This window comes from Streptomyces sp. NPDC018947 (genome assembly GCF_044390505.1).
Taxonomy (GTDB): domain Bacteria; phylum Actinomycetota; class Actinomycetes; order Streptomycetales; family Streptomycetaceae; genus Streptomyces.
On sequence record NZ_JBIRZD010000003.1, the window covers coordinates 345,411 to 401,179 of the forward strand.

Consider the following 55,769-nt stretch of genomic DNA (forward strand, 5'->3'; position numbering starts at 1 on the left):
TCACCCGCTCGGTGCTGTAGGCGCCCAGCGGGCTGCCGGTGTAGGTGACCCGGTCGCCCTCGGCGAACTCCGTGACGCCCGCCCCGACGGCCTCGACCACACCCGCGCCCTCCACACCGAGACCCGAGGGCAGCGGCGCCGGGTACAGGCCGGTGCGGAAATACGTGTCGGCGAAGTTCAGCCCCACGGCGTGGTGCCGGACGCGCACCTCACCGGGCCCCGGATCGCCCACCTCGACCGCCTCCCAGCGCAGGACGTCCGGGCCGCCGGTCTCGTGGAAGCGGACGGCGTGTGCCATCAGACACCGCCCTCGACGTCGCGCAGCATCGAGCCGCGGCGGCCGGGACGCCGGTTGGGGACCATGCCGAGGTGGGCCAGCGTCGACTCGGTGTCCCCGTACCACTCGCCGAGCTTGTAGATCTCACGTGCCTCGGGTCCGGAGGCCACCTCGCGGCCCAGCGCGTCGGCGATCGCGACCATCTGCTCGACCTGCTGCACGGACGACATCCGCTCGCCCTTGCCGCGCCACAGGTTGTCCTCGTTGCCGACGCGGACGTGGGCCCCCAGTGCGATGCCGATCGCGTTCATCGGCGCCACGGCCCGCATCGACGCCTCGATGGTCAGGACGGCACCGTCGGGAACCCGGCGTACGAACTCGATCAGGTCGGCGGGGTGACGGCCGGCGAAGCCGCCGCCGATGGCCACGTAGTTGAGGACCATCGGGCCCTGGTACACGCCCTTGCGGATCAGGCGCTCCACGGTCTCGAGCTGTGCCAGGTTGGCGAGCTGGAAGTGCGGCTGGATGCCGCTCGCCCGCAGCCGCTCGAGGTGTTCGAGGTAGAAGCCGGGTCCCGCCTCGACCACCATGTCCCGGTACGCCTGGTAGTAGGCCGGCTTGGCGATGGACGTGCCCTCGATGTCCGCGTCGTCGAAGATCTCGACGATGTTCATCTGGTTCGTGTTGATCGCGATGGTCACCTGGTCCGGCCGTGGCGTGATCTCCGCCAGCATGTGCCGGGTGTCGTAGCTGAGCCACTTCGCGTCGCCGCCCTCGTCCTCGGGGGCGAACGAGATGGAGCCGCCGATCTGCAGCACCATGTGCGGCACGGCCTCACGGAGCCTCGCCATCAACTCGTTGAACATCGACATGCGCTTGGAGCCGTGACCGTCCAGTTCGCGCACGTGGATGTGGAGCACGGTGGCTCCCGCGTTGTAGCAGTCCACGGCCGCCTGGACGTGCTCGTCCATCGTGAGGGGGAGATCATCGGCGTCCCCGGGCAGCCACTCCGGCCCGTAGGGCGCCGCCTGGATGACCAACTTCTCCTGGTTCTCGGGGTAGAGGGAGTCGTCGAAGAAATGCATGATCCGTCTCCTTCGGAACAGCGGGAAGCACTCGACCGCCGGGTCCGCGCGCGGGACCGGTGGGCCTGGGCCCGGTGTCGCCACGCCCACCTGGGGCTTTCTCTCGCGCTACGGCAACGTTAAGGACCGGTTGCACGGCCCGCTTAACCGAAGGGGACAGCCGACTTGTCACTTGGGGACAGGAGCCGCGCACACCGTGCGCTGCGCGCGCCACGCGCGGGGACTGCAGCCGAACTGCTCGCGGAACCACCTGGAGAACCCGCTCGGCGCGGAGAAGCCGAGAAGGAGCGAGATCTCGGTCAGCGAGCGCCGCTCATTGGCCACGAGCTGTTCCGCGAGCTGGGCGCGCGTGGCGTTCAGGAGGGAGGAGAAGGTCTCGCCGGCCGAGGCGAGACGGCGGTGGACGGTTCTGCGGTCCACTCCGAGGCTGCGCGCGACCTCCTCGATGGAGCAGCGCCCGGTGGGCAGCAGGACCTCGATCAGTTCCCGGACACGGTCGGGGAGTGCCGCCTCGCGCACCTCGGTGACCGACTCGAAGTACTCCCGGGCGTAGGCGTGCAGCAACGGGTCCGACTGGGGGTTGGGCGCGTCGAGGTCAGCGGCGCGCAGCACGATCCCGTTGAAGTCCCGGCCGAACTCGACCGCCGGGCCGAACACGCGGCGGTGCGTGGCGAGTTCGGTGGGCGCGCCGTGGGTGAAGCAGACGGCGATCGGCTGCCAGCGGTCGCCGAGGACCTCCCGGAGCACGTGGTGGAAGACCCCGACGGCCAGTTCCGTGGCCTGCCGGGCGGCCATGGGTCTGCCCAGTTCCAGCCCCACCTTCAGGGTCGCCCGGCCCTCCGCCTCGTCGAGACGGCCGTGCAGCATCTCGTTGTACGTGTCCTCGTGGCGGATCAGGAGCGTGAGCACGTCACGGACGGTCGGCTCCTCCCGGGCCACGAGGCTGATGGGGCCGAGGTTGGAGAACCGCCGCCGTCGCGCCAGGAGCAGACCGAAGTCCTCCCGGTGTGCTGTCGCCGCCGACACTTCCAGGAGCCGGGCCACGGCGATCCCCGGGATCCATCGGTCCTGGCGGGTGAGCTCGCCGGGGGCGAGACCCACGCCCCGCATGAGGGTGTGTGCGTCGATGCCGAGCGACTCCGCGAGCTGGACGTAACCGTTCAGTGCGGCATTGCGGACGAGAGGCTTCATGCGCGCGCTCCTGGACTGTGTCCCCGATGGATAAGTCTCACGTCACCTCGGGGCAAGCGCTGAGCCGGGCCACGACCTAGCGTTCTGCACCACGCGCTGACACGAGGGTGGGATCTTCGGCGTACCGACCGCAAGGAAAACGGCCCCAAGGCCCGATGACAAGCCGTCGGACCCGAGGTCTGCCGGGCGGAGGGCAGACCCCGCCCGGCGGCCGGCTCGTGCCCGAGGCCGGCCGGACGAGGCCCGACGGCGAGTGGCTTCGACCCACTACCACCGCGAACGCTCCGGAGGAGTCGCATGACCAACCTCGTCACCCTTCTCACCGAGTCCGCCCGGGCCCGTGGCGACGGCCCGGCGGTGAGACAGGGGGAAACGCTCCTCACGTACGCCCGACTCGACGACGCGGTGGCACGGTTCGCCCGGCTGCTGCGCGAGCGCGGAGTCCGGCCCGGCGACCGGGTGGCGATGGCCGTCCCGAATGTCGTCCAGTTCCCGGTCGCCTATTACGGCATCCTCAGGGCAGGCGGCGTGGTGGTCCCGCTGAACCCCTTGCTCAAGGCCCGCGAACTGGCCTTCGTGCTGGGTGACTCGCGGCCCGGCCTCGTGCTGGCCTCGCCTTCGTGCGCGGGGGAGGTGGAAGAGGCCGCGCGGCGCACGGGAGTCGCGTGGCTGACCGTCGGAACCACGCAGTGGGAGCGGCTGCTGCGCGACACCGAGCCCGAATCCGCCGTCGCCGAACGAGCCGACGACGACACGGCGGTCATCCTCTACACCTCGGGGACGACCGGTTCCCCGAAGGGCGCCGAACTGACCCATCGCAACCTCATGACCAACGCGCTGACGACGGCGCGCACCGTCCTGCGTATCAGCCGGGACGACGTGGTCTTCGGCGGACTGCCGCTGTTCCACGCCTTCGGCCAGACCTGCGCACTCAACGCCGCGCTGGGTTCCGGCGCGACGCTCACGCTGCTTCCGCGGTTCGACCCGGCCGAGGCACTGCGGATCATGGCGCGCGACAAGGTCACGCTCTTTCTGGGAGTCCCGACGATGTTCACGGCGCTGCTGCACTCGGGGACCGCCGACGGCTCCGGGCCGCAGGACCTGCGGATCGCCGTCTCCGGTGGCGCGTCCTTGCCGGTCGAGACGCTCCATGCCTTCGAACGGCGCCACGACGTCGTGGTGCTGGAGGGATACGGCCTCTCGGAGACGTCTCCGGTCGCCACGTTCAACCCGCCGGACGGCCCGCGCAGGCCCGGCTCCGTAGGACTGCCCGTCAGCGGCGTCGAGCTCCGCGTCGTCGCGGACGACGGTACGCCGGTGCGCACGGGCGAGGTCGGCGAGATCGTCGTCCGGGGCGAGAACGTCATGAAGGGTTACTGGAATCGCCCCGACGCCACGAGCGAGGTCCTGCGCGACGGGTGGCTCCACACCGGGGACCTCGGCCGCGTGGACGCGGACGGCTACTGTTTCGTCGTCGACCGGAAGAAGGACCTGATCATCCGCGCCGGTTACAACGTGTACCCCCGTGAGATCGAGGAGGTGCTCCACGAACACCCCGCGGTGGCCGAGGCCGCCGTCATCGGTGTGCCGCACGAAACCCATGGCGAGGAGGTGACCGCGGTGGTCAGCCTGCGTGCGGGAGCCCGGGCCGAGGCGGAACACATCCGTGACTTCGTGAAGCGGCGCGTCGCCGCCTACAAGTACCCCCGTGTCGTGCGGATCGTGGACGCACTGCCCAAAGGGGCGACGGGCAAGATCCTCAAGCGGGAACTCTCCGCCGACCGGTGACGGGGGCACCTGCCCGTGGAGCGGTCCCGGCCCTCGCCCGGCGGAGCCGTGGGCGGGACGCCGGGCCGGGGCGGAGCCCGCGCACCGGTCGGCCGGGATCAGCCGCGCGAGGTGGTTTCCCGGACCCAGGGCAGTGCGAAGCGTTCCACCAGCACCAGCGCGAAGTAGAGCAGGACGCTCATCAACCCGATCAGGATGATCGCCGCCCAGGCGGTGGCGGTGTCGCCGACCCCGCCGGCCTGCACGATCAGATAGCCCAGCCCGCTCTCACCTGCCTGGAACTCGCCGATGACCGCGCCGATCGCGGCGAGCGGCAGCGCGACCTTCAGCCCGACGAAGACCTGCGGCAGCGCGGCGGGCAGGCGGACCTTCCGGAACGTCTGCCAGCGCGAGGCGTCCAGCGAGCGCGCCAGCTCGACCAGGTCCGCCGGGGTCGACACGAGGCCGGTCGCGGTGGAGAGCACGATCGGGAAGAAGCAGAGCAGGAAGACCATGGTCAGGACCGGTTTCTGCCCCCATCCGAGCGCTCCGACGAGCAGCGGCCCGAGGGCGATCTTCGGGACCGCGTTGACGGCGACCAGCAGCGGCATGAACATCCGCTCCAGCAACGGCGAGCCGGCCAGCGAGACCCCGATCAGCACCCCGCAGGCGGTGGAGAGCGCGAAGCCCGCGAGGGTCTCCACCGTGGTGTCGCCGGTGTGCTCCAGGAACCGCGCCGGGGCCGCCGCGAACGCCGAGAGCACGTCACCGGGCGGAGGCAGCACCGCCGGGTGGACGGCCTTCAGGACCGAGGTCAGCAGCCACCACGTGCCGAGGGTGACCAGCAGCCCGGCCACCGGCAGCAGCACGGTGCCGGCACCGGTCCCCCGCGGCAGGCCGGACCGCCGCGCGGACACCGGCTCCCGGCCCGGTGCCGGGATCTGCCGCGGCGGCGAGAGTTCGGTCATCCCATCCTCCTCGGACCGCCCGGTGCCCGTTCGGGCGGACAGTGTGATCAGCCCTTCGGTACGAGGCCGAAGTCGATGATCCGCTCAGGGGTCATGCCGCCGTGCGGGAGAGCGCCCGCGTCCTCGAGGATCGCGATGCTCTTGGAGACCCGACCCTCGTCCAGGGTCCCGATCGCGGAGCCGGAGCCGGGGGGCGTGACGTACTCGGCCATCAGCTCCAACTCGGCCGCCGCGGAGGCGGTGTTCGTGACGTCCACGTTCCGCTTGAGGATCCCGGCGGCCTCCTGCGGGTGGGCGAGGCCGTACTCCAGGCCCTTGAGCAGCGCCGCGGTGAACCGCTTCACCATCTCCGGATTCTGCTGGGCGGTCTTCGCCGAAGTGATCAGTACGTTCCCGTAGAGATCGGGCATCGCGTCGCTGTACGGCAGCAGGACGGCCTTCTTCCCGGTCACCGCCTCGACGGTCGGCTTGCCCACCACGAACTGTCCGATGCCGTCCACCGAGCCGCCGGCGAGCGTGCCCATCAGGGTCTGCGCGTCGCCGTTGACCCAGCTCACCTTGCCGGCGTCCACCCCGGTCAGCCGGGCGTACGTCGGGAAGAGGCTGCGTACGACGGAGCCCGGGGTGTCGGCGAGACGCTTGCCCTCCAGGTCCTTCGGGGAGGCGATGCCCGTGCCCTCCGTGGTGGCGATCGCGGCCATCGTGCGCTGCTGGACGGCGGCCACCGCGACGAAGCCCTCCGCCTGACCGCTGCCCATCTGCAGCAGACCGCCCGTCAGGTCGATCGGGCCGAACTGCGCCCGGCCGCTCACGACGGCCGGGATCACGCTGCCGGTGCCCTGGCCCGGCTTGATGTCCACCTCGAAGCCGGCCTCCTCGAAGTACCCCTTGTCCTTGGCCACCCAGACGTAGGCGTCCCGGCCGAAGTTGCCGAACGAGGTCAGGTAGGTCACCTTCTCCGACGACGGGCCGTCCCCGCGCGCGGACGTGCCGGAGTCGGAATCGCCGCACCCCGACACGAGCGCCAGAGCCGTGGCCAGGGCCGTCGCGGCGACCGTACGGGCGAGTCTGTTCATGTGCACCGTGTTGTCCTTTCCGACCGCCGGCCTGCCCCAGCGGAGGGGTAGTCGAGCACAGGACGGCGTAACGGAACCGCCGGAGTACATGACACGTCGCGCGAGACAGGGTACGAGAACCCCGCGCCGTCCGGAATCAGGTGCGGGGAATTCGCCGACGGGACGACGGGTACCGCCGGCCGCACGATCCGGCTAACCTGACGAGGCGTGAGGTTGCGGCCGTAGCTGTTCATCGTCCTTGGATGGGGGAGAGCGCCGGATGATCGGACTCACCGGCGTGTCCCGGACCTTCACCGGCCGTTCCGGTTCCACGGTGGCACTCCAGAACATCGATCTCCACGTCGGGGAGGGCGAGTTCGTGGCCGTGGTGGGCCGGTCCGGGTGCGGCAAGTCCACACTGCTGCGGCTGATCGCCGGACTGCTGCCGGTCTCCGAGGGAGAGATCACCGTCGGCGGCGAACCGGTCAGGGGAGCCCGGCGGGACGTCGCCATGCTGTTCCAGCGGCCGGCCCTGCTTCCCTGGCGGTCCGTTCTCGACAACGTCCTGCTGCCCGTGGAGATCGCCGGCGGGCGCGGGGCCGGGCAGCGGGCCAGGGCGCACCGGCTGCTGGAGACGGCCGGTCTCGGCGGCTTCGAGAAGCACCGGCCGCACGAGCTCTCCGGAGGCATGCAGCAGCGCGTCTCGTTGTGCCGCTCGCTGATCGGGGAGCCCCGCGTGCTGCTCATGGACGAGCCGTTCTCCGCCCTCGACGCGCTCACCCGCGCGGAACTCGCGGCGGAGCTCCAGCGGCTCCACATGGAGAACTCCGTCACCGTCGTGTTCGTCACCCACTCCATCGACGAGGCCGTCCTGCTCGCCGACCGCGTGGTGGTGCTCAGCCCGCGCCCGGGCCGGATCCGCGAGGTGGTCGGCATCGGCATCCCCCGGCCGAGGACGCCGGGCCGCACCGCGTATCTCGGCGAAGCGGCCCGGTACAGCGCCGGCCTGCACGAGCTGCTGATGGAACGGGACATGTCGGCACCGGCCGCCGGGGAAGGACTCTGACCGTGCGGATCTGCGTCTTCACCGAGCCGCACCGCGGCGCCGACTACGACGACCAACTGCGCTTCGCACGGCTCGTGGAGGCCGGCGGATTCGAGGGCTTCTTCCGGGCCGACCACTACCAGGCGATGGGCGCCGATCCCGGGCTGCCCGGTCCCACCGACGCGTGGCTGACGCTGGGCGCGCTCGCCCGGGAGACCTCGCGGATCCGGCTGGGCACCCTCGTCACCTCGGCCACCTTCCGGCTGCCCGGCCCGCTGGCGGTGATGGTGGCGCAGGCCGACCGGATGAGCGGAGGGCGGGTGGAACTGGGCATGGGCGCCGGCTGGTACGAGCGGGAGCACACCTCGTACGGCATTCCGTTCCCGCCCGTCGCGGAGCGCTTCGACCGGCTGGAGGAACAGCTCGCCGTGATCACCGGCCTGTGGCGGACACCGGCCGGTGAGCGCTTCAGCCATCTCGGCGACCACTACCGGCTGGTCGACGCGCCCGCCCTGCCGAAACCGGTGCAGGTGCCGGGGCCGCCGATCATCGTCGGGGGACGCGGCGCCAAACGCACCCCGGCGCTCGCCGCCCGGTACGCCGACGAGTTCAACATGCCGTTCAAGTCGGTGGCGGAGACGGCCCGGGCCTACCGGCGGGTGATCGACGCGTGCGACCGGCTCGGGCGGGCCGAGGCCGGCCGGCCACCGCTGGTCCTCTCGGCCGGTGTCGTTGCCGCGATAGGCCGTACCGACGCGGAGGCGCGGCGACGCGCGGCCCCGCTGCACGTCAAGAGCGCGTTGCCGCCGGAGGACCCGGTGGTCGGGTCCCCCGCACAACTGGTGCAGCGCCTCGGCGAGTTCGCCGCGATCGGCACCGAGCGGGTCCATCTGCGGCTGACCGAGCTCACCGACCTCGACCACGTGGAACTCATCGCGGCCGAGGTGCTCCCGCAGGTGGCGGACGTGGCCGCCGGTGCGTCGCGGGCCCGCTGAGGCCCCCAGCGGATGCTCTCTTCCGATCGGGTCGGACCGTTCTTCCACCCTTCCGGAGCGGATGCTTCGCCGGCACCTCGCTCTCTCGTACGAGGTTTCACACCGGAGCGGGACGTTGCCCCGGCGACTTCGCCGACTGCCCGCCGCACCCGACGCGCGGACGACTACTGTCGGTGTCCGCCGGATCACATAGGGCGGACGACCGTCCGTCCGGCCGGCACCGCGACGACGCGTGCCCGCGTGGCACCAACGGACAGGTACGAGGATCCCGATGTCTCACCTCCGCGCCCCCGCCGCGCGAGCAGACCGCCGTGAGGGCGGGCGGCACGGCCGGCCGGCCTCCCGTACCGTTCCCGCGCTGCCCGGGGCCCGCTTACGGTCCAGGCTCCTGCGCCTCGCCGTGCTGCCGCCCGCCGCGGTCGCCCTCGGAGCCTGCGCGGCCGTGCTGTTCACCGTCCGCACCACCGGCGCCCGGCCCGGCCCCGCCCTGTGGGGCGTGCTCGCCGGTGCGGCATCGGTGGCCCTGGCGGCCGTGGTCGTCGCCGCCGTCGCCGCCCGCCGTGCCGCGCGGTCCGTGGACGAAGGCGTCGCCGTCCTGCGCCAGGGCGTCACCCGCGGCGAGCGGGAACTGCGCGCCGTCGTCGAGGCGTTGCGCCGCGGCGAGAGTCCGGCCCGGCGCCCCCGGGCGGGCGGGCCGCCGGACGGCGCCGACGGCTTCGACCTGCTCGCCGCCGACCTGTCCCGCGCCCACGACGGCGCCGTCACCGCCGTCGTCCGGGCCGCCCAGCTCTCCAGCCGGACCGGCAGCGAACAGAAACTGGAGGTCTTCCTCACCCTCGCCCGGCGCCTGCAGTCCCTGGTGCACCGCGAGATCTCCGTCCTGGACGAGCTGGAGAACGAGATCGAGGACCCCGACCTGCTCAAGGGCCTCTTCCACGTCGACCACCTCGCCACCCGCATCCGCCGCCACGCCGAGAACCTCGCCGTGCTCGGCGGCGCCGTCTCCCGGAGGCAGTGGAGCAACCCGGTCGACATGACCGAGGTGCTGCGCTCCGCCGTCGCCGAGGTCGAGCAGTACTCGCGGGTCCGGCTCGTCCCCCCGGTCGAGGGCACCCTGCGCGGCCACGCCGTCGCCGACGTCGTCCACCTGGTGGCCGAACTCGTGGAGAACGCCACCCTGTTCTCCGCCCCGCACACCCAGGTGCTGATGCGCGCGGACCTCGTCACCTCGGGGCTCGCCGTCGAGATCGAGGACCGCGGACTCGGCATGCCCGTCGCCGAGCAGAGCCGGATGAACACCCTGCTCGCCGACCCCGACCAGGTCAACGTCGCCCGCCTCCTCGCGGACGGACGCATCGGTCTGTACGTGGTCTCCCAGCTCGCCAGGCGGCACGGCATCACCGTGCGCCTGCAGAGCAACATCTACGGCGGTGTCCAGGCCGTGATGGTCCTTCCGCAGGCCCTGTTGGGCACGGCGCCGGAGCTGCCCGCGGGCGAGGACCGGACGCGAGGGGCCGCGGAGGCCGACCCGGCGCCCGCGCAGGCCCCGCCGCCGGGACCGCACGCCGCCCCGCTGCCGCCCGCCCCGGCCACCGGGACGCCGGCGCCCGCCGTACCCGGCCCCCGCACCCGGCCGACGGCCGACGGGACCGGGACGTCCCTCGCGGCGCCGGGCGCGGAACCCGCACCGCTCCCCGTGCGACGCGCCCCCGAGGACCGGCCCGCCCCGGTCGCCGCCGCCCCCGGCACCCCGCCCGGCGACCGCGGCACCCTCGCCGAGCACGCAGAGACGCCGCCCGTCACGGGGCACGGCGCCGTGCGCGGCACCATGGACGGACCCCGGCTGCCCCGCCGCCGCGCCCGTGAGCACCTCGCGCCCCCGCTGCGCGGCGGTCCCGCACCGCGCCGGGAGACCGGCCCCGGCCGACTCACCGGGCCCGACCCCGGGCTGATGGCGGCCTTCCGGCGCGGCATCCGCCTCGCGGAGGCCCGGCAGCACGGGGAACAGGCCGCACCACCCCCGGAGACGGGGCAACAGCCCACGGAGCCGGGCGACATGGGGCTCGTCCCCGGCGCGTACCCCGAGCCTCGCCGCCCGCCCGCGCTCCACTCCGAGGGCGCCGCCCCGCACGACGGGAGCGCCCGGCCGGACGACCGCTCCTGGGCCCCGCTCCCGCACCACCCCTAGCGCTCCCGCCCCCCGTACCCCGAGGAGTCGATCCACCATGGCGAGCGACGCGCCGACCGGACACGTGTCCGACCTCGACTGGCTGATGAGCGGCCTCGTCCAGCGCGTGCCGCACACGCGCAGCGCGGTGCTCCTGTCCCGCGACGGACTGGTGAGGTCCGTGCACGGCCTCGACGTCGACAGCGCCGACCACATGGCGGCCCTGGCCTCCGGGCTGTACTCCCTCGGCCGCAGCGCCGGAGCCCGCTTCGGCGACGGCGGGGACGTGCGCCAGGTCGTCGTCGAACTCGACTCCTGCCTGCTCTTCGTCGCCACCGCCGGCTCCGGCACCTGCCTCGCCGTGCTGGCCGGCCGCGAGGCCGACGCGGCCGTCCTCGGCTACGAGATGGCGATGCTGGTCAAGAGCGTCCGTCCCTTCCTCGTGACCCCGCCCCGGCGGCACGCCGTCGAACCCCCGGCGACGAGGCCTTGACCGTGGCCGCGGCCGGCGACGGGCCCTGGCTCGACGACGCGGCAGGGCGGCTGGTGCGCCCCTTCACCGTGAGCAACGGCCGTACCCGTCCCACCGTGGCGCTCGACCTGCTGTCCCAGGTGAGGGCCACGGGGGCGACCCCCCTCGGCCATCTGGGGCCCGAGCACGCGCGGGCGCTCGACCTGTGCCGCGGGCCCCTCCCGGTCGCCGAGCTCGCCGCTCGGCTGAGGCTTCCGCCGGCGGTCACCAAGGTACTGCTGGCGGACCTCGTCGACTGCGGCGCGCTGACCATCGAACCCCCCGCCGCGTTCCGTCACGACCCCACGGACCGGGCCCTTCTGGAGGCAGTGCTCGACGGCCTACGACGACAGCTCTGACCACGGCGGCCACGCCGAGCCGTTCCCCACGGCGCTGGAGATCCTCGTCGCGGGCGGGTTCGGGGTCGGCAAGACGACCTTCGTCGGCGCGATCAACGAGTTCGACGGCGCCCACCGCTACGGCACCGAGGAGGTGCGCTCGGCCATGGACCTCCGCCCCGGGGCCCCGGTCGTGCCCTGCGACGCCCGGATCGCCGGCTCCGGCGCGCGGACCCTGCTCACCCTCGTCCACCACCTCGTCGCCCGCACTCCCGCCCCCGCCACGGGCGCCCCGCCACCGGAACCGCACACGACGCACGTCCCCCGCTACGGAGCCGCTCATGAGCTACGAACCGACCCGCCCGGCCGGACGCCTGCTCCCCACCCCCGGGGCCCCAGAGGCCCCCCGCCCGGACGCGTCGGCTGCGCCTGCTCGGTCCGGCCCGGCGCCCGGACCCGGCCCTCGACGCCTTCACCGCCCACCTCGCCGGGCTCGCCGACGCGCCGTACGCGATGGTCAACCTCCCCGACGAGGAGGGCAGTTCTTCGCCGGCCTGCACGTCCCCGAGGTGCCGCCGCCGACGTACGGCCCCGGGCCTGGGGGACGACGGGCCTGGAGACCATCAAGGCGTCGGCCGCGGACCTCGTACGGCGCATCGAGCGAAGCGCGCGGGACGGGCTCCCGCTGTGAGACCGCAGGCCCCGCCGGCCAGGCCGCGAGCGGCCCCGCGCGGGGCGTGAAGGAAAGCTGCGGCCGGGCTTAAGAAACGCTCGATGGACCCGGGGCGGTGGCGTACGGCAGATTGCTGTCCGATTCCCCTCATATCCCCGGACGTGGGCCGCCTCGGCATGCCCTGCGCCGGGATCTCACCCCGTCAGGAGCCGAAGCGTTGAAGGCGCTGGTCAAGGAGAAGGCGGAGCCCGGGCTGTGGCTCGCGGACGTCCCGGAGCCGGTCATCGGACCCGGTGACGTGCTCATCAAGGTGCTGCGCACCGGCATCTGCGGCACCGACCTGCACATCCGGGCCTGGGACGGCTGGGCGCAGCAGGCCATCCGCACCCCGCTCGTCGTCGGCCACGAGTTCGTCGGCGAGGTCGTCGACACCGGGCGGGACGTCACCGACATCAAGACCGGCGACCGGGTCAGCGGCGAGGGGCACCTGGTGTGCGGCAAGTGCCGCAACTGCCTGGCCGGACGGCGCCACCTGTGCCGCGCCACGGTCGGCCTCGGGGTCGGCCGGGACGGGGCGTTCGCCGAGTACGTCGCCCTGCCCGCCACCAACGTCTGGGTGCACCGGGTCCCCGTCGACCTCGACGTCGCCGCGATCTTCGACCCGTTCGGCAACGCCGTGCACACCGCCCTGTCCTTCCCCCTGGTCGGCGAGGACGTCCTCATCACCGGTGCCGGACCGATCGGCCTGATGGCCGCCGCCGTCGCCCGGCACGCGGGCGCCCGCAACGTCGTGATCACCGACGTGAGCGAGGAACGACTCGACCTGGCGCGCAAGGTCGGTGTGAGCCTCGCCCTCAACGTGGCCGAGGCGACCATCGCCGACGGACAGCGCGAACTGGGTCTGCGCGAGGGCTTCGACATCGGCCTGGAGATGTCCGGCCGCCCCGAGGCGATGCGCGACATGATCGCCAACATGACGCACGGCGGCCGGATCGCCATGCTCGGCCTGCCCGCCGAGGAGTTCCCGGTCGACTGGGCCCGGATCGTCACCTCGATGATCACCGTCAAGGGCATCTACGGCCGCGAGATGTTCGAGACCTGGTACGCCATGTCGGTGCTGCTGGAGGGCGGCCTCGACCTCGCCCCGGTGATCACCGGGCGCTACTCCCACCGCGACTTCGAGGCCGCGTTCGCCGACGCGGCCAGCGGCAAGGGCGGCAAGGTCATCCTCGACTGGACCGCGTAAGTCATCTGCTTTTCCTAGGAGCTTCAGACATGTTCGACTCCGTGCGCGACGACCTGCGCGCCACCCTCGACGAGATCCGCGCCGCCGGCCTGCACAAGCCCGAGCGCGTGATCGGCACCCCGCAGTCCGCCACCGTCGGCGTCACCTCGGGCGGCCGCCCCGGCGAGGTCCTCAACTTCTGCGCCAACAACTACCTCGGCCTCGCCGACCACCCGGAGGTCGTCGCCGCCGCCCACGAGGCGCTGGACCGCTGGGGCTACGGCATGGCCTCCGTGCGCTTCATCTGCGGTACCCAGGAGGTCCACAAGGAGCTGGAGGCCCGGCTGTCGTCCTTCCTCGGGCAGGAGGACACGATCCTCTACTCCTCCTGCTTCGACGCCAACGGCGGTGTCTTCGAGACCCTGCTCGGCCCCGAGGACGCGGTGATCTCCGACGCCCTGAACCACGCCTCGATCATCGACGGCATCCGCCTGAGCAAGGCCGCGCGCTTCCGCTACGCCAACCGCGACATGGCCGACCTGGAGACGCAGCTCAAGGCCGCGGGCGACGCCCGCCGCAAGCTGATCGTCACCGACGGCGTCTTCTCCATGGACGGCTACGTCGCCCCGCTCGCCGAGATCTGCGATCTGGCCGAGCGCTACGACGCCATGGTCATGGTCGACGACTCGCACGCCGTCGGCTTCGTCGGCCCCGGCGGCCGCGGCACCCCCGAGCTGCACGGCGTCATGGACCGCGTCGACATCGTCACCGGCACGCTCGGCAAGGCCCTCGGCGGCGCCTCCGGCGGCTACGTCGCCGCCCGCGCCGAGATCGTCGCCCTGCTGCGCCAGCGGTCCCGGCCGTACCTCTTCTCCAACACCCTCGCCCCGGTGATCGCCGCCGCCTCCCTCAAGGTGCTCGACCTGCTGGAGTCGGCCGACGACCTCCGGGTCCGGCTCGCCGAGAACACCGCCCTGTTCCGCCGCCGGATGACCGAGGAGGGCTTCGACATCCTCCCCGGCGACCACGCCATCGCCCCGGTGATGATCGGCGACGCTGCCAGGGCGGGCAGGATGGCCGAGCTGCTCCTGGAGCGCGGGGTGTACGTGATCGGCTTCTCCTACCCGGTCGTCCCGCAGGGCCAGGCCCGCATCCGCGTGCAGCTCTCCGCCGCCCACTCCACCGAGGACGTCGACCGCGCGGTGGACGCCTTCGTGGCGGCCCGCGAGGAGCTGGACGCCTGACGCGGGTCGGCCTCACCCGTCCGACCTGAGACAATCGATGCCGTGATCGAAGCGCGGCGGCTGCACATCCTCCGAGCGGTGGCGGACCACCGCACCGTGACGGCGGCCGCCGCCGCGCTCTACCTCACGCCGTCGGCCGTCTCCCAGCAGCTCACCGCCCTGGAGCAGGAGACCGGCCACCGCCTCGTCGACCGCGGCGCCAAGGGCGTACGGCTGACCCCGGCCGGCGAGATCCTGCTCAGCCACACCAACGCCGTCCTCGCCCAGCTCGAGAAGGCCGAGGCCGAGCTGGCCGCGTACAGCTCGGGCGCGGCCGGCACGGTCACGGTCGCCTCGTTCGCCACCGGCATCACCCTGGTCGTCGCGCCGGCGCTGGCCCGCCTCGCGGAGTCGGCGCCGGGCATACGCATCCGCGTCCAGGACGCCGAGGGCGACGCCAGCCTGCCGATGGTGCTGGACCGGCAGGTGGACGTGGCGGTCGCCGTCGAGTACCGCGGGGCGCCGTCCGCCGACGACCCGCGGCTGACCCACGTCCCGCTGTACGCCGAGCCGTTCGACGCGGTCGTCCCGGTCACCCACCGGCTCGCCGACGTGGCGGAGGTGCCGCTCGCGGAGCTGGCCAAGGACCCGTGGATCGGCCCCTACCCCGGCAACCCCTGCCACGACGTGGTGGTCCTGGCCTGCGAGAACGCCGGGTTCCAGCCGCGCCTGGAGCACTCCTCCGACGACTTCCGCGCGGTGGTGTCGCTGGCCGCCGCCGACGTCGGCGTGGCACTGGTGCCGCGCTCGGCCCTGCTCGGCATGGACGTGACCGGTGTGGTCGTCCGCCCGGTCGACGGCGTCGCGCCGACCCGCCGGGTCTTCGCGGCCGTACGGCGGGGAACCGAGGGACACCCCTTGATCCGGCCGGTGCTGGACGCGCTGCAGTCGGCCGCCGAGCGGTAGACGCGGCATGCCGTCCCTGATGTGGGATAGCATCCCGAATATGAAACAGCCCGAGGTGGAGCACGCGCCCGGCGCCGAGCCGGACCCCGTCGACGTCCGGCTCGGAGCCCGGCTGGCCGAGCTGCGCGCCGAGCACGGCTGGTCGCTGGGCGAGCTGGCCGAGCGGAGCGGCGTGAGCCGGTCCACGTTGTCCCGGGCCGAGCGGGCGGAGACCAGCCCCACGGCCTCCGTCCTCAACCGCCTGTGCGCGGTGTACGGACGGACCATGTCCCGGCTGCTCAGCGAGGTCGAGGCGGAGCCCGCGCTGCTGGTGCGGTCCGCCGACCAGCCGCTGTGGGAGGACCGCGCCGCCGGATTCACCCGCAGGTCGGTGTCCCCGCCGCACGCGGGACTGCGCGGCGAACTCGTCGAGGGACGCCTCACCCCCGGCGCCGACATCGCCTACGACCGCCCGCCCGTGCCCGGCCTCGAACAGCACATCTGGGTCCTGGAAGGCGCGCTGGAGGTGACGGCCCAGGACGTCGTCCACGACCTCGGCACCGGCGACTGCCTGCGGCTGCGGGTGTGGGGGCCGACCCGGTTCCGGTGCGCCGGCCCGGCGGACGCCCGCTACGCGCTGGCGGTGGTGCTGCCGTGATCCTCAGCCGCGTCGACGGGAGCCGGCTGACCGCGCTCGCGGGGGAACTGGCCGGCCTGCTGACCGACACCGTGGACGGCGGGGCCTCGGTCGGATTCCTGGCGCCCCTCGGCCGCGAGGAGGCCGCCGACTGGTGGCGGGGACGGGCCGGGGCCGTGGCCGCCGGGCACCTCGCCGTGTGGGTGGCGCACGACGGGGACCGGGTGAGCGGGACCGTGAGCCTCGCCCTGCCCGACAAGCCCAACAGCCGCCACCGGGCCGAGCTGGTGAAACTCATGGTCGCCCGCCGCGCCCGCGGACAGGGGCTCGGCCGGCGGCTGCTGGCCGTCGCCGAGGACGCCGCCGCCCGCGCCGGGATCACCCTGCTGCACCTGGACACCGAGACCGGCAGCCCCGCCGAACACCTGTACCGCACCGCCGGATGGACGCGGGCCGGGACCATCCCCGACTACGCGGCGAGCCCGGACGGGGCGCTGCGGCCGACGACGCTGTACTACAAGCGGCTCGGCCTCCCGGCCACCGCCGGGTGATTGTCAGTGGCGGCGGCTACGGTGCCTGACATGCCGGACGCCGAAGACGTACGCCGTATCGCCCTGTCCCTGCCGGACACCACGGAGAAGATCGCCTGGAGCATGCCCACGTTCCGGGTCGCGGGCAAGATGTTCGCCACGCTGCCCGAGGACGAGACCTCCATCGCCGTGCGCTGCCCCAAGGAGGAGCGCGACGAACTGGTGCTGGCGGAGCCGGAGAAGTTCTGGATCGCCTCCCACGAGGCACAGTTCGCCTGGGTGAGGGTCCGCCTCGCCGCCCTCGACGGCGAGGAGGAGCTGCGCGACATCCTCGCCGACTCCTGGCGCCAGGCAGCCCCTCCGCGTCTTCTGGAGGCGCACCCCCGCCTGGGGCTGCCGGCCGGGGGCTGAAATTTCCTGGGGCGTTGTCAGTGCCCCGTGGCATGATCCGCACACACGTCGCAGCCGGGGCCGGAGGGGGGCTCCGGCTGTCGGCGGGACCGGGAGCCGTCGTGCGCGGGGGGTTCGACGACGACCGGTGAACTGCTGTATACACCGCGGTGGTTCGACGGGGGGCGGGGGAACGACGGGGTTCTGTCAGGGAGCACAGGGCCGGTGGGGGCCGGCCGGGAGGGGAGCGCGCGCGATGGCCGGGACGTCAGCACAGCCCACACGGGAGGGGCCGGTCCGGAGGAAGACGGAACGCCCCGTCTGGTCACGGGACTTCGCCCTGTTCTTCGCCGCCAGGGCCGTCGCCAGGCTCGGCGACACCATGCTGCCCGTCGCGCTCGCCGCCGGCCTGCTCCAGCACGGGTACGGGGCGGGTGCCGTCGGTCTCGCCATGGCCGCGACGGCGGCGGCCTTCGCCGGGCTCGTCGTCTTCGGCGGGGTCATCGCCGACCGCTTCAGCACCCGCAAGCTGATGATCGGCGCCGACCTGGTGCGTCTGGCCGCCCAGGCACTGACCGCCGTGCTCTTCTTCTCCGGCCACGTGGTCCTCTGGGAGATCTGCGCGATCGGCTTCGTCAACGGCGTCGCGGGCGCCGTGTTCCAGCCCGGCGTCGCCAGCACCGTGCCCCGGCTCGCCTCCGACATCCAGGGCGCCAACGGGGCCATACGCGTCGCCGAGTCCGCCGCCCAGCTCGCCGGCCCCGCCGTGGCCGGCCTGCTGGTCGGCTTCGCCTCGCCCGGCGGCGTCTTCGCCGCCCACGCCGCCACCTACGCGGTCAGCGCCCTGTGCCTGCTGCTGCTCCGGCTGCCCCCGCTCCCGCCCCGTGCGCGGGAGCACACCGCGGGCCGCGCCGGCAAGGCCTTCCGGGCCGATCTCGCCGAGGGCTGGCGGGAGTTCAGAGCCCGCACCTGGCTGTGGGGCGTCATCGCCGTCTGGTGCGTCTACATGATCGCCGTGTGGGGCCCGACCGTCCCGCTGGTGGCGACCGAGGTCGTGCAGCAGCACGGCGCCCGCGCCTACGGCCTGGTCAACTCCGCCCTGGGCGCCGGCACCGTCGTCGGCGGACTCCTCGCGCTGCGGCTGCGCCCGCGCCGCATGCTCCGCGCGGGCGCCATCGCCCTCTTCGGCTTCGCCGCGTTCCCGGCGACCGTCGGCGCCGGTCTCGACGTACCGGTGATGGCCGCGGGAGCCGCCGTCGCCGGGGCCGGGATGTCCTTCTGGGGCGTCATGTGGGCGACCAGCGTGCAGACCCAGGTCCCGCCCGACGTCCTCAACCGCATCCACGCCTACGACGTCGCGGGCTCCCTGGCCATGATGCCCGTCGGCCAGGCCCTCGCGGGCCCCGCCGCCTCCGTTCTCGGCGCCGGACAGGTCCTGCTCGTCGCCGGCGCCATGAGCCTCGTGGTCTGCTTCGCCCTGCTCGCGATACCCGCCGTGCGCGGCCTGGTGCGCGCCGACGCCACGGCGGCGGGCTCGGCCCGCACCGCGCCGGCGGGGGAGCGGGCCGGGGCACGCAGGAGCTGAGCCGTGACCGCCCCGCGCCCGACCTACTGCGCCACGGGCGCCAGGAAGCCCCCGATCCGCTCGCGCAGGGACCCGGCGTCCAGCCCGTGCGCGGCCACGTGCTCCTCGATCCGGCCGTAGCGGCGCAGCTCGCGGCGGTTCACGCCGAGGCCCAGCACGCGGTGGGGCACGTCGGACAGCGCGTCGCCCGCGGCCGCCGTCGAGGTGCCCGCCAGATACGGCTCGACCAGGACGACATCCGTGCCGGCGGACCGTGTCGCCCGCCGCAGCGCGTCCGTGTCGAAGGGGCGGACGGTCGTGGCGTACAGCACGGTCACGTCGAGGCCCTCGGTGGCGGCGAGCACGGCGTCGAGCATCGGCCCGACTGCGACGACGACCCCCGAGCGGCCCTCGCGGACGGGCAGGAACCGCTGCCCGTCGACCGGCTGCCCGGCGGCGTTGGCCTGCACGGACAGCCGCACGTACACCTTGTCGTCCCCGGCGGCCACCGCGTGCCGCAGCAGCGCCTCCGCCTCGTCCGGGTGCCCGGGCACGTGCACGGTCCAGCCGTCGAGGGTGTCCAGCAGCGCCACGTCGCCGGGCGCCATGTGGGTGTATCCGCCGGCGGGCCAGTCGAAGGAGGCGGCGGCGCTGACCAGGACCGCTCCGGCGTCCTGGTGGCCGAGGTCCAGCTTGAGCTGCTCGAAGGGCCGCTCCACGAGGAAGCTCGCGAAGGTGTGCACGACGGGCCGCATCCCGGTCAGGGCCAGCCCGGCCCCCGCCCCGACGAGCAGTTGCTCCCGGATGCCGACGTTGACGACGCGGTCGGGGTGGCGTCGCCGTGCCTCGGCGAAGCCGTCCACGCCGATCTCGGCGAGGACCACGGCGAGGCGCGGGTCCTCGTCGAGCAGCCGGGTGACGACGGGAGCGAAACGGTCCCGCATGGTGTCCATGGGACATGTCCTTCCGTGGTGGTGCGGGCGGATGTGGGGTGCTCGGAGCGGGGTCAGGCGGACTTGGCCTCCACCCGGGCCACGACCGCGTGCGGGCGCCCCGGGTGCGGTGCGGTGAACGCGCCGAACAGGGCCTCGTGGTCGCGTCCGTCCACGGTGACCACCGACCAGCCCGCGGCCTCGAAGCGGTCGGCGATGCCCCCGGGCCGGGCATGGCTCGCGGAGGCGTTGTCGACGACCACGGTGTGCAGCCGCTCCAGCGCGGCGGGCCCCGCGAAGGCGATCGCCTCGTGGTTGCTGCCCTCGTCCAGTTCCGCGTCGCCGATCAGCGTCCACACCCGGGCGTCGTCGATGCCCTGGGCGCGCAGCCCCAGCGCGGTGCCCACCGCGATCGGCAGGCCGTGCCCCAGGGAGCCGCTGCCGATCTCCACGCCGGGCACGAGCGTGCGGTCGGGATGGTGCCCGAGGGGCGAGTCGTAGGAGCCGAAGCCGGACAGCAGGTCCTCCGGCAGGAAGCCCTTGGCGGCCAGCACCGCGTAGTACGCCATGGGCCCGTGGCCCTTGGACAGCAGGAAGCGGTCCCGTCCGGGGTCGTCCATTCGCTCCGGGGTCACCCGCAGCACCCGGTCGTAGAGCACCCACAGCACGTCCAGGGTGGACGTCGCCGCGGGGCCGTGCTTCTCGTCGCCGGTCATCAGGGACATCAGTCCGGGCAGGTCGGCGTAGGTGTACGCCCGCCCGCGCTGTTCGGTGGGGGTCATGCGGACGAGCGTGCAACCTCGACCGCGCTTCAGGTCAAGCGCCGTCCGCCCGGCGGCGCCGGCCCCGAAAAGCGGTGCGCGACCACCGGCCCGAGTGCGGTATGGTTTTCCTGCGCGTTCGACCAGGGGAAACCCCAGGTCACACGGGCAACGGGACGTGGCGCAGCTTGGTAGCGCACTTGACTGGGGGTCAAGGGGTCGCAGGTTCAAATCCTGTCGTCCCGACAGAGCGAAGGGTCTTCGCGGGCGAGAGCCCGCGGGGCCCTTTTGTCGTCCCCGGCGCCGTCGCCCCCAGGGGGACGGAGGCACGGAGAAGGGCCCCGCGGACCGGTGTCCGCCGGGCCCTCACGTATCGCCGGAGCCGTCAGATCACGCAGCCCACATGCGCCAGAGCCTGCTTCAGCAGCACCCCGTGCCCGCCCGGCATCTCGCTCTGCACCGCCTCGGACAGCGCCTCCCGAGGGCTGAACCAGACCAGGTCCAACGCGTCCTGCCGGGGCCGGCAGTCACCGGTCACGGGCACGACGTAGGCGAGGGACACCGCGTGCTGCCGGGGGTCGTGGTACGGCGTGACACCGTGCGTCGGGAAGTACTCGGCCACCGTGAACGGCTGGAGCGAGGACGGAACCCGGGGCAGCGCCACCGGGCCGAGGTCCTTCTCCAGGTGCCGCAGCAGAGCGTCGCGGACCCGCTCGTGGTGCAGCACCCGGCCGGAGACCAGGGTCCGGCTGACCGTTCCGTCGGGCCCGATCCGCAGCAGCAGACCCACGCTGGTGACTTCGCCGCTGTCGTCGACACGTACGGGCACGGCCTCGACGTACAGGATCGGCATGCGGGCGCGTGCCATCTCGAGCTCGTCGGTCGTCAGCCAGCCCGGCGTGGTTTCGGTCATGTCAGACATCGCTTGATCATACTTTCGGCGTCTCGTGCTTGCTGGGCGCCGCTCCGGGACTGTGACGGTCCCCACGCCGCTCAGCTCGCGTTCCGGTCAGTCGTCGGGCAGCCGGTAGACCCGGCGTGCGTTGTCGCGGCCGGCCCACCGCGCGATGCGCAGCGCGTCCGGCAGGGCCAGTTCGTCGGCGTCCACCCGCTCCTGCAGCAGCCCCGCCAGTCCCTGCCGGAAGGACAGCGCCCCCAGGTGGTGGAACTCGGCCACCCCGTAGGCGTCGGAGCTGTACAGCAGCTTGCGGAAGGGCGTGATCTCCAGTGCCTCCGCCAGGACCGCCCCCGCCCGGGCGGGGCCCACGTGGTGCAGGGTGAGACCCACGTCGAGGTACACCCGCTCGAACACCGCCGACAGATACGCGGCCTGCCGCTGGAAGGGCCAGCAGTGCAGCAGCAGCACCGGGACCGTCCCGGCGATCAGGTGCAGCCAGTCGGTCAGGCGGGCGGGGTCCGCGCGGTGCACGCGGATGTCGCTGTCGCCGAACCCCGTGTGCAGTTGCAGCGGCAGCCCGAGGTCGACGGCGGTCCACAGCAGGTGCCGTACGAGGACCGGGTCGTCGAGCCGGCCGCCGCGCGTCAGCCAGCGCCGGGCCGCCCGCGTCACCTCCTCGGCCGGCGGGCGGGCCGGGTCCAGGTCGAAACCGGTGCGGTAGGCGGCCACCGACTTCACGCCGACCACGCCCGGCCGCCGCACCGCCTCCCAGGCGGCCGTGCGGAACGCCTCCGCGTACGCGTCCGGCTCCACGCCCCCGGCCGCCACCGCCTCCGCGACGCCCTCCAGCCGGACGATCTCGTAGGCCACCGCGCCCGCCGCCCGCGCCAGCAGGGCCGGCGTGGTCACGCGGTGCGGGGCGTACCCGGTGTCCACGCAGAACACACCCGTGCCCGCGGCGCGCAGGAAGCGCCGGTTCACCTCGGCGGCGCCCAGCTCGGACCGGCGGGCCAGGTACGCGTCGGGCGGCGCGTGGCGCGGCAGGTCCAGCAGGGGTGCGCAGTGCCGGCGGACGGCGAGCCCCACGGGGCTGTCGAACGTCGAGACGCCGGGCCACGTCTCGCCCTCGGTGAGGAGGGACTCGAAGCCCGCCCGGTCCAGGTCGCCGGTCACGGCCCCGTGGCAGTGGTGGTCCACCAGGTCCAGGGCGGCGAGGGTCTCGTGGACGGGGCCCGCGGCCAACTCAGTACCTCCAGCGGTAGGCCGCCGCGACCTGGTCGTCGTCCAGCCCCTCGACCGCCTCGGCCTCCCCGCGCCGCACGGCGGTCACCGCGTCGGCCAGCACCGGCCCGAGCGCGCCGTGCAACACCGCGTCCGCGCCGAACGCCTCGACCGACTCCGCGAGCGAGCGGGGCAGCCGGCGCACGCCCCTGGCGGCGGCGTCGGCCGGGTCCAGCCGTGCCGGGTCGCCGGTGATCTCCTCGGGCAGCCGCGCGGACGACGCGAGCCCGTGCAGCCCGGCGGCGATCGTGCAGGCGAGGGCGAGGTACGGATTGGCCGCCAGGTCGACCGGCTTGACCTCCAGGTTCGCCGCCCGGTCGTGTGTCCCGGCTGTGCCGGTGACCACCCGCAGGGCCGCCTCGCGGGTCTCCCGGCCCCACGCGGTGAACACCCCGGCCCACTGGGAGGGCTTCAGCCGCAGATGGCTGGCCGGGCTCGGCGCGGTCACCGCCGTGAGCCCGGGCAGATGGGCGAGGATCCCGGCGACCAGCGACTCCGCCTCGGCCGTCATGCCGTACCGGCCCGCGCCGCCCGCGTGCAGGTTCCTCCCGTCCCGCCAGGCGGACAGGTGCAGGTGGCCACCGCTGCCGACGCCCCGCGCCGACACCGCGGGGGAGAAGGAGACCCGCAGCCCGTGCCGCTGGGCGACGGCCCGGATCGTCTGGCGCACCAGCACGCTGCGGTCGGCCGCCGCGACAGGGTCGCACGCCTCCACCGACACCTCGAACTGCCCGGCCGCGTACTCGGGATGGAACTGCTCCACGTCCACCCCCTGCGCCGCCAGGGCCGCCAGCAGATCGGCGGCGCAGTCGCTCAGCTCCACCTGCCGGATCGCGCCGTACGCCGGACCGGCCACCGCCGGTACGAACGCGTCGTCGGGCGCGTCGCCCCGGCCCAGGACCCATTCGATCTCGACGGCGGCGCGGAAGGACACACCGTGCCGTTCGGCGGCCTCCCGCACCGTCCGGCGCAGCACCGTCCGCGAGCACGCAGGGTGCGGCTCGCCCTCCTGCGTGATCCGGTCCACCGGCGCCCACGCCCAGCCGGGCTGCGCCGCGAGGACGGTCAGCCGGTCGAGGTCGGGATAGAGACGCAGATCGCCGTCGGGGGAGCCGAGGACGTCCGTCGAGACGATCGCGTCGTTGGCGAGGAACGTGTCGAACACCGGCGACATGCCGACGCCCCAGGCCGCGGCCGAGGCGAGCTTCGCGGTGGGGACGGTCTTCACCCTGCCGATCCCGGCGGTGTCGACGTACGCCAGCACGACGCCGTGCACGCCCTGCCCGGTCAGCTCCCCGCTCAGCGAGGCGGCCCGCCCGACATCGCCGGGGCGTCCGCCGGGGACGGGGTCGGCGAGAGTGGTCATGCGTCCTCCCTCACGGGACGGGGTGCGGCGCGGGCGGGACGGTGCCGTCGGGTGCCGCGGCGGCGCCGGCCGCGGTGGTGGCCCGCGGCGTCGATCCGCCCGCCGGAATGCCGCTGCCGCTCACGTCACGCCCCCTTCGCGCGTCGCCGCCCGTCGCCGACCATTGTGCCGTCCCGTGATCAGGCTGTCCGGGGATTCGCCGAGGAGCGCGCACGGCGAAGCCCCGCGCCCGGGGACGCGGGGGGTGCCTGCCGCGGGGCGCGGTCAGTCGAACTGGCTGGGCGGGGACGGGGTCCCGCCCGCCAGTACGGTCTTCAGCCGCGCGGTGCCCTGCTGCGCCCCGCGCTGCACGGAGTCGGACGCGCCGCCGTCCGGGCCGCCGCCCGTCACCGTGACGGCGTCGTCGCCGACGCGCACCACCGCGACGTCCAGGGTGAGCGTGGTGGGGGCGCCGTCGGCGGTGCCCTGCACCGTCACCTCCAGGCCCTGGCGGGCGTCGCCCACGTCGGGCACCGAGGTCTCGATCACCTGGACCGTGCGCTTGCCGCCCGAGGAGTCGGTCGCGGTGAACTCGTCGCAGGTCTGGGGCAGCGCGGCCAGCCACTTCATGGAGTCGTCCAGTTGCGCGTGGTCGTAGGCGGCGACCTGCTCCATCAGCCGGGAGTCGCCCTGTTCGAAGCCGGTGAGCGCCGACGCGCCGGACGGCTTGCCCAGCAGGCCGTCGGAGTAGAGCCCGTCGAGCAGCTTCTGGCAGTCGTCGGCGTCGGTCTTGGCGTCGAGGAAGCCGGCCACGTCGACCTTGCCGGCGAGCAGTTGGTCGTGCCACTTGTCGGCGTCGCTCACCTGGTTCCAGTCGTCCTCCACGTCGGCCTCCGTGATCAGGGCGGCCTTCGCGCCGGACTCGGTGAGAGCGGCGGGGGAGGAGGAGCCGGAAGGGCTCGTGGAGCCGGTCGGGGAGCCGCTGGGGGACGTGGTCGGTGCCTGCTGCGCCGCGGCCCGGGCGGCCTCCTCGGCCGCGGTGTCCGAGGCGGCGCCCGAGGACTCACCGCCGTCCGCGCAGGCCGCCGTGGTCAGCAGCGCGCCGGCCGCGAGGGCGGAGGCGAGGAGACGGGCGGGGTGGGACGGACGACGGCTCATCGCGGATGCCTCCTGGGAACGTGTACGTGGCCCTGGTGGGCGGTGTCCTCAGGGCACCACCGCGACGGTGGGGCCACCAGCGGCACGGGGCCGTCCGGGTGACCCGCGGGGGGCCGCGCCCACCGCGGGGAGACGGTGAAGTACGGCGTCCCGCAAGGGGGTTCGGGCGTTGGACGGGACCCGGCCGTTCAGCCGGCGTGGTCCTGGGCGTCCCGCGCCACGTCCTTGTCCACGGCCGCGCGTACCAGGGCCGCGGCGAGGACGGCCGGTTCCGTGTCGCCGGCGAGGTCGAGCAGCCGGCCGGCCTCCGCGGGAAGGCCGAGGCGCCGCGCGCCCTGGAGGGCCTTGCGGTCGAGGCAGGGGGCCGCCTCGGGCCAGACCCGCTGGGCCTCGCGGAGGAAGATGTCGGCGCCGGCCGGGCCCACGCCGGGGAACTCCTGGAGCAGCCGGCGCAGTTCGGACACGTCGCCGTCCGCCTCCCGGCGCAGCCGGCGCAGGTCCCCGCCCCAGCGCGCGTTCAGCAGTTCGGCGCCGTCGCCGAGCCGGGTGGCGGTGCGCTCGTCGTAGCGCCGGTAGCCGCCCCGGCCCAGCGCGTCCACCCGCTCCTGCCAGTCGGCCTCCGCCATGCGGCGCGGGTCGCCGAGTCCGGCCTCGTCGAGGGCGCGGGCGGTCGCCACCGCGATCGAGGCGCGGATCCGGGCACTGAGCAGATGGGCGAGGACCAGCAGGCGGTACAGCGGCTGCGGGGTGTCCTTCAGCCGGATCCCCGCCTCCTCGGCGTACGTCCGTCCGTGCGCGGCCACCAGCTCGCGCACGACGCGGCGCTCGTCGTCCGTGCTCACGGCTTCACCGGGTCGTGGCCGATCGTCATGAGCCGGTGCCTGAGGCGGGTGTCCTCGGCCCGGGGCTCGTTCTCCAGGTCGGTCTGCGAGGTCACGGTGTCCACGACCTCGCGCATCGCCCGCAGGTCGTCCTCCGTGAGATCCGTGCGCCGCTTCTGCAGGATGGCGAGGACGTGCCGGCCGAGGGGCGGTCCCGCGTCGTCGGGCAACGGCTCGGTCAGCTCGCCGGAGTCCCGTACCCGGAGCCACTCCGAGAGCTCCGCGGAGGTCATGTTCACCACGCGGTGGAAGTCCTCCCACAGCGCGTCGAGTTCGAGGGCGTCGGCCATGGTGCCCCTCTTCCGTGGTGCGTAGGTGCGTCGGTGGGGCGCGGGTGCCCCCGGGGACTCCCGCGCAAACGCCCCCGGCCGCTCAGCGGGCGAGCACCCCGTCCAGGAAGCGGGTGACGTCCGCGAACACCTCCTCCTTGTCCGTCTCGTTGAAGACCTCGTGCCGGGCGCCCGGGCGGATCCGCACGGTGAGGTCCCCGCCGCCGAGCCGCTCCACGCCGGGGCGGCTGCCGGGCAGCGGCACCAGCCGGTCGTCGTCGCCGTGCACCCACAGCAGCGGCAGCGGTCCCGCGTCGCCGCTCTTCTCCACGGTCTCGAGGGTCCGTACGAAGGCCTCCACCGTGGGCCGCTTCATCGGGCCGTGCCACACCAGCGGGTCGGCCGCGTACGCCGCTCCGACCGCCGGATCGCGGGAGAGCGAGGACGGGCTGATCGGGGTGTCGGGGATCTCCTCCAGGGCCATGAGCCGGCGCGGCAGCTCCCAGTCGCCGATGACCGGCCCGGACAGCACCAGCGCGGTCAGCCGGCCGGGGTGGCGCTGCGCGTAGCGGGAGGCGATCAGGCCGCCCATCGAGTGGCCGATCATGACGACGGGCAGGCCCGGGTGGGCGGCGCGGGCGAGTTCCGCCACGGCGTCGACGTCGGTGACCACGTCCTCGAAGTCCTCGATCAGCACCCGCTCGCCGTCCGACCGGCCGTGCCCCATGTGGTCGGGGCCGAAGACGGCCGCGCCGTGGGCCGTGAGGACGCCGGCCACCTCCTCGTAGCGGCCGACGTGCTCTCCGTACCCGTGGACCAGCAGCGCCACGTACCGGGGCCGCTCGGCGGGCCACTCGCGGACGGAGATCCGCCCCCGCGTTCCGGTCAGGACGTGCTCGCGGGCCTCGGACATGTCTCCTCCTCGCCTCGGGGAAGGTCACCCGGAGGGATCTTCCCAGGGAGGCGTCCGGCGGTCTATAGTCCAAAACTAGCAGCGCTAATTAAGGCTGCGTACCCGCAGAAGAAGGCTCGCGGAGGCGGCCCGGCGGCACACCGCCGCGCGGCCACCGAGCGACGACGGTCAGGAGTCACCTCGTGCGTCCCGTCCACTTCGCGGCCGCCCGCCGCACGCCGATCGGCAAGCTCCGCGGCGCCCTGTCCACCGTGCGCCCCGACGACCTCGCCGCCACCGTGATCCGCGGCCTGGTCGACGGCGTTCCCGCGCTCGACCCCGCGCGCATCGACGACGTGTACTGGGGCGCCGCCAACCAGGCCGGCGAGGACAACCGCAACGTCGCCCGCATGGCCGCCCTGCTCGCGGGGCTGCCGGAGTCCGTGCCCGGCGCCACGGTGAACCGGCTGTGCGCCTCCGGCCTCGAGGCCGTCACCGCCGCCGCCCGCACCATCGCCGCCGGTGAGGCGGACGTCGTGCTCGCGGGCGGCTCGGAGTCGATGAGCCGCGCCCCCTTCGTGCTGCCCCGCCCCGACGAGGCCCTGCCGCACCGCATCGAGACCGCCGACACCCGGCTCGGCTGGCGCCTGGTCAACCCGGCGATGAAGGAACTGCACGGCCTGCTGGCCATGGGCGAGACGGCGGAGGAGGTCGCCGAGCGCCACGGCATCACGCGCGAGCGCCAGGACGAGTTCGCCCTGCGCAGCCACCGCCTGGCCGCCGAGGCCCGCAAGAACGGCCACTTCGACGACGAACTGCTGCCCGTAGAGCGGCCCGACGGCGTGGTCGTCGACGCCGACGAGTGCGTCCGCGAGGACACCTCCGTCGAGAAGCTGGCCAAGCTCAAGCCGGTCTTCCGCGCCGGCGGCACGGTGACCGCGGGCAACGCGTCCCCGATGAACGACGGCGCCGCCGCTCTCCTGCTGGTCAGCGAGGAGGCCCTGGACGACCTGGGCCTGGAGTCGCTCGGCCGCTATGTCGCGGGCGCCTCGGCCGGCGTCCACCCGGACGTCATGGGCATCGGCCCGGTCCCCGCCACGCGCAAGGTCCTCGCCCGCGCCGGCTGGAGCGTCGACGACCTCGCGGAGGCCGAGTTCAACGAGGCGTTCGCCGCCCAGGCCCTCGCCTGCGTCGACCAACTCGGCATCGACCCGGCGCTGGTCAACCCGACGGGAGGCGCGATCGCGCTGGGCCATCCCCTCGGCTGCTCCGGCGCCCGCATCCTCACCACCCTGCTCCACCGCATGCGCCGCACCAATGGAGGGCGCGGGCTGGCCACCATGTGCGTCGGCGTGGGGCAGGGCAGCGCGGTGCTCGTCGAGCGGTGACGAGCGGAGGAGGGCGGGAGCCGTCGCGGTGCCGGTCGTGGACGCGCGGCGCCGGTCGCGGACGCCGGCCCGCGGGACCGTCCGGCGGGCTGTCGGTGATCATCTGCCGGGACGGTCCTTACCGCGCCGGCGGGTGCGCATAGCATCGGTGCCCGCATGGACACCATCACTCTCTCGCACCTCACCGGCTGGCAATTCGCCGCCCTGGCCTTCGCCGCCCTCCTCGTCGGCTTCTCCAAGACCGCCGTGAGCGGCGCCAACACGGTCAGCCTCGCCGTCTTCGCGGCGGTCCTGCCGGCCCGCGCCTCCACCGGCGTACTGCTGCCCGTCCTGATCGCCGGAGACGTCCTGGCCGTCCTCACCTACCGGCGGCACGCGCACTGGCCGACCCTGTGGCGGCTGTTCCCGGCGGTCGGCGTCGGCGTGGTCGTGGGCACCGTGTTCCTGGTGTGGGCGGACGACGCGATCGTACGGACGTCGATCGGCGCGATCCTGCTGTTCATGTCCGCGGTGACGGTGTGGCGCCGGCGCCGGGCGGACGCGCCCGAGCCGCCGGACGGCGCCGGCGCGAGCGCCGGGACCGCGACCCGCGCCGGGCGGGTGAAGGCCCGTTCGTACGGTGTGCTCGGCGGCTTCACCACCATGGTCGCCAACGCCGGCGGCCCGGTGATGTCGCTGTACCTGCTCTCCGCGGGTTTCCGCAAGCTCGGCTTCCTGGGCACCTCCGCCTTCTTCTTCCTGATCGTCAACGTCTCCAAGCTGCCCTTCAGCGCCGGACTCGGGCTGATCGACGGACACTCGCTGATCCTCGACGCGGTGCTCGTGGTGTTCGTGGTGCCGGGGGCGTTCCTCGGCACATGGGCCGTGAACCGGATCAACCAGCGGCTGTTCGAGCGACTGGTCATCGCGGCGACCGTGGTGGGGGGCCTCCAACTGCTGCTGACCTGACGGACCGTACTCTCGACGCCATGCCCCGTCCCCGCCCCCACGTGCTGATCCTCGGCGGCACCACCGAGGCCCGCCGCCTGGCCGCCGACCTGGCGGCCCGGCCCGGCATCCGTGTCACCACCTCGCTCGCGGGACGCGTGACCCGGCCGGGGGCCGTCGCGGGGGAGGTCCGCACCGGCGGCTTCGGCGGCCCCGAGGGGCTGGCCGCCTGGCTGCGCGAGCACCGCGTGACCGCCCTGGTCGACGCGACCCACCCCTTCGCCGGGACCATCACCGCGAACGCGGCCCGCGCCGCGACGGTCACCGGCACCCCCGTGGTGGTCCTGCGCCGCCCGGGCTGGAGCCCCGGCCCCGGCGACCGGTGGCACCCGGCCGCGTCCCTCGCCGAGGCGGCCGAAATGCTGCCCGCTCTCGGCCGCCGGGTCCTCCTGACCACGGGACGTCTGGGCCTGGCGGCCTTCGCCCACCTGGACGGGATCCACTTCGTCGCCCGTTCGGTGGAGCCGCCCGAGCCGCCCCTCCCGCCGGACACGCGCGTGCTCCTGGCGCGCGGCCCGTTCACGGTGGCCGACGAGACGTCCCTCCTGCGCGAGCACCGCGTGGACGTCCTGGTCACCAAGGACAGCGGGGGAGCGGCCACCGCGGCGAAACTCACGGCGGCCCGGGACCTCGCCCTGCCCGTGGTGATGGTGCGCAGGCCCCCGCTCCCGGCGGGGGTCGGCGCGGTGCCCGACGTGCCCGCGGTGCTTCGTCGGCTGGGACTCGGCGGGCCGTGACCGGAGCGCGGCACCTGCGGGCCGCGCCTGCCTGCGCCCGGCGCGGCCCGCCGCGTCCCTCCGCCCCGGGGCTGCCGGCTAGTGGTCCTCCGGGCGCCGCCGCAGCAGATACGTGTCCATGATCCACCCCTTGCGTTCCCGGGCCTCGGCACGCAGCCGCTCGATACGGGGGGCGGCCTCGGCGATCGGGCCGGAGGCGAGGATCTCGTCCGGGGTGCCCAGGTAGGCACCCCAGTAGATGTCGATGTCCTGGTCCGCGTACTGACGGAAGGTCTGGTGGGCGTCCAGCATCACCACCACGTCGTCCACGCCCTCGGGGAAGCCCTCGGCGAGCCGGCGCCCGGTGGTGATCTGCACCGGCCGGGCGACCCGGTTCAGCCCGGTCCGGTGCCGGGCGACGAGCGACGAGACGCTGCTGATGCCGGGCACCACGTCGTACTCGAACGCCACCGCGCCCCGGTCGAGGATCTCCTCCAGGATGCCCAGCGTGCTGTCGTACAGCGCCGGGTCGCCCCAGACGAGGAACGCGCCGCTCCCGTCCTCGCCCAGCTCCTCGGCGATCAGCCGCTCGTAGATCCCCGCGCGTGCGCTGCGCCAGTCCCCGACGGCGGGCGAGTAGGCGGCGCCGCCCGCGCCGCGGTCCCGCTCCGGATCGCGCGCCTCCACGACGCGGTACGTCCCCTCGGGTATGTGCGTCTCCAGCATGTCCCGGCGCAGCCGCACCAGGTCCGCCTTCACCTCGCCCTTGTCCAGGACGAAGAACACGTCCGTGCTCCGCATCGCCCTGACCGCTTGCAGGGTGAGCTGGTCGGGGTCGCCCGCGCCGATACCGATCACATGAATCTTCCGCACGCCCCGAGTCTGCCGTACGCCACCGGCCGGGCCCCGGCCGGGCTGCCCTCAGCCCCGCAGCGCGGGCGCCCGCGCCCCCGCGTCCACGGGGATGCCGGCCTCCACGTCCGCTGCCAGGTCACGGGCCCATCGGGCGACCGCGACCAGATCGATCCCGTACGGATCGCGCTGCCCGTGCTCCGATGCCACCCACCGCGTCACGGCCCCGGCGCCGCGCCGCAGCAGCCGGGCACCGCCGGTGGTGTTGCCCCGTGCCGCGTGGGTGAGGCCGACGGCGAGCTGGGCCAGCCCCCGCCACAGCTCGCGCTCCGGTCCGGGGCCCGACTTCCAGGCGTCCTCGAAGACCTCGTGGGCGTGGAACGGTTTCCCCTCGTCCAGCAGCCGCTGCGCCTCGGCGACCGTGTCCGCGGGCGTCCGCACGACGCCCTCCGGCTGGCGGGGGACGCCCTGAGCGCCGTACGGCAGGGGGCGTCCGAGCCCGTCCCGGGGCCGGGCGTTGCGGGCCCGCCCCTCCTCGTCGCGGTCCCGTGCGCCGGGGGAGCGGACCGGGGCTGTGCGGTCGGCAGGGCTGTCCATACGCCGATTGTCCCTCCCCCGCGCCCGCTTCGGTGTGGCCCGGGGCGTGGGGTAGAGTGCTGTCCGCGTGATCGCGCGGTTCACCCCGTGTGAGCACCTCGGGACGTGGCGCAGCTTGGTAGCGCACTTGACTGGGGGTCAAGGGGTCGCAGGTTCAAATCCTGTCGTCCCGACTCGTGAGAGTCGCACGTCAAGGGCCGGTTTCGGGACATCCCCGAAACCGGCCCTCGACCATTCCGGGACCGCGCGGGACAGGTGCCCTCGACCGAGGGCACGGCGCCGCCTCCTCCTACCGCGCCGGAAGGGGCTCCGGGCGCGTCGCGCTCATCGCCTCGACCGCAGTGACCAGCGGAGCCAGCTCGGGGTTCTCGGCGGCTGCGTCGAGCGCCTCCCTGAGGGCGGTGTCATTGGTCGGCCGGGCCTCTCGCAGGAGCTTCAGGCCGGCTTCGGTGACGTCGGTGTAGATGCCGCGGCGGTCCGTCGGGCACAGGTAGCGGGAGAGCAGGCCGCGGTCCTCCAGACGGGAGACCAGGCGGGTGGTGGCGCTCTGGCTGAGCACCACGGCGTCGGCGACCTGCTTCATCTGGAGGTGCCCGCCCTCGCCGTCGTGCTGACGGCTGAGCACGTCGAGCAGCGAGTACTCCCGCACGCTGAGGTCGTGCGCGGACTCCAGGGCGCGCCCGACGTGCCCCTCGATCCTGCCGTGCAGGAGGGAGAGGGCCGCCCACCCGTTGGCGAGGGCGGTCAGCGCGGGATCCGTGGCGGTCATGGGCCCGGGCCTCCTTCCGGATGCGTCTGGTTCCAGGGTAAGGCATCCTTGAGGGTTATCCGCTGGAGCCTGTATAAGGCCCTTGCAAGCAAATGGTCCGGTGGGCGCACACGCCCCTCGGCGGCCGGGCCGCTCGGCCACGCGGCGCGGAACCGCGCCCGTATCCGGGTGACGGCACGTTCGGTCCGCACGACGACGCCTCGCGACGACGCCTCGCGCGGAGCGAGAAGCGGCCGCCGCCTCCCTGGTGCGGGAAGCGACGGCCGCCGGTCGTGCGGTGTGTCACTCGGTTATCTTGAGCAGCTTGTTCGGCGTGCCCTCGCCCGGGTTGGTGATCTTGTCGGCCGTCGCCCCGTCGGTGAGGGCCGTGGCGACCTGCTCCGGCGTGGCGTCCTGGTGGCCGGCGAGGTAGACCGCGGCGGCGCCGACGACGTGGGGGGTCGCCATCGACGTGCCGGATATGGTCTCGGTGCCCTCGTCGCTGTCGTTCCACGCCGAGGTGATGCCGGAGCCCGGAGCGTAGATGTCCACGACCGAGCCGTAGTTGGAGAAGTCCGACTGGGCGTCGTCCTCGGTGGAGGAAGCGACCGTGATGGCCTCCTCCACGCGGGCGGGGGAACCCTGCGCGGCGTCGGTCGACTCGTTGCCCGCCGCGACCCCGAAGGTGACGCCCTCGGCGATGGCCTGGCGGACGGCCTCGTCGATGGCCTCGTCGGCGCTGCCGCCCAGGCTCATGTTGGCGACGGACGGGCCCTGGTGGTTCTTGGTGACCCAGTCGATGCCGGCGACGACCTGCTCGGTGGTTCCCGACCCGCTGTCGTCGAGGACGCGCACGGCGACGATCTTCGCCTTCTTCGCCACGCCGTGCGAGGCGCCGGCGATGGTGCCCGCGACATGCGTGCCGTGGCCGTTGCCGTCGTCGGCCGACTCGTCGTTGTCGACGGCGTCGAACCCGTGGCTGGCGCGGCCCTCGAAGTCCTTGTGGGAGATGCGGACTCCGGTGTCGATGACATACGCGGTGACGCCCTCGCCCCCGCTGTCCGGGTAGGTGTAGGCGCTGTCCCCGGCGGTGTCGGTCTGGTCGATGCGGTCCAGACCCCAGGACGGCGGGTTGTCCTGCGTGGCGCTGATGGAGAACTTCTTGTTCTGGACGACCTTCGCGACGGCCGGGTCGGCGGCGAGGCGCTTGGCCTCCGTCTCCGAAAGGCCGCTGGCGGAGAAGCCGTTGATGGCCGAGCTGTAGGTGCGCTGCAGCTTGCCGCCGTACTCGCCGGCGAGCTCCTTCTTGTCGGTCTTCTCGTCCAGGATGACGATGTAGCTGCCGGAGACGGCGCCTTCGGCGTTCGCGCCGTAGACCTTGCCCTCGGCCGGAGCGGCCGCTCCGGCGTAGGACGTGCCGAGCAGGGTGACACCCGCTGCGGCGGACACGGCGGTGAGGGCGGCGGCGAGCTTGAATCGGCCCGTGCGCTGATGAGTTGCCATGAAGAGGGGACTCCTCGTCATTTTTTGTGGGGGGATTGGTCCCTGGGCGGAAGATCTCCCGGGACTGGTCCGTAACCCTTACTCATTGACGCGCACAGTTCAAGACCCACGAGTAGCTGTGACTTACACAACAAGGTTGCGTAAATGTGAAGTACTCCTGCCCAGGCAGGAGTTGCGAGGGCCGTAAGGTGACGGCGCCTCAGAGGTGGTGGCGGCGGTCCGCGACGGACCGTTCGTACTGCGCGCGCGCCTCCGTCGCGGCCTTCCGGGCGGAGACCTCCGCCACCGGCACGTCCCACCACGCCTCGGCCGGGGGAGCCGTCGGTGCCGGGTCGGTCTCGACGTACACGCACGTCGGGCGGGCCGACGCGCGGGCCGCCGCCAGCGCCTCGCGCAGTTCGCCGACCGTCTTGGCGCGCCGTACCTCCATGCCGAGGCTGGCCGCGTTGAGGGCGAGGTCGACGGGCAGCGGAGGCCCGGTGAACGTGCCGTCGGCGGCGCGGTGGCGGTAGGCGGTGCCGAAGCGCTCGGCACCCACCGACTCGGACAGGCCGCCGATGGAGGCGTAACCGTGGTTCTGCACGAGGACCAGCTTGACCGGAAGGTCCTCCTGCACGGCGGTGACGATCTCGGTCGGGTTCATCAGATACGTGCCGTCACCGACCAGCGCCCACACCGGAGTGCCGGGCGCCGCCTGGAGCACACCGAGCGCGGCCGGGATCTCGTAGCCCATGCAGGAGTAGCCGTACTCCAGGTGGTACTGGTGCGGGGAGCGGGCCCGCCAGAGTTTGTGCAGGTCACCGGGGAGCGAACCGGCCGCGTTGATCACCACGTCCTCGTCCCCGACCACCGCGTCCAGGGCGCCCAGCACCTGCGTCTGCGTCGGCACGGCACCCTCGTCGGGGGCCCGGAGGGCGGCCTCCACCACGCGCTCCCAGCGCTCCTTGCCCGCGCGGTACTCCGCCTCGTACGACGGCGCCACCCGGTGTCCGGCGAGGGCGTCGGTGAGCAGGGTCAGCCCCGAGCGCGCGTCGCACACCAGGGTGCGGGCGGCGAGCTTGTGGGCGTCGAAGGCGGTGATGTTCAGGTTCAGGAAACGGACGTCCGGGCGCCGGAAGAGGGTGCCGGAGGCCGTGGTGAAGTCCGAGTACCGGGTGCCGACGCCGATCACCAGGTCCGCCGTGCGGGCCAGTTCGTCGCTGACGGCCGTGCCGGTGTGGCCGATGCCGCCGAGGTCGGCGGGGTGGTCGTGGCGCAGGGAGCCCTTGCCGGCCTGGGTGGAGGCGACCGGGATGCCGGTGGCGTCCACGAACGCCTTCAAGGCGCCCTCGGCCTCGCTGTGGTGGATCCCGCCGCCCGCCACGACCAGCGGGCGCGCGGCGGAACGGACGGCCCGCACGGCCTCGGCCAGCTCCGCCGGGTCGGGAGCGGGCCGCCGTACGTGCCAGACGCGGTCGGCGAAGAACTCCTCGGGCCAGTCGTACGCCTCCGCCTGCACGTCCTGCGGGAGCGCCAGCGTGACCGCTCCGGTCTCCGCCGGGTCGCTCAGGACCCGCATCGCCCTCAGCGCGGTGGAGATCAGGGCGTCCGGGCGGGTGACGCGGTCGAAGTACCGGGACACCGGACGCAGGCAGTCGTTGACGGACACGTCCGCCGACACCGGGTGCTCCAGTTGCTGGAGCAGCGGGTCGGCGGCGTGCGAGGCGAAGTAGTCGCCGGGAAGCAGCAGGACCGGCAGACGGTTGATCGTGGCGAGCGCGGCGCCGGTGACCAGGTTCGTGGCGCCCGGGCCGATGGAAGTCGTCACCGCCTGCGCCGACAGCCGGCTCGTCCGGCGCGCGTGGCCGACCGCCGCGTGCACCATGGCCTGTTCGTTGCGGCCCTGGTGGTACGGCATGACGTCGCCGTACTCGACGAGCGCCTGGCCGACGCCGGCGACGTTGCCGTGGCCGAAGATGCCCCAGGTGCCGGCGATCAGCCGGTGCCGTACGCCGTCGCGCTCGGTGTACTGGGCGGTCAGGAAGCGCACCAGGGCCTGGGCGGTGGTCAGTCGACGGGTGGCGGCGTTCATACGGGCCTCTCCGGTGCGGTGTAGAGGGGGAGCCGGGGGTCGACCGGCCGGCCGGGCCAGGTGTCGCGGATCCACGCGTGGTCGGGGTGGTCGCGGATCAGCCAGGCCCGCTCGGCGTCCGGGCCCGCCATGACGTTGAGGTAGTACATGTGGTGACCGGGGACGGCCATCGACGGGCCGTGCCAGCCGTCGGGGATCAGCACCACGTCCCCGTCGCGCACTTCCGCGAGCACGTCCGTGCCCCGGCCCCGCCCGGACGGGGTGACCCGCTGGTAGCCGAGGCCCGGGATGCCCTCGTGCGCGGCGAACTCGAAGTAGTAGATCTCCTCCAGCACCGACTCCTCGCCGGGGCGGTGCTCGTCGTGCTTGTGCGGCGGGAAGGACGACCAGTTGCCGCCCGGGGTGATCACCTCGACCGCGATCAGCCGGTCGCACGCGAAGACCCCGGCCGCGCCGAAGTTGTTGACCTGCCGCGAGCAGTTCCCGGTGCCCCGCAGCTCCACCGGCACCGACCGGGCGGGCCCGTAGCGGGCGGGCAGGCGGCGGGTACAGCGTGCGCCGGTGAGCGCGAAGCGGCCCCCGCCGGGGGACGTGAGCGTCGTCCGCGCCTCGCGCGGCACGTACGCGAAGTCGCTGACGCCGCTGAACACGTCGGCGCGGCCCGTGAGTTCGAAGGTGCTCCGGCCGAAGTCGTCGGCGACGGCGACCGTGCAGCCTCCGCTCAGGGGCAGGACGATCCACTCGCTGTCGCCGCTGTCGAAGGTGTGGGCGCCGCCCGGCGGCAGACGCAGGACGCGCAGCGCGGAGTGGTCCCAGCCGGCCGTCTCGGGGGTCACCTCCACGGCGTACGGGCCGCTCGCGGCCTCGCCGGCGGACAGGTGATGCGTCATGGGGTGCTCCTCCTCGGTCACCGGGGGGGTCGGTCACGGCGGGCTCCGTCACGACCGGCTCCCGTCACACAATCTCTGCCATGACGGGCCCCGTCACAACAGCCCGACGGCCGTGTCCACCGCCTCTTCCACACTTCCTCGCGCCGGGTAGAGCAGCGACCGGCCGGCGACCAGGCCCCGCACGGTGGGCAGCCGGAGCGCCTTGCGCCACCGTTCGTAGGCGGCGGCCTGGTCACCGGGGGAGCCGCCCGTGTCACCGCCGAGCAGGACCGCGGGCAGCATGGAGGTCTCCAGGACCTCCCCCATGTCGTCCGGGTCTTCCGTGACGGGCAGCTTGAGCCAGGTGTACGCGGAGGTGCCGCCCAGGCCCGAGGCGATCGCGATGGAGCGGGTGACCGCCTCGGCGGACAGGTCGTTGCGCACCCGGCCCCCGACCCTGCGGGAGATGAACGGCTCGACGAACACGGGCAGTCCGTGCCCGGCCATGGCGTCGACCGCGCGGGCGGTGGACTCCAGGGTGGTCAGCGAGCCGGGGTCGTCGTAGTCGATGCGCAGCAGCAGCTTGCCCGCGTCGAACCGCAGCCGGGCGATGTCCTCGGCGCGGTGCCCGGTGAAGCGGTCGTCCATCTCGAAGGCGGACCCGGCGAGACCGCCGCGGTTCATCGAACCCATGACGACCTTGTTCTCCAGCACCCCGAGCAGCAGCAGGTCCTCCAGTACGTCGGCGGTGGCGAGGACCCCGTCGACGCCGGGCCGCGACAGCGCGGTGCACAGGCGTTCCAGCAGGTCTCTCCGGTTGGCCATGGCGAGCCGCCGGGCGCCCGCACCGAGCGCGCCGCGGGCCGGATGGTCGGCGGCGACGATCATCAGACGGCCGGAAACGCCGATCAGCGGGCGCCTGGCCCGGCGGGCCGCCGCCTCGGCGACGGCCTCCGGATGGCGGGCGCGGACCTCGGTGAGGTCGCGGATGCTGAGGGACAAGACGAGGCTCCGTTCAGGAGGTGGTCCGCGCGAGGAGGCCCTCGACCTCCGCCCCGGTGGGCATCGCGGAGGAGCAGGCGAGTCGGGAGGCGACGAGGGCGCCGGCCGCGTTGGCGTACCGCATGGTCCGCTCCAGCTCCCAGCCGGAGAGCAGGCCGTGGCAGAGGGAGCCGCCGAACGCGTCGCCCGCGCCGAGGCCGTTGACCACCTCCACCGGGACCGGCGGCACCTCGGCCGACCGGCCGTCGCGGTGCACGGCGAGGACACCCTCGGGGCCCTGCTTGACGACGGCCAGTTCCACACCGGCGGCCAGGAGCGCGTCGGCGCAGGCCCGCGGCTCGCGCACACCGGTGGCGACCTCGCACTCGTCGAGGTTGCCGACCGCGACGGTCGCGTGGCCGAGGGCCTCGGCGTAGTACGTACGGGCCCGGGCGGGGTCCGTCCAGAACATCGGGCGCCAGTCCAGGTCGAAGACGGTGGGACCGGCCTTGGCGCGGTGGGCGAGGGCGGCCAGGGTCGCCGTGCGGCTCGGTTCCTCGCTCAGTCCGGTGCCGGTGATCCAGAAGACGCGGGCCGCGCGGATCGCGTCGAGGTCCAGTTCGTGCGGATGGATCTCCAGGTCGGGCGCCTTGGGCACGCGGTAGAAGTACAGCGGGAAGTCGTCCGGAGGGAAGATCTCGCAGAAGGTCACGGGCGTCGGGTACGCGGCCACGGGGGTGACCCAGCGGTCGTCGACGCCGAACTCCTTCAGCGCGCGGTGCAGGAAGGCGCCGAACGGGTCGGCGCCCGTGCGGGTGATGACGGCCGTGGCACGGCCCAGGCGCGCCGCGGCGACGGCCACGTTGGCGGCCGAACCGCCGAGGAACTTGCCGAACGTCCCGACGTCCGCCAGCGGGACACCCGTCTGCAGGGGGTAGAGGTCTACCCCGATGCGCCCCATCGTGATCAGATCGAGACGCTGGACTGACTCGGCCATGTGCGACGCTCCTTGGGCTGGGCGGGGCCTGCCGCCTCTCAGGTGTATGGCGCCAGGGCGACCATGTCAAGACTTTGTACTTACATTCGGACGTTCCGGTGCAATGATGTCTTGACAAAGTATTGACAGCGGGCCTCACAAGGACTTGTATCCCGTCCCAGCGCAACAGCCCTTCTTCTCCGGTCTGACACACGGCTCCACGTCGCACAGTGAGGTGCAGGAAAGATGGACCGCTCTTCGCACGCCCGCTCCCGCTCGTTCACCCCGGTCGTCGCCCTCGCCGCGGCGGCGGCACTGACCCTCGCCGGCTGCTCCAGCGGTTCCGGCGGAAAGAAGGCCGACGAGGAGGGGGCCTCCGGTGCCTCCGCGGGCAAGGCGGACACCCCCCGGATGACGGTGGCCCTGATCACCCATCAGGCGCCGGGCGACACCTTCTGGGACATCGTCCGCAAGGGCGCCGAGGCCGCCGCGGCCAAGGACAACGTCAAGCTCGTCTACTCCGCCGACCCCAACGCGGGCAACCAGGCCAACCTCGTGCAGAACGCCATCGACCAGAAGGTGGACGGCATCGCGGTCACCCTCGCCAAGCCCGACGCCCTCAGAAGCGTCCTCGCCGGGGCCGAGCGGGCCGGGATACCCGTCGTCGGTCTCAACTCCGGCCTCGCGGACTGGAAGAAGCTCGGGCTGATGGAGTTCTTCGGGCAGGACGAGAGCGTGGCCGGCGAGGCCTTCGGCAAGAAGCTGAACGAGGTCGGCGCGAAGAAGGCCGTCTGCGTCATCCACGAACAGGGCAACGTCGGCCTGACCCAGCGCTGCGACGGCGTGAAGAAGACCTTCGAGGGCTCGGTCGACAACCTCTACGTCAACGGCACCGACATGCCCTCGGTGAAGTCGACCATCACCGCGAAGCTGAAGCAGGACGGCGCCATCGACCACGTCGTCACCCTCGGCGCCCCCTTCGCGATGACCGCGACGCAGTCGGTGGCGGAGACCGGGGGCAGGGCGAAGGTCGCCACCTTCGACCTCAACAAGGAACTGACCGGCGCCATCGAGAAGGGCAGCATCGAGTTCGCCGTCGACCAGCAGCCCTACCTCCAGGGCTACTTGGCGGTCGACGGCCTGTGGCTCTACGAGAACAACGGCAACTACAGCGGCGGCGGCGAGCAGCCGGTGCTGACCGGCCCCGCGTTCGTCGACAAGTCCAACGTCAAGGCCGTCGCCGAGTTCGCCGCGAAGGGCACCCGGTGATGAGCACGGCGGCCGGGCCGGCGCCGACCGCGCCGCCGGCCCGCGGCCCTCGGCAGGGCGACGGACGAGCCCGGCGCCGCCCCCTCGCCCTGCGGCTGCTGTCCCGGCCCGAGGTCGGCGTCTTCCTCGGCGCCGTCGCCGTGTTCGTCTTCTTCCTGATCGCCGCCCCCTCCGTCCGCGACGGCAGCTCCATGGCGACGGTCCTCTACCAGTCCTCCACCATCGGCATCATGGCGCTCCCGGTGGCCCTGCTGATGATCGGCGGCGAGTTCGACCTGTCCGCCGGCGTCTCCGTGGTCACCTCGGCGCTCACCGCGGGCATGCTCAGCTACCAGCTCACGGTGAACGTGTGGACGGGCGTGATCGTCGCCCTCGTACTCTCCCTGGGCGTCGGCGCGTTCAACGGCTGGGTGCTGGTGCGGACCGGTCTGCCGAGCTTCCTCGTCACCCTCGGCACCTTCCTGATCCTCCAGGGTGTCAACCTCGCCGTCACCAAACTGGTCACCGGCAACGTCGCCACCGACGACATCAGCGACATGGACGGCTTCGGCCAGGCCAAGGCCCTCTTCGCCTCGTCCTTCGACCTCGGCGGCGTCCAGGTGAAGATCACCGTCGTGTGGTGGCTGCTCTTCGCCGCGCTGGCCACCTGGGTGCTGCTGCGCACCAAGTACGGCAACTGGGTCTTCGCGGTCGGCGGTGACAAGGAGTCCGCCCGCGCCGTCGGCGTCCCCGTCACCTTCACCAAGATCACGCTGTTCATGCTGGTCGGCTTCGGCGCCTGGTTCGTCGGCATGCACCAGCTCTTCTCCTTCAACACCGTGCAGTCCGGCGAGGGCGTCGGCCAGGAGCTGATCTACATCGCCGCGGCCGTGATCGGCGGCTGCCTGCTCACCGGCGGCCACGGCTCGGCCATCGGCCCGGTCTTCGGCGCCTTCATGTTCGGCATGGTGAACCAGGGCATCGTGTACGCCGGCTGGAACCCCGACTGGTTCAAGGCGTTCCTCGGCGTGATGCTCCTCGGCGCCGTCCTCGTCAATCTGTGGGTCCGCCGCGCGGCGACCCGGAGGTGATCGGAAATGACCAGCAACGCCCCCGGCACCGTCGTGAGCGGGACCGCGCCGAAGGGGGACCGCCCGCTCGTCGAGCTGCGCGGCGCCGGCAAGTCCTACGGCACCATCCGCGCCCTGCACGGTGTCGACCTCACCGTCCATCCCGGCCGGGTGACCTGCGTGCTCGGCGACAACGGCGCCGGCAAGTCCACCCTCATCAAGATCATCTCGGGGCTGCACCGGCACACCGAGGGCGACTTCCTCGTCGACGGCGAACCGGTGCGCTTCTCCACCCCGCGCGACGCGCTCGCCCGCGGCATCGCCGCCGTCTACCAGGACCTCGCCACCGTGCCGCTGATGCCGGTCTGGCGCAACTTCTTCCTCGGCTCCGAGGTGACCAAAGGCCCCTGGCCCGTGCGCCGCCTCGACATCGCCCGCATGAAGCGCACCGCCGACGAGGAACTGCGTGCCATGGGCATCGTCCTGGGCGACCTGGAACAGCCCGTCGGCACCCTCTCCGGCGGCCAGCGCCAGTGCGTTGCCATCGCCCGCGCCGTCCACTTCGGCGCGCGCGTCCTCATCCTCGACGAACCCACCGCCGCCCTCGGCGTCAAGCAGTCCGGCGTGGTCCTGAAGTACATCGCCGCCGCCCGCGAACGCGGCCTCGGCGTCGTCTTCATCACCCACAACCCCCACCACGCCTACCTGGTCGGCGACCACTTCAGCGTGCTGCGCCTCGGCACCCTCGAACTCAGCGCCGCCCGCGCCGACGTCACCCTCGGCGACCTCACCCACCACATGGCGGGCGGGGCCGAACTGGCCGCCCTCAAGCACGAACTGGCACAGGCCGAGGGCGTCGACGTGGAGGCGCTGCCGGGGGAGGCGGCGCGGTCCACCTCGCCGGGAACCACTGCCCCCGGCACGGCCGCCTCCGCCGAGGGCGGGACCTGACCCGCCCGGCCGCCCTCAGCCCCGCCGGACCTCCGCGAGCGGCACGGGCCGGTGCTCGCGCAGCGACAGCGTGCACGCCTCCGCGATCCAGCCCGCCTCCAGGGCGTCCTGGATCGTGCACGGCGAGGGCCGGACGCCCGCGACGACCTCGGTGAACGCGGTGAGTTCGGCGCGGTAGGCGGCCGTGAAGCGGTCCATGAAGAAGTCGTGCGGGACACCGGCGGGGAAGGTGGCGCCGGGTTCCACCGAGCGCAGCGGCAGTCGGTCCTCCAGGCCGACGGCGACGGAGTCCGCGAACCCGTGCAGCTCCAGGCGCACGTCGTAACCCCGCGCGTTGTGGCGGCTGTTGGACACCACGGCGACCGTGCCGTCGTCCAGCGTCAGCACCGCGCCCGTGGTGTCCGCGTCGCCCGCCTCCCGGATGAAGTCGGCGCCCCGGTTGCCGCCGACGGCGTACACCTCGCTCACCTCGCGGCCCGTCACCCAGCGGATGACGTCGAAGTCGTGCACCGCGCAGTCCCGGAAGATGCCCCCGGAGGCCGCGATGTACGCGGCGGTCGGCGGCGCCGGGTCGAGCGTGACCGCCCGCACGGTGTGCAGCCTGCCCAGCTCCCCGCTCAGCACGGCGTCCCGCGCCGCGGTGAACCCGGCGTCGAAGCGGCGGTTGAAGCCGATCTGCACCGGGACGCCACGGCCCGCGACGCCCTGGAGCACCTCCAGGCCCTCCGCCATGGTCCGGGCGACCGGCTTCTCGCAGAAGACGGGAACCCCCGCTTCGACGGCGGCCAGGATCAGGGCCGGGTGGGCGTCGGTCGCGGCGGCGATCACCACCCCGTCCACCCCCGCGGCCAGCACCGCCTCCGGGGAGTCCGCCACCTCGGCGCCGAACCGCTCGGCGGCGGCCTTGGCGGCGTCCGCGAACGGGTCGGCGACGACGAGCGAGCCGACGGCGTCGAGTGCGGCGAGGGTCTCGGCGTGGAAGGTGCCGATGCGGCCGAGGCCGAGGATTCCGATGCGCATGCGCTCCGCTGCTTTCTGTGCTCGGTTGCTCTTCGGTGCCGGGGATCCGCCCGGTCAGTCCCCGTGGGACAGGTCGACCCAGGTGCCCCGCTCGGCCGACCGGGTCATGGCCTCCAGTACGGCCGCGCTGTGCACCGCGTCCGCCGGGGTGGCGCCGTACGGGACGCCCTCGGCGACGGAGCGCAGGAAGCGGTACGCCTCCACCACCTTCAGGTCGTCGAAGCCCATGGCGTTGCCCGCCCCCGGCTGGAACGCGCCGAACTCGCCGTGTCCCGGGCCCACATGGACGGTGCTGACGGGCTGGTCCTGGTAGCGCGTGCCCCTGCTGACGCCCAGCTCGTTCATCCGGCGGAAGTCCCAGAACACCGCGCCGCGCGTGCCGTGCACCGCGAAGCCGTAGTCGTTCTGCTCGCCCACCGATACCCGGCACGCCTCCAGCACCCCGCGGGCACCGGAGGTGAAGCGGAGCAGGCAGTTCACGTAGTCCTCGTTCTCCACCGGCCCCCTCTCGCCGCCCGCGGCACGCGCGTGACCGGCCACAGGCCCGGTGGGACGCGCCCGCTCGGGCACGAAGACGGCGGTGTCGGCCGTCAGGGACGCGATGTCGCCGAGCAGGAACCGGGCCAGGTCGGCGCCGTGGGAGGCCAGGTCGCCGAGGACCCCGCTGCCGCCGCGTTCGCGTTGGTAGCGCCAGGTGAGCGCGGACTCGGGGTGGGCCGCGTAGTCGCTGAACAGGCGGATGCGGGCATGGGTGACGGCGCCGATCTCCCCGGACGCGATCAGCTCGCGCGCGGTCTCGACGGCGGGCGCGTTGCGGTAGGTGAAGCCGACCGCGCCCGCCACCCCGGCCTCGGCGACGGCGTCGGCCACCGCCCGTGCGTCCCCGGCGGTCAGCCCGACCGGCTTCTCGATCCAGACGTGCTTGCCCGCCTCGGCCATCGCCACGCCGATCTCCCGGTGGAGGAAGTTCGGCGCGGTGATGCTGACCGCCCCGACGCGCGGGTCGGCCACGACGTCGCGCCAGTCACGGGTGGCCGTGGCGAACCCGTACTGCTCGGCGGCCTCTTCGGCCCGGCCCGGCACCTCCTCGGCGACCGTCAGCAGTTCGGGGCGCAGCGGCAGCAGCGGATAGTGGTGGCGGACGCGGGCGTACGCCCGGGTGTGCACCCGGCCCATCCAGCCGAAACCGACGACGGCGACACCGAGCGCATCCACCATGAGAGCCCTTCGAGGACCGGTCCGGGAACTGTCCAGGCCACCCTGGGCGGCGCCCGGGCATCATGTCAACCTTTTGACAGGACAAACGGCCTACCGAGGCCGGCCGAGGGTGATGGCGTACGCCTTGCGCAGCGTCTCGTGCACCGTCCACGTCGTACGGTCGCCCTCGCGCAGCACGGCGAGGTCGCCCGGGCCGACCTTCAGCGTCGGGCCGCCCTCCACCTCGACGGTGGCCGATCCGCTGAGCACGACGAACAGTTCGTCCGCCTCCGTGTCGGTGACCACTCCGGGCGTGATCTGCCAGATGCCGCGCACCTGGCGGCCGTCCGGCGACTCCCAGACCACCTTGCCGGTGACCTCGGGAGTGCCGGAGACGATCTGCTCGGGGGAGAGGGGCTCGGGTTCGAGCTCGGCGTCGGGGACGTGGACAACGAAGCTGTGGGTCATGCCACGACGCTAGCCGGGGCGGGCGCGCCGCCGGGGGCGACAGGGTGTGGCCTGTCCGGCGGCGCAGGCGGACACTTCGTCGCGCCGGCCCGTCGCACGGGGACGCTTCCGGCGGGAGCGACTCGTCCCGCGCCGCGGATGGGGTAGGCTTGACCTGCGTGATCACACGGAACCGCCCGCGCGGCCGGTCCGTGCGACGCACACCGGGACGTGGCGCAGCTTGGTAGCGCACTTGACTGGGGGTCAAGGGGTCGCAGGTTCAAATCCTGTCGTCCCGACTCGTGAGAGTCGTACACGAGGGCCGGTGTCGGACACTTCCGACACCGGCCCTCGGTCGTGACCGGCCTCTTCCGCGGGGACGAGCCGAAGGCCCGGCGCGACTCGTTCGGGCGGAGGTCGACCGGCTCGGGTCAGCCGGCCTCTCCCAGGCAGCCCAGGGCTTCGCGGAAGTCGTCGAGGGCGGGCCCGAACTCACCGGCGGCCGTGTGGAAGCCCGATCGCTCGATCAGGGTGCAGGCCAGTGTCCGCGTCCCGTCCGCCGGGTCGTGCCGGGACAGCCGGCGGGCCAGGCCCACTCCGTCGTCGAACAGCGGGCGCACCCGCTCCGCGAACAGATGGGTGCGGTGCTCCCAGTACACGGCGGAGCGGACGGTGAGGACCCGATGCAGCCGGACCAGTTCGGCCAGGTACCGGTCCGGATCCTGGTCGGCTCGCCGGGCGAGGGCGTCCACCTCTTCACGGAGGGCGTGACGGCTGTCGAAATAGCGCCGCTTGGCATCGGGCGACCAGTGCAGGGGCGCCGTCCCGGAAGGGGGACGCGGTGCGTCGGGCGTGGCCCGATCGCCGTCGGCGCCGGAGAAGGACAGGACCACCGCCCAGACCGACGCCTGGGAGCCGCTCCAGAGGGTGCGCTCACCGGTATCGGCCATCTGCGTCAGCAAGGCGAGTGCCTGTTGCCGGACGAGGGCCGCCCGCCCGTCCCGGCCGTGGGTGTCGAGCATCCGCGCGTACCCGACGAGCGAGTAGAGATGACCGGCCACCGGGCCGCGGTCGTTCGCCGCGTCGGCCGCTTGCACGCCGACGAGGGTCTCGAACGCGGCGAGTGCTTCGTCCGGACGGCCGGCGTCCTGGAGCATGGCGATCCACTCCAGGAGCGACCAGGGAAGACCCACGCTGTCGGGCCCGCCGGGCAGGATCGCCGAGACCAGCTCGGTCATGGCGTCGGCGGCCTCGGCATAGCGGCCTTCCTCGGACAGACCGGTGGCCCACGCGTACAGCCCCGCGGCCGCGGCGGTGTCGGACAGTGCCGCCTGGGCACGGCCGACGGCGAGCATCTCGGCGCGCAGGGCGAGTCCTTCGGCGCGTCGGCCCAGGTTGTACAGCTCTCGCTGGCACGAGTCGAGAGCCTCGTGAAGGACGTGCGCACGGGTGGGTTCGGCCGGGTCGATGGACCGCGCCACGGCCACCGCCTCCTCGCGCAGCGCGAGACAGGCCGGGTGCTGCTCGCCGGAGCCGGTCTCGTAGCTCAGACGTCGCAGCGCCCTGGACAGGAGCGGCAGATACGAGGCGGGGCCGACCTGGGCGAGCACCCGGTAGGCGTCGACCTCCTCGCGCGCCGTGCGGCGCCCCGACGCGAGCAGAACGTTCCGCGCTCGCACGATGTCGTCCTGATCGACCTTCCCCGAGTGATTCATGACGGAGATTCTGGGCGCCGCCGAGAGAGCCGGACAAGGCTCGTCAGCTGTGCCGTTCGTCCTACGAAAACACCCTCTGACCTGTCATGATGGGACTGGCGTCACGTCTGGCCCGCGGGCCGGGCCATCGTGGCGGAGTCCGATGCCGGTGCGGGTACCGCACCGGGCGCACCGGGTCCGGGACGGTCCGGGGTGGGGTCCCCGCGGTGGCGCGGGAGGGCGTCGCGGGTGCGGTGGCGGAAGACCAGCAGCGCCGCCAGCGACGCGGCCGTGAGCCAGAGGAACTGGATCGCGAGGCCCCTGGCCGCCGACGCCCCGGAGAAGGCCGCGGACATGCTGGCCTGGACGGCGCCGTACGACGGCAGGAAGCGGACCAGGGCGCTGTCCGAACCGGAGCTGGACAGGGGGTTCTGGAGGGCGACGTCGATGACGCTGATCATCAGGATGGCGAACATGCCCTCCACCTCGCGGCGGAGCACCGACCCGAAGACCACGCCGAGCGTGCCGTAGGTCAGGGCCGCGCAGAACAGGGCCGCCGCGAGCACGAGGGGCTGCCGGGGGGACCAGGCGAAGCCCGCGCACGCCGTCGCGTACACGGCGATGGTGGCGCAGACCAGGGTGAGGGCGGAGAGCTTGCCGAGGACCAGGTGGTGGCGCGGGTACCCCGCCATCGCCAGGCGCCGGTCGAAGGCCCCGCCCGTGAAGGTGGCGGCGAACATCATGAACCCGGCGATCAGCGTCACGGCGTTCAACGCCCCGGTGATCTGGGTGAGATGGTTGCCGGGCGGGGACAGCGTCTCGTTCGTGGCCCGCAGCCGGAACGGTGCCGCCCGCTCGGGAATCGTCACGTAGGCCAGCGTGATCCACACCGGGATGTACACCACCACCAGCAGCATCGCGAACCGGTTGCGGGCGTGCCCGGTCAGCGCGTACCGGGACGCGGTGACGTACAGGGACCCGTGCCGCCTCACGCGGCCGCCTCCGCGCCCCGGTCCCGCCGGTGCAGGCGCCCGTTCTCCAGCCGCCACAGCTCGTCCAGCCGGTCGATGTCGTACGCCAGGTGCGAGACGACCAGCACGGAGCGCCCGGCGTCGCGCAGCCCGGTCGCCAGGTCCCAGAAGCGCAGGTACGTCTCCCAGTCGAAGCCCTGGTAGGGCTCGTCGAGGAGCAGGACGTCCGGGTCGTGCATGAGCGCGAGGGTCAGGTTCAGCTTCTGCCGTGAGCCGCCGCTGAGCCGGCCCGCCCGCACGTCGGCGTACTCGGTGAGGGCCAGGGTCTCCATCACCTCCTCGGCCCGCCGGAGATCCGGGAGCCCGAAGGCGTGCCGGAAGTAGTCGAGGTGCTGGCGGACGGTGAAGGAGTCGTCCAGCACCACGGACTGCGGGCAGTAGCCGAACCTGCCGCGGTGGCGCACCGTGCCCCGGTCCGGCCGCAGTTCCCCGGAGAGGATCCTCAGCAGGGTCGTCTTGCCGGCGCCGTTCTCCCCGACGATGCCCGCGAGCACTCCGGGCCGCAGCCGGAAGTCGACCCCCTCGAGGACGGCGTGCTTCCGGTAGGAGTGGTGCACATCGGTGACGTCCATCGCGCTGCTCCGTCGTCCGTGGGTCTGCCGGACGGTCCCGGGACCGTCCCGTGCCGTCCGGTCGGCGGCGACACCGTCCGCGCATCCCCAACGACCGTGCGCGGCACGGGGAAACGGCATCGGACGGGCGATTCGCCGCCCGGCGTCAACCCGGTGCGCGCCACGTCATGCCTGCGGCGGATTCCCCCGCCGCGAGCCGTTGGCGGACGACCGGGACGGCTAGCGTGGCCGGGCCCGGGACGCGCCTTTCGGCCATCGTCCCGCAGACCCCGTCACCCACCAGGAAGGCCGGCCGGCCATGCGGAGAACGTGCGTGATCGGCGCCGGGCCGTCCGGTCTGGCCGCGGGCAGGGTCCTCGCCTCGCGGGACGTCCCGTTCGACTGCTTCGAGGCCGGCTCGGGCATCGGCGGCCTGTGGCGCTACGGCAACGACAACGGCATGTCGGGCGTGTACGCGTCCCTGCACGCGAACGTCTCGAAGGAGAGCATGTCCTTCACCTCCCTCGCCATGCCGGACACGTACCCGGTCTTCCCGCACCACAGCCTGGTCCTGGCCTACCTGGAGGACTACGCCGCGTCGGCCGGCCTGCACCGCCGCATCACCTTCGGCACGGAGGTCACCTCGGTGCGGCCCCACGACGGCGGCGGCTGGGAGGTGACCGTGCGGCGCCGCGGCGACGGGGACGGGGAGACGCGGCGCTACACCGACGTGATCGTGGCCAACGGGCACCACTGGGACCCGCGCCCGCCGGACCCGGCCGTGCCCGGCGCCGAGGACTTCGGGGGCACGGCGGTCCACTCGCACGACTACCGCACTCCCGCGCCCTACCGAGGCCGGCGGGTGCTGGTGATCGGCATGGGCAACTCCGCGTGCGAGATCGCGGCGGAGATCTCGCGCACGGCGGAACGCACCTTCCTCTCCGCACGCGACACGGCGCACCTCTTCCCCAAGATGCTGCTCGGCCGTCCGGCGGACCACCTGGCGTCGAGCCCGCTGTCCGACCTGCCGCGGATCCTCAAGGACCCGGCGCTGCGCCTCCTGCTGCGCCTCACCCGCGGCGCGCCGTCCCGCTACGGGCTCCCCGAACCGGCCCACGGGCCGCTCGCCCGGCACCCCTCCACCTCCGACGAACTCCTCGTCCAACTGGCCCGGGGCGCGGTCACCCCGAAGCCCGGGGTGGGCTCGTTCGGCCCGGACACGGCCCTGTTCACGGACGGCACCCGCGAACGGGTGGACGCGGTGGTCTATGCCACGGGCTACCGGATCTCCTTCCCCTTCCTGGACCCCTCCCTGTTCGCGGCCGCACCGGACGGCCGCACGGAGCTGTACCTGCGCACGGTCCCGCCCCGCATCCCCGGGCTCTACTTCATGGGCCTCGCGCAGCCCGCCGGCGCGGCCTTCCCGCTGCTCGAACCGCAGGCGCAGTGGATCGCCGAACTCATCGAGGGCGCGGCCGCCCTGCCGTCGCCGGCCGCCATGGAGCGGGCCGTCGAGCGGGAGCGGCGCCGCCATCTGCGGACCTACGCGGCCACGTACCGCCACGGGATCGAGACCGACTTCCGCTCCTGTCTGCGGGCCCTGCGCCGGGAACGGCGGGCCGGCGGGCGCCGCGCCCGCGCCGCCGCCCCGGCCGTGCCGCCGCCCGCCGCGGAGACGGCTTCGGTGGCCGGCCCCGTCTGAACGCGACGGTGCTCACACGGGTGCGGTGGAGTCCTCCAACTCGCCCACGGCCCGCTCCCACAGCTCCGGCAGCAGCTCCCCGGACGGCAGGGCCCGGTCGGTCACGAAGGAGACGTCCGCCCACTCGCCGAAGAAGGACAGCCCCACTCCGAAGAGGTGCCCCGGCACGAGCAGGGGGAGCAGGTTGACGCCCGTCACCGGGGTCTCGCCCAGGCCGGCCTTGTCGGCGATCGGCATGGACGTCGCCATCACGTCGGTGACGCGCGGCGAGAGCATCCTGCGCAGGTACCACTCGGTCGGACGGTCCGGCATCCAGCGCACCAGGTCCTGGATGGCCTGACGCCGCGCGGGTGCCCGCAGCTTCCGGGTCTCCGCCATGACGTGGTCGAGCCGCCGCCGGGGCGAGTCACCCACCCGGGCGGCACCACCCCGGGTGCGGGAGGCCCCCACCGGCAGCTCCAGCGGCAGCGCGAAACAGCGGTTGCCCCAGGTCTGCTCCTCGTCCGGACGGCGCGCCTCGAAGGGCACCAGCGCGGTCACCCGGGGCAGCGCCACCCCGGACCGGTCCGACCAGGCCGACAACGCCCCCGCCAGCGCCGCCAGATGGGCGTCGTGGGCCGAGCCGCCGCGCGCCGCGCCGATGCCGCGGAGGGTGTCCGCGGCCACGCGGCCCCGCCACAGCCGCCGCTCTCCCGAGGGCAGGAAGGGGACGTCCGGGCGCCGGCCGCGGACGGCCAGGGCGGCCGCGGCGAACGCCGCCCCCAGACCAGCGGCCCTGCCCACCCGCCGGGGCAGGGCAGGGCGGTCCTCGCCGGGCGCGGGGCGGGCGGAGAACTCGCCGCCGCCCAGCATGGTCCGGAAGGTCGCCGCGGCGGCCGAGCCGTCCTGGCAGGCGTGGTGGAAGCGGTGGCAGACGGCGTACTCGTCCGCCGCGTGGCCGTGGATCAGCCAGACGCCCCAGTAGGCCCCCGGTCCGAAGGGCGCGTTGAGCGCCGTGTGCAGGGCGGTGTCCCACCCCTCGGGGCCCTCGGCGACCACCTCGTGCACGTGCCGGCCGACGGAGAAGTCCGGGTCGGGCAGCCACCGGGGACGCCGCGGTCCGCCCTCGACGCGGCTGGTGAGCAGGGGCAGTTCGCCCAGGCGGTACTCCACGTAGGCGCGCAGGTCCGACAGGCTCGGGGGCGGACCGCTGAGGTACGCGATGCCGCCGGCGTCCCAGCGGACGTCGGGGTGACGGCGCCCCATGCTGAGGAACGCGCGGTCGACCGCGTGCGTGGGGTGGCCGGGGGAGGAGGCGCTACGGGGGGACGGCACGAACGCCGGCATCGGGGGCTCCAGGTGACGGGGTGACGGGGTGACGGGTGACGGGTGACGCGGGACGGAGGGCGGGTGACGGGGGAGGAGGGCGTAGGACGGACGACGGGGCCGGGCGTACGGACGGGCATGGGCGGGCGCCGGGCAGGGCGCGGGCGGCGGTGACCGGCCGCTCGGGACCACCGGCCGCTTCGGACCACGGGCACCGACCGGACCGTCAGCCGCCTCGGACCACCGGCCGTCGGCCGGACCACCGGCCGGGACGGTCACCCGCTGCGCCGGTCAGCACGGTTTATATCCGCCCGCGGAGCACCCCCGTACGCCCCCGCGGGCGCCCCGGCCACCCGCGCGCCCCGCCGCACCGCGCCGGACGTCCCGCATCAGCGCCCCGGACCCCCGCGGCGCCGCCCCGCCTCCGCGCACCGCATCACCCGAAAGCGGGAAACGTCTCGAGACGGCCGCTCACCCGGGCCGCCTGCGCCGAGCCTCCACGGCGGGGCCTTCCGGCCCGTGACACAAGGGATCCGACGCCTCTGCCGGGGCGCGCGGCACCCGTGGCGTGCGTACTCCGTTCGGGTGGGCGGCCCGGAACGCGGTCCGTGGTGCCGTCCGCCGTCTGACACTGTGTGCCGTGCGCCGGGCTCGTCGGGCCGGGGAGAGGCCCGAGGAGGAGCCCCGGCGAGGCCGGGGGAACGGAGGAACGGCGCCGCCCGCCGCGACCGGCCGGACCAGCCGGGCCGCGGACGACGTGACCGCCGGGTGCGCCCGCGCGCAGCGGCCGGCCGCGTCCCGTTCACCCGGCCGCCGCGCGTCCCCGCGCCCTCGCACACGGCTGTCCCTCCCGGACCCCTGGAGACAAGGTCATGCACGTCGCCCTCACCGGCGCCACCGGCTTCCTCGGACTGCGCCTGTTACGACGCCTGCTCGACCGGCACCGGTCGGTGACGGCCCTCGTGCACGCGGGGTCGGGCGACGCGCTGCACCGCGTCACGCGGTTCCTCGAACTGGCCGACGCGCCCGAGCCGTTGATCGCCGGACTCCCCGACCGGCTGCGGGTGGTGGAGACCGACCTGGACGCGCCGCGGCTCGGACTGTCCCGGCGCGCGTTCCGGGCACTGGCCGACGGCCTCGACGCGATCTGGCACAGCGCGGGCAGCATCAACCTGGAGGGCGACCTCCCCGAACTGCGCCGGACCAACGTCGACGGCGCCCGGCACGTCCTGGAACTCGCCGCGGCCGGACGCGCGAAGCCCGTCGTCCACCACGTGAGCACCGCCTTCGTCGCCGGCCGCCGGCGCGAGGGCGTCGCCTACGAGGACGAGCTGGACGACACGGCGGGCTTCGAGAACGCCTACGAACGCTCCAAGTACGAGGCCGAGTCGCTGGTCCGCGCCTGGTCGGCGGAGCACCGGCGCCCGGTCGTGGTGCTGCGGCCGAGCATCCTGGTCACCGACCTGCCGCCCCACCCCGACCTCCCCCGGCACCCGCTCCAGGTCGTCGAACGCATCCTGCGCGAGGCACGCGGCACCGTGGACACCGACGGCCGTCCCCGCCTGCGGCTGGCCGGGCATCCGCACGGCCGGCTGAACCTGCTCCAGGTGGACCACGCGGCCGACGTCATGCTGCGCCTGGCCGACCGGACACCCACGGGCGGCGTCGACACGTACCACATCGTCCACGACCGGGACGTCCCCGTGTCCCTCGTCGTGTCCGTGCTGGAGCGGATCCTCCCGCTGTCGTTCGAACTGGTCCCCGCCGCCCCGGACGACCCGACGACGTTGGAGGCCCTGGTGGGCTTCTACCCGGGCCTGACCGCCTACCTCACCCACCGGCGGCGCTTCGACGACACCCGCGTACGGGCCCTGCTCGGACCGTCGGCGGTCTCCGGCCGCGTGGACCTCGACTACCTGGTGTCCGGGCTGGTCCCGGAGGACGACGCCCGCGCCGGGCCCCCGGCCGTGTCCGCGACCGCCCTCCCGTCCACCGGATACGCCTGACCCGCGCCCGTCCACCCGCGAACGCCCCGACCACCCGGTCCGCCCGCCCCGCCCGCTGGAGCCCCTCCGTGTCCGTCCTCCCCGCCCCCCACGGCCCCGTCGCGCACCGGCCGGTCTTCTCCCCCGAGGAGATCGCCGTCCGCGCCCGGCGGATCAGGGAACCCGTCCACATCGTCACCGCGCCCGGCGGACGTGAACTGGGGCTCGCCACCGGCCCCGTGCCCGACGGCCCCGTGCTCGGCACGCTGCCCCCGCTGTACCCCGAATGGCTCGGCGGACGCACCTTCTGCGAGGCGCACGGCGTCCGGTTCCCGTACGTGGCGGGGGAGATGGCGAACGGCATCGCCACCACCCGCATGGTGTCGGCGATGGCCCGCGCGGAGATGCTCGGCTTCTTCGGCGCCGGCGGCCTCGCGTACGGCGAGGTGGAGCGGGCCGTGCACACGCTGGCCCGGGAACTGCGCTCCCGTACCAACTGGGGCGTGAACCTCATCCACTCCCCGGCGGAACCCGCGCTGGAGTTCCGCGTCGCCGAACTGCTGCTGCGCTGCGGGGTGCCCCGGATCTCGGCGTCGGCGTTCATGGAGCTGACCCCGGCCGTCGTGCTCTGCTCGGCCCGAGGGCTGTCCCGCGGCGCCGACGGCCGGATCGTGCGGCGCACCGGCGTCCTCGCCAAGGTCTCCCGGCCCGAGGTGGCCGAGCGGTTCCTGTCGCCCGCCCCGGCCGGGCTGCTGGACCGGCTCGTCCACCGGGGCAGCCTGACCGCCGAGGAGGCCCGGCTCGCGGCCCAGGTGCCGGTGGCCGAGGACATCACCGTGGAGGCCGACAGCGGCGGCCACACCGACAACCGCCCCCTGCCCGCCCTGCTGCCGCGCATCGCCCTGCTCCGCGACGCGCTGTGCCGGCGGTTCGGCTACCGCGCACCGGTCAGGATCGGCGCGGCCGGCGGGCTCGGCACCCCGGACGCGCTGGCCGCCGCCTTCGCCCTCGGCGCCTCCTACGTCGTCGTCGGATCCGTGAACCAGACGGCCGTCGAGGCGGGCCTGTCCGACGACGCCAAGGCGATGCTCTGCGAGGCGGACGTCGCCGACGTCGCCATGGCACCGGCCGCGGACATGTTCGAACTCGGCGTCACCCTGCAAGTGCTCTCCCGCGGCACGATGTTCGCCCGGCGGGCCGGCCGCCTCCACACGGCCTACCGGACGCACGCCTCGCTGGAGGAGATCCCCGCCGCGGAACGCGCCGTGCTCGAACGGGACGTTTTGCGCGCCTCGTTCGACGAGGTGTGGCAGCGCACGCGCGCGTTCTGGGAACGCCGCGACCCCGCGCAGATCAGCCGGGCCCTCGCCGACCCCAAGCACCGCATGGCGCTGGTCTTCCGCTGGTACCTCGGCAGCTCCAGCCGGTGGGCGATCAGCGGCGAGACCTCCCGGCGCACCGACTACCAGATCTGGTGCGGACCGGCGATGGGCGCCTTCAACCGCTGGGTCGCCGGCTCGTTCCTGGCCGAGCCGGCGAACCGGTCCGTCGTACGAATCGCCCTCAGCCTGCTGGAGGGCGCCGCCGTGCTCACCCGCGCCCACCAACTGCGCGCCCACGGCCTTCCGTTGCCGCCCGAGGCATTCACCTGCACCCCGTACGGGCCGGCGTGAACGGCCCGGACCCCACCGCGAGGCCGGCCGCAGCCGTCGTACGACCCCGAGGAGAGACCGTGTCCCGCACCCCCGCCACACAGGTGCCCGTCGCCGTGATCGGGGCCGGCGCCCTGGTGCCCGGCGCGACGGACACCGCCGGATACTGGCGGATCGTGACCGGCGGCCGGGACCTGATCACCGAGGTGCCCGCCTCCCGATGGCTGGTGGCCGACCACTACGACCCCGACCCGTCCGCCCCCGACAAGACGTACGCCCGCCGGGGCGCCTTCCTGCCGGAGGTCGACTTCGACCCCCTCGCCTACGGCGTGCCGCCCGCCAACCTGACCGCGACGGACACCGCCCAGCTTCTCGCCCTGATGGTCGCCGACCAGGCACTGGCCGATGCCGGGGGCCTCGGCACCGTCGACCGGGACCGGGTCGGCGTCGTCCTCGGCACCGCCGCCCTGGAACTGCTCCCGCACATGTACGGGCGCGCCCACCGGCCGCTGTGGCTGAAGGCGCTGCGGGAGAGCGGCATGGCCGAACCGGAGGCCCAGGCGGTGTGCGACCGCATCTCCGCGCACTTCAGCCCGTGGCAGGAGTCGACGTTCCCCGGTCTGCTCGGCAACGTCGTCGCCGGCCGGATCGCCAACCGCTTCGACCTGCACGGCATCAACCACACCACCGACGCAGCCTGCGCCAGTTCCCTGGCCGCCCTGTCCACCGCCGTCGGCGAACTGGCCCTCGGCCGGGCGGACCTGGTGATCAGCGGGGGCGTCGACACCGGCAACGACGTCGGGATGTTCCTGTGCTTCTCCAAGACCCCCGCGCTGTCCCGCACCGGTGACTGCCGCCCGTTCGCGGACACGGCGGACGGCACCATGCTCGGTGAGGCGGTCATCATGTACGCCCTCAAGCGGCTGTCCGACGCGGAGCGGGACGGCGACCGGATCCACGCGGTGATCCGGGGCGTCGGCACCTCCTCCGACGGCAGGAGCGCGGCGATCTACGCGCCGCTGCCCGACGGTCAGGCACGCGCCCTGCGGCGCGCCTACGAGCAGGCGGGCTACGGCCCCGACACCGTGGAGCTGGTCGAGGCCCACGGCACCGGCACCAAGGCCGGTGACGGCGCCGAACTGACCGCGCTGCGCGAGGTGTTCACGGCGACCGGCCGTACGGACGGGCGGTGGTGCGCCATCGGCTCCGTCAAGTCGCAGATCGG

The 55,769-nt window shown here is 73.7% G+C and carries 52 protein-coding genes, 3 tRNA genes and 1 pseudogene (2 of these 56 cut by a window edge); 27 read left to right on the top strand and 29 right to left on the bottom strand.

Features of this window, described 5'->3' with window-relative positions:
• From ACH499_RS09600 to ACH499_RS09610, 3 genes are all read right to left on the bottom strand, one after another.
• Positions 1–298 carry the start of a quinone oxidoreductase gene (locus tag ACH499_RS09600; protein ID WP_356201035.1) on the bottom strand. 674 nt of this gene lie to the left of the window's left edge, so the window shows 298 of its 972 coding nt (coding positions 1–298); it begins with the start codon at positions 296–298; its stop codon lies off the left edge, out of view.
• Positions 298–1,362, bottom strand: a complete 1,065-nt coding sequence (locus tag ACH499_RS09605) for a 3-keto-5-aminohexanoate cleavage protein (protein ID WP_356201034.1) — start codon at positions 1,360–1,362, stop codon at positions 298–300. Before ACH499_RS09605 ends, ACH499_RS09600 begins: the two co-directional genes overlap by 1 nt.
• Positions 1,363–1,530: 168 nt before the next feature.
• A complete protein-coding gene (locus ACH499_RS09610; protein WP_399014534.1) occupies positions 1,531–2,553 on the bottom strand; it encodes an AraC family transcriptional regulator in 1,023 nt (340 codons plus the stop codon).
• Between the two features lie 297 nt (positions 2,554–2,850).
• Here ACH499_RS09610 and ACH499_RS09615 point away from each other — a divergent pair, with 297 nt between their 5' ends.
• A complete protein-coding gene (locus ACH499_RS09615) occupies positions 2,851–4,341 on the top strand; it encodes a long-chain fatty acid--CoA ligase (protein ID WP_399014536.1) in 1,491 nt (496 codons plus the stop codon).
• 98 nt (positions 4,342–4,439) lie between these two features.
• On the opposite strand, the gene ACH499_RS09620 is transcribed toward ACH499_RS09615, so the two are convergent.
• Positions 4,440–5,288 carry an ABC transporter permease gene (locus ACH499_RS09620; protein ID WP_356201030.1) on the bottom strand — a complete coding sequence of 283 codons (849 nt, stop codon included), beginning with the start codon at positions 5,286–5,288 and terminating at the stop codon, positions 4,440–4,442.
• Positions 5,289–5,335: 47 nt separating this feature from the next.
• Positions 5,336–6,364, bottom strand: a complete 1,029-nt coding sequence (locus ACH499_RS09625) for an ABC transporter substrate-binding protein (RefSeq protein ID WP_399014538.1) — start codon at positions 6,362–6,364, stop codon at positions 5,336–5,338.
• A gap of 259 nt (positions 6,365–6,623) precedes the next feature.
• Between ACH499_RS09625 and ACH499_RS09630 the strand changes: the two genes are divergently transcribed.
• From ACH499_RS09630 to ACH499_RS09690, 13 genes and pseudogenes are all read left to right on the top strand, one after another.
• Positions 6,624–7,409, top strand: a complete 786-nt coding sequence (locus tag ACH499_RS09630; protein WP_399014540.1) for an ABC transporter ATP-binding protein — start codon at positions 6,624–6,626, stop codon at positions 7,407–7,409.
• 2 nt (positions 7,410–7,411) lie between these two features.
• Positions 7,412–8,383, top strand: a complete 972-nt coding sequence (locus ACH499_RS09635) for an LLM class F420-dependent oxidoreductase (RefSeq protein WP_399014542.1) — start codon at positions 7,412–7,414, stop codon at positions 8,381–8,383.
• A 271-nt stretch (positions 8,384–8,654) separates the two neighbouring features.
• Complete coding sequence (locus ACH499_RS09640; RefSeq protein WP_399014544.1) at positions 8,655–10,571, top strand: ATP-binding protein; 1,917 nt, start codon at positions 8,655–8,657, stop codon at positions 10,569–10,571.
• Positions 10,572–10,608: 37 nt separating this feature from the next.
• Positions 10,609–11,043 carry a roadblock/LC7 domain-containing protein gene (locus ACH499_RS09645; protein ID WP_356201022.1) on the top strand — a complete coding sequence of 145 codons (435 nt, stop codon included), beginning with the start codon at positions 10,609–10,611 and terminating at the stop codon, positions 11,041–11,043.
• Between the two features lie 2 nt (positions 11,044–11,045).
• Positions 11,046–11,420 carry a DUF742 domain-containing protein gene (locus ACH499_RS09650; protein WP_356201228.1) on the top strand — a complete coding sequence of 125 codons (375 nt, stop codon included), beginning with the start codon at positions 11,046–11,048 and terminating at the stop codon, positions 11,418–11,420.
• Between the two features lie 34 nt (positions 11,421–11,454).
• Positions 11,455–11,688 (top strand): annotated as a pseudogene (locus ACH499_RS09655) (hypothetical protein); the annotation flags it as partial.
• A gap of 601 nt (positions 11,689–12,289) precedes the next feature.
• Positions 12,290–13,318 (top strand): L-threonine 3-dehydrogenase, encoded by a 1,029-nt coding sequence (gene tdh / locus ACH499_RS09660; RefSeq protein WP_356201020.1) that lies wholly within the window; start codon positions 12,290–12,292, stop codon positions 13,316–13,318.
• A gap of 29 nt (positions 13,319–13,347) precedes the next feature.
• Complete coding sequence (locus ACH499_RS09665) at positions 13,348–14,541, top strand: glycine C-acetyltransferase (protein ID WP_356201018.1); 1,194 nt, start codon at positions 13,348–13,350, stop codon at positions 14,539–14,541.
• Positions 14,542–14,583: 42 nt separating this feature from the next.
• A complete protein-coding gene (locus ACH499_RS09670) occupies positions 14,584–15,486 on the top strand; it encodes a LysR family transcriptional regulator (protein ID WP_356201016.1) in 903 nt (300 codons plus the stop codon).
• Positions 15,487–15,526: 40 nt separating this feature from the next.
• A complete protein-coding gene (locus tag ACH499_RS09675) occupies positions 15,527–16,123 on the top strand; it encodes a helix-turn-helix domain-containing protein (protein WP_399014547.1) in 597 nt (198 codons plus the stop codon).
• Complete coding sequence (locus ACH499_RS09680; protein ID WP_399014549.1) at positions 16,120–16,653, top strand: GNAT family N-acetyltransferase; 534 nt, start codon at positions 16,120–16,122, stop codon at positions 16,651–16,653. The genes ACH499_RS09675 and ACH499_RS09680 overlap by 4 nt, the downstream gene beginning before the upstream one ends.
• 30 nt (positions 16,654–16,683) lie before the next feature.
• Entirely contained in the window at positions 16,684–17,043 is a 360-nt protein-coding gene (locus ACH499_RS09685; protein WP_356201012.1) for an MmcQ/YjbR family DNA-binding protein, read from the top strand.
• Between the two features lie 235 nt (positions 17,044–17,278).
• The gene (locus ACH499_RS09690) at positions 17,279–18,607 is read left to right on the top strand and encodes an MFS transporter (protein ID WP_399014551.1); all 1,329 of its coding nucleotides are present in this window, start codon (positions 17,279–17,281) and stop codon (positions 18,605–18,607) included.
• Between the two features lie 23 nt (positions 18,608–18,630).
• Here ACH499_RS09690 and ACH499_RS09695 read toward each other — a convergent pair whose 3' ends face one another.
• Both ACH499_RS09695 and ACH499_RS09700 read right to left on the bottom strand, forming a co-directional pair.
• Complete coding sequence (locus tag ACH499_RS09695; protein ID WP_356201008.1) at positions 18,631–19,539, bottom strand: transketolase; 909 nt, start codon at positions 19,537–19,539, stop codon at positions 18,631–18,633.
• A 53-nt stretch (positions 19,540–19,592) separates the two neighbouring features.
• A complete protein-coding gene (locus ACH499_RS09700; protein WP_356201007.1) occupies positions 19,593–20,300 on the bottom strand; it encodes a transketolase in 708 nt (235 codons plus the stop codon).
• Positions 20,301–20,451: 151 nt separating this feature from the next.
• On the opposite strand from ACH499_RS09700, the gene ACH499_RS09705 reads away from it, so the two are divergent.
• A tRNA-Pro gene (locus ACH499_RS09705) sits at positions 20,452–20,525 on the top strand.
• 139 nt (positions 20,526–20,664) lie between these two features.
• On the opposite strand, the gene ACH499_RS09710 is transcribed toward ACH499_RS09705, so the two are convergent.
• The 7 genes from ACH499_RS09710 to ACH499_RS09740 form a co-directional block, all read right to left on the bottom strand.
• Positions 20,665–21,192, bottom strand: a complete 528-nt coding sequence (locus ACH499_RS09710) for an NUDIX hydrolase family protein (protein WP_356201226.1) — start codon at positions 21,190–21,192, stop codon at positions 20,665–20,667.
• A gap of 96 nt (positions 21,193–21,288) precedes the next feature.
• Entirely contained in the window at positions 21,289–22,419 is a 1,131-nt protein-coding gene (locus ACH499_RS09715) for an amidohydrolase family protein (protein WP_399014554.1), read from the bottom strand.
• Between the two features lies 1 nt (position 22,420).
• A complete protein-coding gene (locus ACH499_RS09720; protein WP_399014556.1) occupies positions 22,421–23,824 on the bottom strand; it encodes a glutamine synthetase in 1,404 nt (467 codons plus the stop codon).
• Positions 23,825–24,088: 264 nt separating this feature from the next.
• The gene (locus ACH499_RS09725) at positions 24,089–24,961 is read right to left on the bottom strand and encodes a hypothetical protein (RefSeq protein ID WP_399014558.1); all 873 of its coding nucleotides are present in this window, start codon (positions 24,959–24,961) and stop codon (positions 24,089–24,091) included.
• Between the two features lie 188 nt (positions 24,962–25,149).
• Positions 25,150–25,803 (bottom strand): endonuclease, encoded by a 654-nt coding sequence (locus ACH499_RS09730; protein WP_399014560.1) that lies wholly within the window; start codon positions 25,801–25,803, stop codon positions 25,150–25,152.
• Positions 25,800–26,132 carry a DUF3140 domain-containing protein gene (locus ACH499_RS09735; RefSeq protein ID WP_399014562.1) on the bottom strand — a complete coding sequence of 111 codons (333 nt, stop codon included), beginning with the start codon at positions 26,130–26,132 and terminating at the stop codon, positions 25,800–25,802. Before ACH499_RS09735 ends, ACH499_RS09730 begins: the two co-directional genes overlap by 4 nt.
• Before the next feature lie 82 nt (positions 26,133–26,214).
• The gene (locus tag ACH499_RS09740; protein ID WP_399014563.1) at positions 26,215–27,024 is read right to left on the bottom strand and encodes a lysophospholipase; all 810 of its coding nucleotides are present in this window, start codon (positions 27,022–27,024) and stop codon (positions 26,215–26,217) included.
• Positions 27,025–27,206: 182 nt separating this feature from the next.
• On the opposite strand from ACH499_RS09740, the gene ACH499_RS09745 reads away from it, so the two are divergent.
• The 3 genes from ACH499_RS09745 (at position 27,207) to ACH499_RS09755 (ending at position 30,115) form a co-directional block, all read left to right on the top strand.
• A complete protein-coding gene (locus tag ACH499_RS09745) occupies positions 27,207–28,391 on the top strand; it encodes a thiolase family protein (protein WP_399014565.1) in 1,185 nt (394 codons plus the stop codon).
• Positions 28,392–28,547: 156 nt separating this feature from the next.
• On the top strand, positions 28,548–29,339 hold the full coding sequence (locus ACH499_RS09750; RefSeq protein ID WP_356200996.1) for a sulfite exporter TauE/SafE family protein: 792 nt from the start codon (positions 28,548–28,550) through the stop codon (positions 29,337–29,339).
• Positions 29,340–29,359: 20 nt separating this feature from the next.
• Positions 29,360–30,115, top strand: coding sequence for a cobalt-precorrin-6A reductase (locus ACH499_RS09755; protein ID WP_399014567.1), 756 nt, complete (start codon positions 29,360–29,362; stop codon positions 30,113–30,115).
• 78 nt (positions 30,116–30,193) lie between these two features.
• On the opposite strand, the gene cobF is transcribed toward ACH499_RS09755, so the two are convergent.
• On the bottom strand, positions 30,194–30,967 hold the full coding sequence (gene cobF, locus ACH499_RS09760; RefSeq protein WP_399014569.1) for a precorrin-6A synthase (deacetylating): 774 nt from the start codon (positions 30,965–30,967) through the stop codon (positions 30,194–30,196).
• A gap of 48 nt (positions 30,968–31,015) precedes the next feature.
• Positions 31,016–31,543, bottom strand: coding sequence for a DUF309 domain-containing protein (locus tag ACH499_RS09765; RefSeq protein WP_399014572.1), 528 nt, complete (start codon positions 31,541–31,543; stop codon positions 31,016–31,018).
• A 99-nt stretch (positions 31,544–31,642) separates the two neighbouring features.
• On the opposite strand from ACH499_RS09765, the gene ACH499_RS09770 reads away from it, so the two are divergent.
• Positions 31,643–31,716 (top strand) — tRNA-Pro (locus ACH499_RS09770).
• 116 nt (positions 31,717–31,832) lie between these two features.
• Here the strand turns inward: ACH499_RS09770 and ACH499_RS09775 are convergent.
• The 6 genes from ACH499_RS09775 to iolC form a co-directional block, all read right to left on the bottom strand.
• Entirely contained in the window at positions 31,833–32,312 is a 480-nt protein-coding gene (locus ACH499_RS09775) for a MarR family transcriptional regulator (RefSeq protein WP_356200992.1), read from the bottom strand.
• Between the two features lie 282 nt (positions 32,313–32,594).
• Positions 32,595–33,794 carry a S8 family peptidase gene (locus ACH499_RS09780; protein WP_399014574.1) on the bottom strand — a complete coding sequence of 400 codons (1,200 nt, stop codon included), beginning with the start codon at positions 33,792–33,794 and terminating at the stop codon, positions 32,595–32,597.
• 199 nt (positions 33,795–33,993) lie between these two features.
• Complete coding sequence (gene iolD, locus ACH499_RS09785; protein ID WP_399014576.1) at positions 33,994–35,865, bottom strand: 3D-(3,5/4)-trihydroxycyclohexane-1,2-dione acylhydrolase (decyclizing); 1,872 nt, start codon at positions 35,863–35,865, stop codon at positions 33,994–33,996.
• Positions 35,862–36,755 (bottom strand): 5-deoxy-glucuronate isomerase, encoded by an 894-nt coding sequence (iolB, locus tag ACH499_RS09790; protein WP_399014578.1) that lies wholly within the window; start codon positions 36,753–36,755, stop codon positions 35,862–35,864. The genes iolD and iolB overlap by 4 nt, the downstream gene beginning before the upstream one ends.
• Before the next feature lie 93 nt (positions 36,756–36,848).
• On the bottom strand, positions 36,849–37,736 hold the full coding sequence (locus ACH499_RS09795) for a deoxyribose-phosphate aldolase (RefSeq protein ID WP_399014580.1): 888 nt from the start codon (positions 37,734–37,736) through the stop codon (positions 36,849–36,851).
• A 13-nt stretch (positions 37,737–37,749) separates the two neighbouring features.
• A complete protein-coding gene (iolC, locus tag ACH499_RS09800) occupies positions 37,750–38,712 on the bottom strand; it encodes a 5-dehydro-2-deoxygluconokinase (RefSeq protein WP_399014582.1) in 963 nt (320 codons plus the stop codon).
• 225 nt (positions 38,713–38,937) lie between these two features.
• Here iolC and ACH499_RS09805 point away from each other — a divergent pair, with 225 nt between their 5' ends.
• Genes ACH499_RS09805 through ACH499_RS09815 form a run of 3 tightly spaced genes read left to right on the top strand, consistent with a single transcriptional unit; the run spans position 38,938 to position 41,960 of the window.
• On the top strand, positions 38,938–39,960 hold the full coding sequence (locus ACH499_RS09805) for a sugar ABC transporter substrate-binding protein (protein ID WP_356200983.1): 1,023 nt from the start codon (positions 38,938–38,940) through the stop codon (positions 39,958–39,960).
• Positions 39,960–41,030 carry an ABC transporter permease gene (locus ACH499_RS09810; protein ID WP_399014584.1) on the top strand — a complete coding sequence of 357 codons (1,071 nt, stop codon included), beginning with the start codon at positions 39,960–39,962 and terminating at the stop codon, positions 41,028–41,030. The genes ACH499_RS09805 and ACH499_RS09810 overlap by 1 nt, the downstream gene beginning before the upstream one ends.
• Positions 41,031–41,036: 6 nt before the next feature.
• Positions 41,037–41,960: an ATP-binding cassette domain-containing protein gene (locus ACH499_RS09815; RefSeq protein ID WP_399014586.1), complete on the top strand. Its 924-nt coding sequence runs from the start codon at positions 41,037–41,039 to the stop codon at positions 41,958–41,960.
• A gap of 15 nt (positions 41,961–41,975) precedes the next feature.
• On the opposite strand, the gene ACH499_RS09820 is transcribed toward ACH499_RS09815, so the two are convergent.
• From ACH499_RS09820 to ACH499_RS09830, 3 genes are all read right to left on the bottom strand, one after another.
• The gene (locus ACH499_RS09820; RefSeq protein ID WP_399014589.1) at positions 41,976–42,980 is read right to left on the bottom strand and encodes a Gfo/Idh/MocA family oxidoreductase; all 1,005 of its coding nucleotides are present in this window, start codon (positions 42,978–42,980) and stop codon (positions 41,976–41,978) included.
• 54 nt (positions 42,981–43,034) lie between these two features.
• Positions 43,035–44,198: a Gfo/Idh/MocA family protein gene (locus ACH499_RS09825; RefSeq protein WP_399014591.1), complete on the bottom strand. Its 1,164-nt coding sequence runs from the start codon at positions 44,196–44,198 to the stop codon at positions 43,035–43,037.
• Between the two features lie 90 nt (positions 44,199–44,288).
• On the bottom strand, positions 44,289–44,645 hold the full coding sequence (locus ACH499_RS09830) for a cupin domain-containing protein (RefSeq protein ID WP_399014593.1): 357 nt from the start codon (positions 44,643–44,645) through the stop codon (positions 44,289–44,291).
• A gap of 204 nt (positions 44,646–44,849) precedes the next feature.
• Here ACH499_RS09830 and ACH499_RS09835 point away from each other — a divergent pair.
• A tRNA-Pro gene (locus tag ACH499_RS09835) sits at positions 44,850–44,923 on the top strand.
• Between the two features lie 132 nt (positions 44,924–45,055).
• Here ACH499_RS09835 and ACH499_RS09840 read toward each other — a convergent pair.
• From ACH499_RS09840 to ACH499_RS09850, 3 genes are all read right to left on the bottom strand, one after another.
• Complete coding sequence (locus ACH499_RS09840; RefSeq protein ID WP_399014595.1) at positions 45,056–46,339, bottom strand: hypothetical protein; 1,284 nt, start codon at positions 46,337–46,339, stop codon at positions 45,056–45,058.
• Positions 46,340–46,440: 101 nt separating this feature from the next.
• Entirely contained in the window at positions 46,441–47,310 is an 870-nt protein-coding gene (locus ACH499_RS09845; protein ID WP_399014597.1) for an ABC transporter permease, read from the bottom strand.
• Positions 47,307–47,921 (bottom strand): ABC transporter ATP-binding protein, encoded by a 615-nt coding sequence (locus tag ACH499_RS09850; RefSeq protein WP_356200971.1) that lies wholly within the window; start codon positions 47,919–47,921, stop codon positions 47,307–47,309. Before ACH499_RS09850 ends, ACH499_RS09845 begins: the two co-directional genes overlap by 4 nt.
• A gap of 298 nt (positions 47,922–48,219) precedes the next feature.
• On the opposite strand from ACH499_RS09850, the gene ACH499_RS09855 reads away from it, so the two are divergent.
• A complete protein-coding gene (locus ACH499_RS09855) occupies positions 48,220–49,602 on the top strand; it encodes a flavin-containing monooxygenase (RefSeq protein ID WP_399014600.1) in 1,383 nt (460 codons plus the stop codon).
• Between the two features lie 12 nt (positions 49,603–49,614).
• Here ACH499_RS09855 and ACH499_RS09860 read toward each other — a convergent pair whose 3' ends face one another.
• The gene (locus ACH499_RS09860; protein ID WP_399014603.1) at positions 49,615–50,928 is read right to left on the bottom strand and encodes a wax ester/triacylglycerol synthase domain-containing protein; all 1,314 of its coding nucleotides are present in this window, start codon (positions 50,926–50,928) and stop codon (positions 49,615–49,617) included.
• Between the two features lie 851 nt (positions 50,929–51,779).
• Between ACH499_RS09860 and ACH499_RS09865 the strand changes: the two genes are divergently transcribed.
• The 3 genes from ACH499_RS09865 to ACH499_RS09875 form a co-directional block, all read left to right on the top strand.
• Positions 51,780–52,913, top strand: coding sequence for an SDR family oxidoreductase (locus ACH499_RS09865; protein ID WP_399014605.1), 1,134 nt, complete (start codon positions 51,780–51,782; stop codon positions 52,911–52,913).
• Between the two features lie 68 nt (positions 52,914–52,981).
• Complete coding sequence (locus ACH499_RS09870) at positions 52,982–54,565, top strand: PfaD family polyunsaturated fatty acid/polyketide biosynthesis protein (protein WP_399014608.1); 1,584 nt, start codon at positions 52,982–52,984, stop codon at positions 54,563–54,565.
• A 59-nt stretch (positions 54,566–54,624) separates the two neighbouring features.
• Positions 54,625–55,769, top strand: partial view of an SDR family NAD(P)-dependent oxidoreductase gene (locus ACH499_RS09875; RefSeq protein WP_399014610.1) — the start only. It continues 5,110 nt past the right edge of the window; the window shows 1,145 of its 6,255 coding nt (coding positions 1–1,145); its start codon is at positions 54,625–54,627; its stop codon lies beyond the right edge, outside the window.

What these genes read in the sequence shown, in the direction of transcription:
- ACH499_RS09605 (WP_356201034.1), bottom strand. Translation starts at nt 1,362, where the DNA reads ATGCATTTCTTCGACGACTCCCTCTACCCCGAGAACCAGGAGAAGTTG.
- ACH499_RS09610 (WP_399014534.1), bottom strand. Translation starts at nt 2,553, where the DNA reads ATGAAGCCTCTCGTCCGCAATGCCGCACTGAACGGTTACGTCCAGCTC.
- ACH499_RS09615 (WP_399014536.1), top strand. Translation starts at nt 2,851, where the DNA reads ATGACCAACCTCGTCACCCTTCTCACCGAGTCCGCCCGGGCCCGTGGC.
- ACH499_RS09620 (WP_356201030.1), bottom strand. Translation starts at nt 5,288, where the DNA reads ATGACCGAACTCTCGCCGCCGCGGCAGATCCCGGCACCGGGCCGGGAG.
- ACH499_RS09625 (WP_399014538.1), bottom strand. Translation starts at nt 6,364, where the DNA reads ATGAACAGACTCGCCCGTACGGTCGCCGCGACGGCCCTGGCCACGGCT.
- ACH499_RS09630 (WP_399014540.1), top strand. Translation starts at nt 6,624, where the DNA reads ATGATCGGACTCACCGGCGTGTCCCGGACCTTCACCGGCCGTTCCGGT.
- ACH499_RS09640 (WP_399014544.1), top strand. Translation starts at nt 8,655, where the DNA reads ATGTCTCACCTCCGCGCCCCCGCCGCGCGAGCAGACCGCCGTGAGGGC.
- ACH499_RS09645 (WP_356201022.1), top strand. Translation starts at nt 10,609, where the DNA reads ATGGCGAGCGACGCGCCGACCGGACACGTGTCCGACCTCGACTGGCTG.
- ACH499_RS09665 (WP_356201018.1), top strand. Translation starts at nt 13,348, where the DNA reads ATGTTCGACTCCGTGCGCGACGACCTGCGCGCCACCCTCGACGAGATC.
- ACH499_RS09675 (WP_399014547.1), top strand. Translation starts at nt 15,527, where the DNA reads ATGAAACAGCCCGAGGTGGAGCACGCGCCCGGCGCCGAGCCGGACCCC.
- ACH499_RS09685 (WP_356201012.1), top strand. Translation starts at nt 16,684, where the DNA reads ATGCCGGACGCCGAAGACGTACGCCGTATCGCCCTGTCCCTGCCGGAC.
- ACH499_RS09690 (WP_399014551.1), top strand. Translation starts at nt 17,279, where the DNA reads ATGGCCGGGACGTCAGCACAGCCCACACGGGAGGGGCCGGTCCGGAGG.
- ACH499_RS09695 (WP_356201008.1), bottom strand. Translation starts at nt 19,539, where the DNA reads ATGGACACCATGCGGGACCGTTTCGCTCCCGTCGTCACCCGGCTGCTC.
- ACH499_RS09700 (WP_356201007.1), bottom strand. Translation starts at nt 20,300, where the DNA reads ATGACCCCCACCGAACAGCGCGGGCGGGCGTACACCTACGCCGACCTG.
- ACH499_RS09710 (WP_356201226.1), bottom strand. Translation starts at nt 21,192, where the DNA reads ATGACCGAAACCACGCCGGGCTGGCTGACGACCGACGAGCTCGAGATG.
- ACH499_RS09720 (WP_399014556.1), bottom strand. Translation starts at nt 23,824, where the DNA reads ATGACCACTCTCGCCGACCCCGTCCCCGGCGGACGCCCCGGCGATGTC.
- ACH499_RS09725 (WP_399014558.1), bottom strand. Translation starts at nt 24,961, where the DNA reads ATGAGCCGTCGTCCGTCCCACCCCGCCCGTCTCCTCGCCTCCGCCCTC.
- ACH499_RS09735 (WP_399014562.1), bottom strand. Translation starts at nt 26,132, where the DNA reads ATGGCCGACGCCCTCGAACTCGACGCGCTGTGGGAGGACTTCCACCGC.
- ACH499_RS09740 (WP_399014563.1), bottom strand. Translation starts at nt 27,024, where the DNA reads ATGTCCGAGGCCCGCGAGCACGTCCTGACCGGAACGCGGGGGCGGATC.
- ACH499_RS09750 (WP_356200996.1), top strand. Translation starts at nt 28,548, where the DNA reads ATGGACACCATCACTCTCTCGCACCTCACCGGCTGGCAATTCGCCGCC.
- ACH499_RS09755 (WP_399014567.1), top strand. Translation starts at nt 29,360, where the DNA reads ATGCCCCGTCCCCGCCCCCACGTGCTGATCCTCGGCGGCACCACCGAG.
- ACH499_RS09765 (WP_399014572.1), bottom strand. Translation starts at nt 31,543, where the DNA reads ATGGACAGCCCTGCCGACCGCACAGCCCCGGTCCGCTCCCCCGGCGCA.
- ACH499_RS09775 (WP_356200992.1), bottom strand. Translation starts at nt 32,312, where the DNA reads ATGACCGCCACGGATCCCGCGCTGACCGCCCTCGCCAACGGGTGGGCG.
- ACH499_RS09780 (WP_399014574.1), bottom strand. Translation starts at nt 33,794, where the DNA reads ATGGCAACTCATCAGCGCACGGGCCGATTCAAGCTCGCCGCCGCCCTC.
- iolD (WP_399014576.1), bottom strand. Translation starts at nt 35,865, where the DNA reads ATGAACGCCGCCACCCGTCGACTGACCACCGCCCAGGCCCTGGTGCGC.
- iolB (WP_399014578.1), bottom strand. Translation starts at nt 36,755, where the DNA reads ATGACGCATCACCTGTCCGCCGGCGAGGCCGCGAGCGGCCCGTACGCC.
- iolC (WP_399014582.1), bottom strand. Translation starts at nt 38,712, where the DNA reads ATGGCCGAGTCAGTCCAGCGTCTCGATCTGATCACGATGGGGCGCATC.
- ACH499_RS09805 (WP_356200983.1), top strand. Translation starts at nt 38,938, where the DNA reads ATGGACCGCTCTTCGCACGCCCGCTCCCGCTCGTTCACCCCGGTCGTC.
- ACH499_RS09810 (WP_399014584.1), top strand. Translation starts at nt 39,960, where the DNA reads ATGAGCACGGCGGCCGGGCCGGCGCCGACCGCGCCGCCGGCCCGCGGC.
- ACH499_RS09815 (WP_399014586.1), top strand. Translation starts at nt 41,037, where the DNA reads ATGACCAGCAACGCCCCCGGCACCGTCGTGAGCGGGACCGCGCCGAAG.
- ACH499_RS09820 (WP_399014589.1), bottom strand. Translation starts at nt 42,980, where the DNA reads ATGCGCATCGGAATCCTCGGCCTCGGCCGCATCGGCACCTTCCACGCC.
- ACH499_RS09825 (WP_399014591.1), bottom strand. Translation starts at nt 44,198, where the DNA reads ATGGTGGATGCGCTCGGTGTCGCCGTCGTCGGTTTCGGCTGGATGGGC.
- ACH499_RS09830 (WP_399014593.1), bottom strand. Translation starts at nt 44,645, where the DNA reads ATGACCCACAGCTTCGTTGTCCACGTCCCCGACGCCGAGCTCGAACCC.
- ACH499_RS09840 (WP_399014595.1), bottom strand. Translation starts at nt 46,339, where the DNA reads ATGAATCACTCGGGGAAGGTCGATCAGGACGACATCGTGCGAGCGCGG.
- ACH499_RS09850 (WP_356200971.1), bottom strand. Translation starts at nt 47,921, where the DNA reads ATGGACGTCACCGATGTGCACCACTCCTACCGGAAGCACGCCGTCCTC.
- ACH499_RS09855 (WP_399014600.1), top strand. Translation starts at nt 48,220, where the DNA reads ATGCGGAGAACGTGCGTGATCGGCGCCGGGCCGTCCGGTCTGGCCGCG.
- ACH499_RS09860 (WP_399014603.1), bottom strand. Translation starts at nt 50,928, where the DNA reads ATGCCGGCGTTCGTGCCGTCCCCCCGTAGCGCCTCCTCCCCCGGCCAC.
- ACH499_RS09865 (WP_399014605.1), top strand. Translation starts at nt 51,780, where the DNA reads ATGCACGTCGCCCTCACCGGCGCCACCGGCTTCCTCGGACTGCGCCTG.